Origin of the sequence: Janthinobacterium sp. SUN100 (genome assembly GCF_030397705.1) — a bacterium.
In the GTDB taxonomy this organism is placed as follows: domain Bacteria; phylum Pseudomonadota; class Gammaproteobacteria; order Burkholderiales; family Burkholderiaceae_D; genus Janthinobacterium; species Janthinobacterium kumbetense.
Genome location: NZ_JAPUBU010000005.1, coordinates 1 through 57,671, shown reverse-complemented (window position 1 = coordinate 57,671; position 57,671 = coordinate 1). Strand labels below are relative to the sequence as shown.

The window sequence follows — 57,671 nt, the reverse complement described above, 5'->3', positions numbered from 1 at the left end:
AGCATGTCCGTCTGCAGCGCGATATCGAGCTCGCCCTGCTGCAGCTGCTCGTGCAGGCGGCGCGTCGATTCCGACGTCAGTTGAATCTCGATGCCCGGATAGCGCTCCTGCACCCGCTGCAGGAACGGGATCAGCCAGGTATGCACGATGGTTTCGATGACGCCGATGCGCACTTCGCCCGTAATCAGCGCGGGCGAGGAATTGGCCGCATACATGTCGCGACACAGTTCCAGCATGCGTTCGGCGTACACGAGCAGGTTGCGTCCGGCGAAGGTCAGGCGGATTTCACGCGCGTCGCGGTCGAACAGACGCGTGCCGAAATCCTGCTCCAGCGAGGCGATGCGGTTCGAGATGGCCGCCTGCGTGATGTGCAGCTTGTCGGCCGCCGTGCGGAAGCTGCCCAGCCGCGCAGCCCAGACAAACGCTTCGAGAAAACGGGTATTCAATGGGGCTCTTCTTCACAGTTTGAATGTCCACCCCATTGTAAGCCAAAGTCAGCGACCTTATTTTTGCGCCAGGAAGTCCAGCAGGGTCAGGGCCACGATCTTACTGGCCTTGCGCAAATCGTCGAGCGCCAGGCGCTCGTCGGCCTTCTTCGCATTCGATTCGGGCACCGTGCGCGGACCGGCGCCATACAGCACGGCGGGGATGCCCCGCTCGCCATACAGACGCGCATCCGCATACAGGGGCGTGCCAACGGCGGGAATCGTTTCGCCGAGGATGACTTGCGCATTCTTTTGCAGGCTGCTCACCAGCTGCTCGGAGCCGGGCAAGGGGCGCAGCGCGTGCGACAGCAGCAGGCGGCGGATCTCGAGGCGGATGCCGGGATCGCCCCGCACGGCGTCCTCGATCAGCGCGCGCACCTGCGCTTCCACCGCCACCGGGTCTTCTTCGGGAATCATGCGGCGGTCCATCTTCATGACGACCTTGCCCGGCACCACATTGGTATTCGTGCCGCCGTCGATGCGCCCCACCAGCATGGTGGGCGAATCGATGCCCGCCACTTTGGATCTGACCTTTTTCAGCTCCGGCAACTGGCCGTAGATGGCGTTGAGTATCTTGTTGGCCGCCTGCAGCGCGTCGTGTCCTGTCTCCGGCATGGAGCCGTGGCCCGACTTGCCGTGCACGGTGATTTCCAGCTGCAGGCAGGCGTTGTGGGCGGTGACGATGCCGTAGCTGAAACCGGCGGCGATGACGAAATCGGGCTTCGTCAGCTGCTGCTCCAGCAGCCAGCCCGGTCCCAGCAAGCCGCCGAATTCCTCGTCGTACGTGAAGTGCAGCTCAAGCTGGCCCTTCAAGGGAATTCCCAGCGCTTCGAGCGCGCGCGCGGCAAACACATAGGTGGCGAAATCGCCTTTCGAGACGGCCGTCGCGCGACCGTAGATATAGCCATCGTCGATCTGGCCGCCATACGGCGGATACGTCCAGTTGTCGCCGGGCGGCACCACGTCGCCATGCGCATTCAGGGCCACGGTCGGACCGCCCGCGGCATACGGCCGGCGCACGATCAGGTTGGTGATGCTTTGCATGCCGTACGCTTCCACCTGCTCCGCTGGCACGGCGTGCTTTTCCGCCTGCCAGCCATACGCCTGCAGCAGCTGTGCCACCAGTTCCGCATGGGGCGCGTTATTGCCGGGCGGCGTATCCGTCGGCTGCTGCACCACCTTTTGCAAAAAGGCGACTTCCTCGTCAAAATGGCTGTCGATCCAGGCCATAATCTGTTCTACGTGTGTTGTCATTTTGCTCCTTGCATGGTCTGTTGCAGCCAGGCGCCCAGCTCACTGCGCTCGGCGTCCGTCATATTGGTCAGGTTCCCGATCGGCATGGCCTTCAGTTCGATGGCCTGCTTGTAGATCTGCGCCGCGTGTTGTCGGATTTCCGTTTCATTATCCAGCATCATGCCGGCCGGCGCCGTGGCGAAGCCCGGTTGCGTGGGCTGGGCCGAATGGCAGGTGGCGCAGCGCTGGGCGATGATGGCATGCACGGCCTTGAATTGCGCTGCGGGGTTCGCCGCCGGCGCGGCCGCCACCGCCACGGGCGCCTTGGGCGCGATGGCCACGGCCACGGCCACCAGCAAGGCCACGCCCAGGGCCGGATAGCGCCACTCGACCCGGCCCTTGTGGCGCAGGTTGAAGAAGTGGCGGATAAAGACGCCGGCCGCCATGATCAGCGCCAGCACCAGCCAGGCGTGATCGTTGCGGTAGGTCATCGCGTAGTGGTTGCTGATCATGATGAACAGCACGGGCAACGTAAAATAATTGTTATGCACGCTGCGCTGCTTGGCTTTCAGGCCGTGTTTGGGATCGGGCAGTTTTCCGGCGGCCATGGCTTCGACCATCTTGCGCTGGCCGGGAATGATCAGCATCAGCACATTGGCTACCATGATGGTGCCGATCATGGCGCCCACGTGGATGTAGGCGGCGCGCCCGCTGAGCAAGTGCGTGAGCACATACGCGGCGCCGACGATCATTGCAAACACCGTCACGCCGAACCACAGCTCGTATTGCGCCAGCTTTGATCGGCACAGCAGGTCGTACGCGGTCCAGCCGATGACGAGGGTAGCGATGCCGATGCCGATCGCCTGGCCGCTGCTGATGTCGGCCACGGATTTGTCGATCATCATGGCCTGTGCATTGAAGTAGTAGGCAATCGTCAGCAGGGCAAAGCCGGACAGCCAGGTCGAATACGCTTCCCACTTGAACCAGTGCAGTTCCTTCGGCAGTTCGGCGGGAGCCACCAGGTATTTTTGCGGGTTGTAAAAGCCGCCGCCATGTACGGCCCACAGCTCGCCCGACACGCCCTTCTTCGCCAGCTCGGAGCCGGGCGCGGGCGGGCGGATCGAGTTGTCGAGCCAGACGAAATAAAAGGAAGCGCCGATCCAGGCAATGCCCGTGATGACGTGCAGCCAGCGGACGATCAGGTTCAGCCACTCAAGGCCGTACGGAATCAGGTAGGCAAATACTTCCATAAATTTCCTCTAGTCAGACCGAACCAATATTCGTGCCAATCTACACAAGATAAACGGATTTACCGCCCATCACATGAAAAATATCGTATATTTGACATATTCAAATCGATATACAACAGAGCCGCCGCCACATGTCCAGCCTGCCGCAACACCTCGACCTGCACTTGATCCGCATCCTCTACCTGCTGCTGGTGGAAAAGAATGTCTCACGCGTGGCGCTGAAACTCAATCAGCCGCAACCTTCGATTTCCGCCTCCCTGCGCAAGCTGCGCGAACTGACGGGCGACCCGCTGCTCGTGCGCGGCGCGCGCGGCATGGTGCCAACCCAGCATGGCGAAAGTCTGCTCAATCCGGCCAAGCGCATCCTCGACCAGACGGAGAGCCTGTTCGTCAAGAAGACGCCATTCGTGGCGCAGGAAGAAGCGCGCACTTTCCACATCGCCGCGCCCGACTACCTGGACAGCCAGTTCCTGCCCAACGTGGTGGCCCTGCTGCGCCGCGGCTCGCCGAAAAGCCGCGTCGTGCTGCACAGCCTGGGGCCCGGCATCGACCATATCCGCCAACTGTCCGATGGGGGCCTGGACCTGGTCATCGCCAACTGGGACGAGCCGCCCGCGCATCTGCACATCTCGAAGCTGTTCGAAGACCCCATCATCTGCGCCATGCATGCGGAAAACGCCTATGCGCGGCGCACGGCCAGCGACGCCATGACCCTCGACGATTATCTGAGCCTGCCCCACGTGGCGCCGTCGCAGATGATGCCCGGCTACCACGGCGTGATCGATTCCTTCCTCGAACGGCAAAACCTGCAGCGCAACGTGGTAGTGGAATCGGCGTATTTCGGCCTGATCCCCTACATGCTGACGCAGACGGACCTGGTGCTGACCACGGGCCGGCAATTCATGCGCTTCTATGAAAAGACGCTGCCGCTGAAAACTTATACCGTACCTCTGAAATTCCCGCCCATGCGTTTTTACCAGCTGTGGCACCAGCGCGTGCACCAGGCGCCCGAACACAAATGGCTGCGCGACCAGGTCAGCGCGGCCGCCAAGGCGCTGGTGCAGCGATAGCCGCTATCAGCAAGCGCATATAATGGAGACAGGAACAGGGCGCTATCATCACCGCTTGCATGATCGGAAAACCATGACCACCCTTTCAGACCTGAACGCCGGCAGCACGGCAGACTTTATCGCACGGCTGCACGGCATCTATGAACATTCGCCCTGGATCGCCCAGCGCGCGGCACCCGCCCGGCCATTTGCCAGCCTGACGGCACTCAAGACGGAGCTGCAGCACGTGCTGGCGCAAGCTTCGCCCGAAGAGCAGCTGGGGCTGATACGCGCCCACCCGGAGCTGGCCGGCAAGGCCGCCATCGCAGGGCAATTGACGGCGGAATCGACGCGCGAGCAGGCCAAGTCCGGCCTGAACCTGTGCAGCGCCGACGAATTCGCCACCCTGCAGCAACTGAACGACGACTACAACGCCAAGTTCGGTTTTCCCTTTATCCTGGCCGTCAAGGGCCCGACGGGCGAAGGCTTGACGCGCCAGGACATCATCGCCACGTTTGCGCGGCGCCTGAAGAACCGGCGCGCCGATGAACTGGCCGAATCGCTGCGGCAGATCAAGCGCATCGCCGAGCTGCGCCTGAACGACCTGTTCGACGTGCGCCTGGACTTCGGTCCGGCCATCATGCAGCAGGCGGAAACCCTGGCCGGCTGGAGCGACAGCGATTACAACCTGACCTGCGCTTACCTGACGCCGGCGCACCAGAAAACGGCAGCACAGCTGGCCGACTGGATGCGGGACGCGAGCATGCAGGTGCACATCGACGCCGTCGGCAACGTGGTCGGGCGCTATCTGTCCGATGCACCCGGCGCAAAAACCCTGATGACGGGATCGCATTACGACACGGTGCGCAACGGCGGCAAGTACGATGGCCGCCTGGGCATCGTGCTGCCGATCGCCGTCGTGCGCCACCTGCATGAGCGGGGAGAAAGGCTGCCGTTTCACTTCGAGATTGTCGGCTTCGCCGAGGAAGAAGGCGTGCGCTTCAAGAGCACTTTTTTGGGCAGTACGGCCGTCACGGGCAAGTTCGACGTATCGCTGCTGGAACAACTGGATACGGATGGCGTGAGCATGCGCGACGCGCTGGCCGCCGCCGGCCACGAAGTGAGCGCCATCGGCGCTATCGCACGCGATCCCACCGACTTGCTCGGCTATGTGGAAGTGCATATCGAGCAGGGTCCCGTGCTGCTGGAACGCGACCTGCCGCTGGGGATCGTCACGGCGATTGCCGGCAGCTCGCGCTACCTGGTCAATCTTGGCGGCGTGGCCAGCCACGCAGGCACCACGCCCATGACCATGCGCAAGGATGCCGCCAGCGCGGCGGCCGAAATCATCCTGCTGGTGGAGCGGCGCTGCAACCAGGGCGAGGCGCTGGTGGGCACCGTGGGGCAGCTGCACGTGCCGAACGGCTCTGTCAACGTGATCGCCGGCGCCTGCACCCTGTCGCTCGACATCCGCGCGGCCGTTGATGCCGTGCGCCAGGCAGCCGTCGACGATATTCTCGATGGCATCGCCGCCATTTGTGCGCGGCGCCAGATCGACTACCAGCTGGAACTGCTGCTGTCGGCGCGTGCCGCGCCGTGCGCGCCGTGGCTGATGGCGCAGCTGGCGCAAGCCGTGGAATCGGTCGGCGTCGAACCATACGCGCTGCTGTCGGGCGCCGGCCACGACGCCATGGCCATGGCTGCCATCACCGACGTGGCCATGCTATTTACCCGTTGCGGCAATGGCGGCATCAGCCACAACCCGCTGGAAACCATGACGGCCGACGACGCCGACATCGCGGCACGCGCCCTGCTGGCGTTTTTGCGCAACTTCCAGCCCAAGCCGTAAGACTACACAGCCACGGCCCGCTCCAGCATCGCGTGCAGCAGCACGTTGCAGCCCGCTTCCAGGTGCTCGGGCTTGGCGTCCTCGATTTCATTGTGGCTGATGCCATCCTTGCACGGCACGAAGATCATGCCGGCCGGCGCCAGCCTGGCCGCGTAGATGGCATCGTGGCCGGCGCCGGACACCACGTCCATCACCGAGTAGCCCAGCTTTGCCGTGGCGTTGCGCACGGCGCCCACGCAGTCGGGATGGAACGGGCATGGCGGGTAATAGGAAACCCGCTCAAGAGAGATATCCAGTCCAGTACCAGTGCGCGTGGCGTCGATAAAGGCCGTGATTTCGCCATGCATGGTGTTGAGAAGTTCATCATTCACGTTACGCAGGTCGATGCTGAATTTGACTTCGCCGGGAATCACGTTACGGCTGTTGGGGAAGACCTGCACCATGCCCACCGTGCCGCGGCCATACGGCGGGTAGCGGTTGGCGATGGCGACGACTTCCTGCATGATGGTGGTGGATACCTGCAGCGCATCCTTGCGCAAGCCCATGGGCGTGGGGCCCGCATGCGCCTCCATGCCCGTCACCACGCAGTCGTACCACGACAGTCCCATCACGGCCGGCACCACGCCGATCACCTTGTCCGCGTCTTCCAGCACGGGACCCTGCTCTATGTGCGTCTCGAAGTAGGCGCCGATGGGATGATCGCCCGGCACCTGGACGCCACGATAGCCGATGCGCGCCAGTTCCTCGCCCACCGTTTTGCCATCCGTGTCTTTCGCCGCATACGCGGTTTCGAGCGAAAAGGCGCCGCAGAACACGCCCGAGCCCATCATCACGGGCACGAAGCGCGAGCCTTCCTCGTTGGTCCAGAAGGCCACTTCGATGGGAGCCTGCGTCTTGATCTTCAGATCGTTCAGGGTGCGTACCACTTCCAGACCGGCCAGTACGCCGTAATTGCCATCGAACTTGCCGCCCGTGGGCTGCGTGTCGATGTGGCTGCCCGTCATCACGGGCGGCAAGCTATTGTCGGTGCCGTCACGGCGCATGAAGACATTGCCTATCTGGTCGATGGTGATGCTCATACCGGCTTCCTTGCCCCAGCCTACCACCAGGTCGCGCCCCTGCTTGTCCAGGTCCGTCAGGGCCAGGCGCTTGACGCCGCCCTTCGCTGTCGCGCCGATTTGCGCCAGTTCCATCAGGGCCGCCCACAGCCGTTCGCCATTGATACGCAATGCATCCATCGTCAACTCCTTATGCGGTGGTGGCGGAAAACGCGGGCCGCTCAACATAGCGCCCGGCCCCTTCCACCGCCATCAGTTCACCCTTGTGGAAGACCACCTTGCCGGCGGCAATCGTGGTGCTGGGGATGCCGCGCACGGTACGTCCTTCGAAGACATTGAAGCCTCCCTTGGCGAACTGCGTGGCGGCGGAAATGGTGCGCGTGCCCTGCGGATCCCACAGCACGATGTCGGCATCGCTGCCAGTGGCGATGATGCCCTTGCGCGGATACATATTGAAGATCTGCGCCGCATTGGTCGACGACACCTTGACGAATTCGGACGGCGTCAGCATGCCGGAATTGACGCCGGCATCCCATACGACGGCCATGCGCTCCTCGACGCCGCCGCAGCCGTTCGGGATGCGCGTGAAGTCGTTCTTGCCGGCCGCCTTCTGCTCGGCGCAGAAGGTGCAGTGGTCGGTGGCAGTCGTATGCAGGTTACCGCTTTGCAAGCCGTGCCACAGGGCCGCCTGATGTTGCTTGCCGCGGAACGGCGGGCTCATGACGTGGCCCGCGACGAAATCGAAATCGTCGCTCTGGTAGACGCTGTCGTCGATCACCAGGTGCCCGGCCAACGCTTCGCCATACACACGCTGACCGTTGGCGCGCGCCCGCGTGATGGCGTCCAGCGACTCGGCGCACGACACGTGCACGATGTACACGGGGGTATTGAGGACGTTGGCAATCGCGATGGCGCGGTTGGCCGCCTCCGCTTCCACGGCCGGAGGGCGCGACAGCGGATGCGCCTGCGGCCCGGTAATTCCCTTCTTGAGCAAGGCTTGCTGCAACTGGAAAACCAGTTCGCCGTTTTCCGCATGCACGGTGGGCAGCGCACCCAGTTCCAGCGAACGTGTAAAACTTTTCACCAGCGTTTCATCGTCGGCCATGATGGCGTTTTTATAGGCCATGAAGTGCTTGAAGCTGTTCACGCCATGTTCGCGCACGAGGGTGCCCATCTCCGCATGTACCTGCTCGCTCCACCAGGTGATCGCCACGTGGAAGGTGTAGTCGCCGGCCGCCTTGGCCGACCACTCGCGCCACTGGTGATACGCCTCGATCAGCGACTGCTTCGGTGCGGGGATGACGAAATCCATGATGGTGGTGGTGCCGCCCGCCAGGCCCGCCGCCGTGCCCGAGAAAAAATCGTCGGACGTCACGGTGCCCATAAAGGGCAGATTCATGTGCGTGTGGGTGTCTATTCCGCCCGGCATCACATACAGGCCGCCCGCATCGATCACCGTGGCGCCGACCGGCACCGGCAGGTTCTCGCCGACGGCGGCAATCGTGTCGCCCTCGATCAGCACATCGGCGCGGAAGGCGCGGTCGGCGTTGACGACAGTACCGCCACGTATCAGTGTAGTCATCTTGTCTCCTTGAGTGATTACGACTGCGGCGCCTGCTGCACTCTCTCCGCCGCCTTGCCCTTCATCATGGCGCCGTAAACGACGGCGGCGATGGCCACGCCCACGAACCAGGCGTAGGTGTAGATGGTTTTAAAACCTTCGGCCACGCCGGGAAACGCCGTGGGGAAGGCCGCGTTCAAAAAGCCCGGGATGTTCGGCAGCACGGCAATGACAAAGGCGATCAGCGCCGCCATGTTCCAGCCATTGCCATACGAGTAGACACCGTCGTCGCGGTACAGCTGTTTGACGTCCAGCTGCGTCTTGCGTACAAAGTAGTAGTCGACGATGAGGATGCCGGCGATGGGGCCCAGCAGGGCCGAATAGCCGATCAGCCAGGTGAAGATATAGCCCTGCGTCGATTCGAGCACCTTCCACGGCATCATGACGATGGCGATGAAGGCCGTGATGTAGCCGCCCATCTTGTACGAAATCTGTTTCGGCGCCAGCGAAGAAAAATCGTAGGCGGGGCCAACCAGATTGGCCGCCAGGTTGACGCTGACCGTGTCGATCAGCAGGATGATCAGGGCGATCAGCACGGCGGCGCCCGTCATGCGGCTGGCCAGGTCGACGGGATCCCAGATGGCCTTGCCGTACATGACGACGGAGCCTGCCGTGACGATCACGGCCAGCATGGCGAGCAATCCCATCGGCACGGGCAGGCCGATCGACTGGCCGATCACCTGGTCGCGCTGCGTCTTGGCGAAGCGCGTGAAGTCGGGAATGTTCAAGGCCAGGGTGGCCCAGAAGCCCACCATGGCCGTCAACGATGGCCAGAAGACGCTCCAGAACTGGCCCGCCTTCTTGCCGCCGGGGATGAATTGCGATGGCTGATCCAGCAGGCTGGCTACGCCGCCGGCCTTGCTGTGCACCCAGTACAGCAGCACGAAGCAGATGAGGATTTTCAAGGGCGCCGTGTAGGTTTCCAGCTTGCGGATCGACTCCATGCCATGCAGGATGTAATAGAACTGGATGGCCCAGAAAGCCAGGAAGCACAGCAACTGGCTGCCATTGATGCCCAGGCCCGCAATCTTCTCGCCGCCCAGCTCATGGCCCGCCAGCACGCCCATCAGGGTGTAGATCATCTGCCCGCCGAACCAGGTCTGGATGCCATACCAGCCGCAGGCGACGACGGCGCGCATCAGGGCCGGAAGACGCGCGCCCATGGTGCCGAACGAGGCGCGCGCCAGCACGGCATACGGGATGCCGTACTTGGTACCCGCATGGCCGATCAGCAGCATGGGCAAGAGCACGATGGCGTTGGCGAGAAAAACCGTGAGCACGGCCTGGTAACCGGACATGCCACTGTCGATCAAGCTGGCCGACAGGGTGTAGGCGGGAATGCACATCACCATGCCGACCCACAGCGCGGCGAAGTGATACCAGCGCCAGGTGCGCTGTGTCGCCGTGGTGGGCGCCAGGTCTTCATTCCAGAGTTGCGTGTTGCCTGAATAGTCGTGGTTCACAGGTATGCTCCATCGGTTGGGAGAGGATCGGTTTTATAGAAACGGCTCGACTTTTAAGTCAACCTAGCTTACCGCAAAGCCCGGCCGCTGTTTACAAATAAAACGCACGCAAAAAACGTGCCCTACGCCGTTTCCGCCAACGCCCGTGGATTCCTGGGGTCTTGCGTCCAGTTCATGTATGGCTTGCCCGTGACCTGCGGCACCATCGTGATGCAGCCCTGCACCGGGCAGGTGATTTCGCACAGGTTGCAGCCCACGCATTCCTCCTTGATCACCTCATACGTGCGCGTGCCGGCAGCGTCGATCAGCTGCGCAATCGACTGGTGCGAGGTGTCTTCGCAAGCCACGTAGCACTTGCCGCATTTGATGCAGTCGTCCTGATTGATCTGCGCGATGACCTGGTAATTCATGTCCAGGTATTTCCAGTCCGTCGTATTGGCCACAGCCTTGCCGGAAAAGTCGCTGATGCGCTCATATCCCTTCTCGTCCATCCAGCGCGACAAGCCATCCTTCATCTCTTCGACGATGCGGAAACCATGCAGCATGGCTGCCGTGCACACCTGCACGCAGCCTGCGCCCAGGGCAAGGAATTCGGCCGCGTCGCGCCAGTTGCCGATGCCGCCGATGCCGGAAATGGGCAAGCCCCGCGTCTGCGGATCGCGGGCGATTTCCGCCACCATGTTCAGCGCGATGGGTTTCACGGCCGCTCCGCAATAGCCGCCGTGCGTGCTGGCGCCGCCCACGATGGGCAAGGCCACCATGCGGTCCAGGTCCAGCGAGGTAATCGAGTTGATGGTGTTGATCAGCGCGACGGCGTCCGCACCGCCCGCCTTGGCCGCGCGCGCCGGCATGCGCACGTCCGTGATGTTGGGCGTGAGCTTGACGATGACGGGGAGTTTGCTGTGCTTCTTGCACCAGGCGGTGACCATCTGCACGTACTCGGGCACCTGACCCACGGCCGCGCCCATGCCCCGCTCCGGCATGCCGTGCGGGCAGCCGAAATTGAGCTCGATGCCGTCCGCGCCTGTCGCCTCCACCTTGGGCAGGATGTCGGCCCAGTAGTGCTCTTCGCACGGCAGCATCAGGGAGACGATCATGGCGCGGTCGGGCCAATCCTTTTTCACCTGCGTGATTTCGCGCAGGTTGATCTCCAGCGAGCGGTCGGTAATGAGTTCGATGTTATTGAAGCCGACCACTTCGCGGTTCTTGCCGTACAAAGCGGAATAGCGCGACGAGACGTTGACGGCGGCAGGGTCTTCACCGAGCGTTTTCCACACGACGCCACCCCATCCCGCTTCGAAGGCGCGCACCACGTTGTAGGCCTTGTCGGTCGGCGGCGCGGACGCCAGCCAGAACGGGTTCGGCGCCTTGATGCCGCAAAATTCGATGCTGAGATCAGCCATTATGCAGCCTCCACTTTATTGAATAAATCGGAATGGATGGCCAGTGCGGCCAGCTTGCCATGCTGGACGGCCTGCACCGTCAAGTCCTGTCCCGGCGCCACGCAGTCGCCGCCCGCGTAGATCCCCGGCAGCACCGTGCGAAAGCGCGCATCGACGGCGATCTTGTCGCCGTCTCGCTGCAACAGCGCCGCCATCGGGTCATGCAGCACGTCGGGGTCGAGGCTCTGGCCGATGGCCTTGAAAATGGCGTCAGCCGCCACGTCGAAGGTTTCGCCGGTGCCCGCCAGGCGCGTGCCCTGCATGCGGGTCTTCTCGAAGCGCATGCCGGCCACCTTGCCAGCCGCATCGAGCAACACCTGCTGCGGCTGGGCCCACGTCAGCATGCGCACCTGGTTGGCCTTGGCGATTTCCTGTTCATGATGCGTGGCCGTCATGGCGTCGAAGCCGCGGCGGTAGACGAGAGTGACTTCCTCGGCGCCCAGCCTTTGAATCTGCACGGCCATGTCGATGGCCGTATTGCCGGCGCCAATCACGATCGCCCGTTTCGGCACGGGCAGCGCAGCCAGGTCGTCGGCCTGGCGCAGCGCGGCGATGTAATCGACGGCGGCCAGCAAGCCCGGTGCGTCCTCGCCCGTCAAGCCCAGCTTGCGGCTGGCGCCCAGGCCCAGGCCGAGGAACACGGCGTCATACTGCACATGCAGGTCGCGCAGCTGCAGGTTCTCGCCCAGCACCTGGCGACATCGGATTTCAATGCCGCCGATGTCCAGCAGGAAGTCGATTTCATTTTGCGCGAAATCGTCCGTCAGCTTGTACTTGGCGATGCCGTATTCATTCAAGCCGCCCGCCTTGCCTTCCTTTTCAAAGATCACCACTTCGTGTCCCAGCATGGCCAGGCGGTGCGCGCACGACAGGCCGCCAGGGCCCGCACCGACGATGGCAATTGTCTTGCCCGTGCTTGCCGCCCGTTTGAACGGGTGCTCCGCGAACTGCATATGATCGACGGCGTAGCGCTGCAAGAGGCCGATCTTGACGGGCTGGCCTTCCGCGTCGTGGTTGCGCACGCAAACGTCTTCGCAGAGGATTTCCGTCGGGCAGACGCGGGCGCAGCTGCCGCCCAGGATGTTCTGTTTCAGGATGCCGGCGGCGGCGCCGTTGATGTTCTTGTCGTGGATATTGCGGATGAAGCTGGCCACGTCGATTTCCGACGGACAGATGCGGCTGCACGGCGCGTCGTAGCAGTACAGGCAGCGGGCGCTTTCGATGGCGGCCTGGCGCGCGCTCAAAGGAGGCGCCAGGTCCGTGAAATGGCCCGCCAGTTCCTCGTTGGGCAGGGCGGGATGCGGCAAATAGTTCAGGGACTCGATCATCGCGTTTTCCTTCTTTGATCCTGCGGTGGATTTTCAGTGTGAAACCGTCACTTCATCTGGGGAAAAGCAAATTCCACACCAGCGCTTGCCGTATTCGGCCAGCGCTGCATCACGGCCTTGTGGCGCGTGTAGAAACGCACGCCTTCGGGACCATAGGCGTGGTGGTCGCCGAACATGCTGCGCTTCCAGCCGCCAAAGCTGTTGAAGGCCATCGGCACCGGCAAGGGGATGTTGACCCCCACCATGCCGACCTGGATCTGTCGCACGAATTCGCGCGCCACGCCGCCGTCGCGCGTATAGATGGCCACGCCGTTGCCATACTCGTTGGCATTGATCAGCTCCACCGCATGCACCACGTCTGGGCAGCGGAGCACGCACAGCACGGGGCCAAAAATCTCTTCCTTGTAGATGCTCATGTCGCGCGTCACGTGGTCAAATAAAGTGCCGCCCACAAAGAAGCCGCTCTCGCGGCCCGGCACCACATGGTTGCGGCCATCGACGACCAGGGTCGCGCCCTGCTCCACGCCCGAGGCGATGAGTTTTTCGATACGCTGCTTGGCGGCCAGCGACACGACCGGCCCCATTTCCGCCCCCTCTGCCATGCCGTCGCGCACTTTCAGTGCGGCCGTGCGCGTTGCCAGTGCATCGATCAATTTGTCGCCCGCGTCGCCCACGGCCACGACGACGGAAATGGCCATGCAACGCTCGCCCGCCGAACCGTAGGCGGCGCCGATCAAGGCGTCGACCGTCATGTCCATGTCCGCATCGGGCATCACCACCATGTGGTTTTTCGCGCCGCCCAGCGCTTGCACGCGCTTGCCGCTGGCACTGCCGCGCGCATAGATGTATTCGGCGATCGGCGTGGAACCGACAAAGCTGATCGCCTGCACGACAGGATGATCGAGCAAGGCGTCGACCGTCACCTTGTCGCCCTGTACCACGTTGAAGACGCCGTCGGGCAAGCCCGCCTCCTTCAGCAGTTTGGCGTGCAGCAGGGATGCCGACGGATCGCGCTCCGACGGTTTCAGGACGAAGGTATTGCCGCAGGCGATGGCGACGGGGAACATCCACATCGGCACCATCACGGGAAAATTGAATGGCGTGATGCCGGCCACCACGCCCAGCGCCTGGCGCATGGACCAGGCGTCGATGCCGCGCGAAATCTGGTCCGTGAATTCGCCCTTTAACAATTGCGGGATGCCGACGGCAAACTCCACCATCTCGATGCCGCGCGCCACCTCACCCTGCGCATCCGCGAAAGTCTTGCCGTGCTCGCGCGTGAGCATGGCGGCAAAGTCGTCCGTGTGCTGCTGGCACAGCTGCAGGTAGCGGAACAGCACGCGCGCACGCGTCAAGGGCGGCATTGCGGACCAGGAAGGAAAGGCGGCGGCGGCCGCCTGCACGGCCGCATCCACGTCTTCCACGGTGCCCAGCGCCACCCGGGCCACGGGTACGCCCAGGGCCGGGTTGTACACGGCGCCATAGCGGCCACTATTCGTGTCGACTTTGGCGCCGTTGATGTAGTGGGTGATGGTGTCGAGATCGTTCATGGTGTTCCTTAGTCGAGATTTTTGAGTACCTTGGCCAGCTTGCCAAACAGCTCGTCGACATGCTGTTTTTCCAGCACCAGCGGCGGCGACAGGGCGATGATGTCGCCCGTCGTGCGTATCAGCACGCCGTCGGCGAAGGCTTGTTTGAAGGCGCTGAAGGCGCGCGCACCGGGTTTACCGGCGATGGGATCGAGTTCGATGCCAGCGATAAGGCCAATGCTGCGCAGGTCAATCACGTGCGGCAAGCCTTTCAAGGAATGCACGGCATCGCTCCAATACGCCTGCATCGCTTTCGCGTGGCCGAGAATGTCCTGTTCCTCGAACACTTGCAGGGTCGCCAGCGAGGCGGCGCAGGCCAGCGGGTGACCGGAATACGTGTAACCGTGGAACAGTTCGATGCCGGCCGGCGCATCCATGAAGGCGTCGTGGATATACTTTTTGCTGAAGACGGCCCCCATCGGCACCATGCCGTTGGTCAGGCCCTTGGCCGTCGTCATCAGGTCAGGCTCGACATCGAAATAATCAGCCGCGAACGGCGTCGTCATGCGGCCAAAACCCGTGATGACTTCATCGAAAATCAAGAGGATGCCGTGCTTGGTGCACAGCTCACGCAAGCGTTTCAGATAGCCTTTCGGCGGAATCAGCACGCCCGTGGAGCCGGCCACCGGTTCGACGATGACGGCGGCAATCGTCGAGGCGTCGTGCAGAGCGACGATGCGTTCCAGTTCATCGGCCAGGTGGGTGCCGTATTCGGGCTCGCCCACCGTATAGGCGTTCTTGTCCAGGTTATGCGTGTGCGGCAAATGGTCCACGCCGGGCAACAGCGGGCCAAAGGTCTTGCGGTTGCCGCCGATGCCGCCCACGGAAATGCCGCCGAAGCCCACGCCGTGGTAACCGCGTTCGCGGCCGATCAAGCGCGTACGTGCGCCCTCGCCGCGCGCCCGGTGGTAGGCCAGCGCGATCTTCAAGGCAGTGTCGACGGCTTCGGAACCGGAGTTGGTGTAGAAGACATGGCCAAATTTATGCCCCGTGTAGTCCATCAGTTTTTCCGCCAGGTCGAAGGCGGCCGGATGGCCCATCTGGAAGGTGGGCGCGAAGTCGAGCTGGCCCACCATGTCGCGGATGGCGCAGACGATTTTTGGCTGCGCATGGCCGCAGGGCACGCACCACAGGCCGGCCGTGCCATCGAGGATGCTATTGCCATCGACATCCTTGTAATACATGCCTTCGGCCGACACGAGCAAGCGCGGGTTGGCCTTGAAATCACGGTTGTTCGTAAACGGCATCCAGAATGCCGACATCGATTCCGGCCTTGTTTCGTTCATGACCTTCTCCTTGGGATGGGCTGGCGCGGGGCCAGGATCGTTTTTGACGAAGCGTAAAATAATTTACCAGTTGGCAAAAAGCTGATGTAATAATAGACAGGCCATCCCCAACGGCACAGATACACAAACGGCAAAGTATCCCAACCGTACAGGTCGGAAAACCACTACAGTTTTGTGCAAGGCAGCATAAGGAGCCACCGTGAAGCACAGCGACAGCGCAGACGATGCCCCCGAACAGAGCAGCGGCTGGCCCGTGCTGGACATCGACCGCCAGAAGAAGGGCGGCCTCGTCGAGCAGATCGTCATCGCCATCAGCGTCATGGTGGGCAGCCGCACCCTGCGCATCGGCACGCGCATGCCGTCCGTGCGCCAGTTCGCCCGCTGCAATGGCGTGTCGACGTTTACCGTCGTCGAATCGTATGACCGCCTGGTCAACCTGGGCTTGCTGTCGTCGCGCCGCGGCTCCGGCTATTTCGTCGCACGCCACGATATCGCCGCCTCGCCGCAGACGGCCGTACACGCGAGTCCCACCGCCATCGACGCCCTCACGCCGGACCTGTATTCGGGCGTGTCCGACGCCCTGCCCGTGGGCGCGGGCTGGCTGCCGCCCGAGATGTATGGCGAAGCGACCGTGCTCGACGCCGTGCGCCAGGCCATGCGCATTCCCGCCAGCCGGCTGCGCGGCTATGGCCATCCGCTGGGCTTTCCCTCGCTGCGCCAGCACCTGGCGACAAGCCTGTCGGAAGAGCTGTTCCAGGTGGAGCCGGACCAGGTCTTGCTGACGCATGGCGCCACGCACGCTTTTGACCTGGTCCTGCGCAGCCTGACCAAGCCGGGCGACACGGTGCTGGTGGAAGACCCAGGCTACAGCAATCTGCAGTCGCTGATCCGCCACCATGGCTGCATCCCCGTGGGCATTGCGCGCGGCGAGGCGGGCCTGGACCTCGATGCGCTGGCCAGCGAGGCTGCGCGCACGCAGCCCAAGCTGATGTTCGTCAACACGGTGCTGCAAAATCCGCTCGGCACCTCGCTCAGCCAGACGCAGGCGCACCGCTTGCTGGCACTGGCCGAACAATTCGATTTCTGGCTGGTGGAAGACGATATCTACCGCGAACTGGCGGCGCGCGGCGACGCGTCGCTGGCGGCCATGGATGGCTTGCGCCGCGTGATCCGCGTGGGCAGTTTTTCCAAGACCCTGTCGCCCGTGCTGCGCGTGGGATCGATTTGCGCCTCGCCATCGCTGGTGGCCGAACTGGTACGCGTGAAAATGCTGGCGGGCCTGACGACGTCGGAAATCAACGAGCGCGCCGTCTACCACGCCATCTCCGCGCGGCCCTACAAGCGCATGGTGGAACGGCTGGTGGCGCAGCTCGATGCGGCCCGCGAGCGCAGCATCGATTGCCTGGCGCAGGCGGGCATGGCGCCCGTGGCGCGTCCGCGCGGCGGCATGTTCGTCAGCGCCGGCTGGCCCGATGTGCAAACGCCGGAGTGGAATGGCAAGATCATCGCCGACATGGCCTTGAAGGCCGGTATCCTGCTGTCGCCGAACGAATTTTTCATGCTGCGCGCGCCCGAGACGGTGTGGTTCCGCTTCAACGTGGCCTACACCGACACCCCCGTGCTGCAAGCCTTCCTGCAATCGATCCGCCCACGCTAAAGAATCCGCCATGGCCAGCGACAAATCCCCTGCCCTTTCCGTGAAAAATGCCGGCGGCCGGCGCCTGCAAAACCGCGACCGTCTGGAAGCGGACATCCTGGAGCAAGCCGTGCGCGTGTTCGCGGAAAGCGGCTATGAGGGCGCGTCGATCGCCACCATCGCCGAGCGAGCCGGCCTGTCGAAGCAAAACCTGATGTATTACTTTCCATCCAAGCAGCTGCTGTACCAGCGCGTGCTCGACGACGTGCTCGACGACTGGCTGGCGCGCATGGAATCGCTGGCCAATGAACACGACGAGCCGCGCGACGTGCTGCGCGCGTACATCGGCGCCAAACTGCGTTTTTCGCGCGAACAGCCGTGGGCTTCGCGCGTATATGCGCTGGAAGTGATCAATGGCGCACCCCTGTACGGCGCGCAGATACGCGACCGGGTCGTGCCCCTGCTGCGCAAGGATATCGCCGTCTTCGAAGCCTGGGTCGCCGCCGGCAGGATCGCGCCCGTCAACGCCACGCACCTGATGTTCGCCATCTGGGCCATGACGCAATCGTATGCGGATTTTTCAGCACAGATGGCACTGGTGCTGGAGCGCAAGCAGCTCACGCGCAAGGATTACGAGGATGCCGAAATCCTGCTCACGCACATGGTGCAGGCGGCCATCGCCCTGCCCGGAGCAGTGCCCGGCACGTGATGAAATTTCCAATGAACAATCTGACAGTGATAGCATGGCGCGCTGAAGCGTTTGCAATGGCGACGCAATATCAACAGGATAAGGAACAGGCATGAAACAATGGTCATCGGCGCGCACCGCGTCATTGCTGGGCAAAGCTGCCTGCGCGACGCTGCTGGCAGTGGCGGGCGCGGCACAGGCGCAGACAGTCGGCATGATAGATAACCAGCCGCTGAGCGAAACCTGGCTCAACGCGGGCTTTTATTCGTATCATTTCCAGCGCGACAAGAACCTGAACGACAGCAATCCGGGCCTGGGCGCCGAATACCGTTTTTCCACCGTCGCCTCGGTCACGGCCGGCCGCTTCTACAATAGCGACCGCGCCTATTCGAACTATCTGGGCGTGTACTACCAGCCCATCAAGGTGGGCCCGCTGCGCGTCGGCGCCGTCGTTGGCGGCTTCAGCGGCTATCCGAAGATGCGCGATGGCGGCTGGTTCCCGGCCCTGGTGCCTACCATCAGCTATGAATACCAGCGCGTGGGCGTGAATATCGCCATCGTGCCATCCTACAAGGACCGCCTGTATGGCGCCCTCAGTTTCCAGCTGAAACTCAAGGTGTTTGAATAACCGTTTGTCCCGACCTGTCGCCGTTCGGCCCGCCATTCCTGCCATTCGTCGCATACGCGACGCCTGGCAGCTGGGTTTTGCCTATAGTGGATTCATCGCCAGCTTGCATACGCAGCGGCACCCACACGACAGGAGAACGGCATGAAAGACCTCAATTCGGCACCGGGCAGCACTTCCTTCAGCGCTTTCTGGAACGAGCTGTGCGCTTACACGCGCCAAGGCATGGCCGCCCTGCGCGCCATGTCCTGGCCCATGCTGCTGGCATGCTGCCTGGGCCTGGCGTTCGTGATCACCATCTTGCCGCTGGCAATCATGCTGTTTGCCCTCGTCATGCTGCTGAGATGGGCAAGCAACAGCGATGACATGGACGCGGACACGAAGGCAGCGAACTCTTCGCAGTCGCCGCAATAAAAATTTGCGCAGTAGCAAGAGTGCAATGATTATTCTATGGCACTATGGATGGGCGCAGCACTGACGGGCATCAAACCCCTCCCGATGGATGGTATTGAGACGGAACGCTACGCAAGATTAACAATCGAAGCTACTCCCCCACAGCCATAGGAGTTTTCTGATGACCTCGACTGCAAAAGCCACAACCGGCACGACCATTCCCTGCCTGCGCTACCGCGATGCGCCCGCCGCCATCGAATGGCTGTGCAAGGCGCTCGGCTTTGAAAAACAATTGATTGTGCCTGACGGAAACGGCGGCGTCGCCCATGCGCAATTGAGCTTTGGCAATGGCATGGTCATGGTGGCGCCGGCCATCGACAGCGACTATGGCCGCCTGATGAAACTGCCCGGCGACGTCGGTGGCGCGAACACGCAAAACTGTTACCTGGTCGTCAGCGATGCCGATGCTGTCTACCGCAGCGCGCGCGAAGCGGGCGCCGAAATCGTGCTCGACATCAAGGATGAAGATTACGGCGGACGGGGCTTTACCTGCCGCGACCCGGAAGGCCATATCTGGAGCCTGGGCACCTACGATCCATGGTAAGACGGAGAACAATGATTATCAGTACCCTCGCCGCCGCCAGCCTTGCGCTGATCGGCGGTTTCCTGTCCGCTCCCGTCCTCGTCGACGAGCACCTCAACCGCGTCCATCCTCCGTCCGGCAAGGCGCCATCGGCAGCCACTGTGGCCCTGCACCAGAGCCTGTGGATCGCCGACCTGCACGCGGACAGCCTGCTGTGGCAACGCAACCTGAACCGCGACAGCCAGCGCGGGCATGTCGACTTCCCCCGCCTGCAGCGGGCCAACGTGGCGCTGCAAGCCTTTTCCGTCGTCACCAAGACGCCGCGCAAGATGAATATCGAGCGCAATGGCAGCGATACGGACAACATCACGGCCCTGGTGGTGGCGCAAGGCTTGCCGCCTGCCACCTGGAACAGCCTGCTGGCGCGCGCCACCTACCAGGCCGACGAGCTGCGCCAGCAAGCGGCCAAGAGCCAGGGCAAGGTCAGGGTCATCGGCAGCCGCGCCCAGCTGCGCAGCTTCATCGCCGCGCGCGAGCAAGATCCCGCCCTGCTGGCCGGCTGGCTGACACTGGAAGGCGCGCATGCGCTCGAAGGCAAGCTGGACAACCTCGATACCCTGTACCGGGCCGGCTACCGCATGGCCGCGCCCACGCATTTCTTCGACACGGAACTGTCCGGCTCCCAGCACGGCTTGAAGAAAGGCGGCTTGACGCCGCTGGGCAAGCAATGGCTGCGCGCCATGGAGCAACGCAAGATGATCGTCGACCTGGCGCACGCCTCGCCAGCCACCATCGACGACGTATTGACGATGGCGAAACGCCCCGTAATGGTGTCGCACACGGGCGTGCGCGGCACTTGCGCCAACGGGCGCAACCTGAGCGACGCACAACTGAAACGCATCGCCGCCCAGGGTGGCCTGGTGGGCATCGGTTTCTGGAATACGGCCGTCTGCGGCAAGGACGTGGCGTCCATCGCGCGCGCCATCAAGTACACGGTAAAACTGATCGGTGCGGAGCACGTGGCCTATGGCTCGGACTTCGACGGCGCCGTCACCACGGCCATCGATGCGACGGGCTTGCCGCGCCTGACGCAAGCCCTGCTCGACGCAGGCTTGTCGGAAGCGCAGATCCGCCGCGTGGCGGGAGAAAACGTGCGCGACTTTTTACTGAAAAACCTGCCGGACGATGACGCCTAGGCTAGCCTAACGCCTGGACCAGGGCCTGGTCGGCCACCTGGCGTGGCCGGATGCGTATCAGCTTGCGGTACAGCGGCGGCATCGACTCGCACAGCGCCAGCAGCGCGTCTTCCGCCATGACGGGTCGCACGTACTGGAATTGCGCCGGATTATTCTCCGGCAGTGCCCCCTCCATGGTGGAGCCGTAGGCGCCCAGGGTCATGAAACTGGCGGCGCTGTCGTCCGGGCCGATGGCCAGCACGAAGGTGCCGTGCTTGGGGTGGCCCAGATAGCTTTTGAATTCTTCCTGCAGCGCCGGCGCCGCATTCGCCATCAGCTCAAAGCGCAGCTGCGCGTACTGCCGCGTGCATTCCATGAACGGCGTGCGGATGGCCGATTGCGCCACGTTTCCCGGCATGCACAGCAGCAGGTTGCCGAAGGAATCGAGCAAGGCGGCCGCGTCGCCCTGGCCACCATCGCGCACATCCTGCTCCATGGCCGCCTGCAGGAATGGCGCCAGGCCCGCATCGGGCGCGTGCGGGTCGCAACGGTAAGTGAGGGCATCGGGATAGCGGCGGCGCAGGGCGCGCACCACGGCATGCTCGGATGGCAAGGTGGCGGGATCGCGCAAGTACACGTCGTCGCCGGCGTTCAGCAGCTGCATCACCTGCGCCGATGTCGACTCGAACACGAGCGAGCACAGAGCCTGCGTCGCCTCGTGGATGCTCTTGCCGATGAAAAAAGACTTGGGCGTGGCGCCGGAAGGCAGGCGCGCATACTCGGTGGCGCCGCGCACGGCCGGATAGCAAAAGCTGCGACCGGCCTGCGCCTGCAGGGGCGCCGGCAAAGCTGTAAACGTGGCGCTACCATCGTAATTGATGCCGGCCTTGACATCGGGCGCGGCCACCACCACGTTGAAACCGGCCGCCAGAATCGCTCCCGTGCACATGCAGCAGGGGTCGAGCGAGGTGACGATGGTCAGTTCGCCCGGCGGCGGCAAGGGCGTGCCCTTGGCCCGTTCGGCGAAATACCAGTCCACCAGCTGGCGTTCGCCATGCGCCGTGGGATCGAACACCAGGCCCTGGCGCACGACGTTGTTGTGCATCGATTGCAGCACGTTGCCGGCACCATCGAGCAGCACGCCGCCCACGCCGAAGGTGCCTTGCGTCTTGGCGGCCATGGCTTCGGCCGCGGCAATCGCCACGGCGGCCTGGATGTCGATCGTCTTGTTCAAGCGGATCCTGTTACTTCATGTCCAGGTCGGAATTGCCGAAGCCATGCGGCAGCAGCCAGCCCGCCGTCACTTCCATGACATCGTTTTTCAGGTTCGTCAGAATTACGGGCAGGTCGGCGCCGCCCATCTCGAACATCACCTGACGGCAGGCGCCGCATGGCGAAATCGGTTCCGCCGTGTCGCCCGTGACGGCCAGCTTGGCGAAATCGCCCGGTTTGCAGCCATGCGCGATGGCGCTGAAAAACGCCGTGCGCTCGGCGCAGTTGCACAGGCCATAAGCGGCGTTTTCCACGTTACAGCCACGGAAGACGCGGCCATCCTTGCACAGCAGCGCCGCGCCCACCTTGAAACGCGAGTAGGGCGCGTAGGCCAGTTCACGGCCGGCATTGGCTTCGGCGATCAGTTCTTGGTTGTTCATTTTTTCTGCAATACCCTTGAATTCATAAGACTGGGGTCAGACCACCGCCGACACAAAGCTTAGCGCTATCGCAAGCGGGGGTCTCACTCCGGTTTTCAACTACGGACGTATGGTACGGTAAATCACCGGATTGGCCGCCAGCGCCACCGCGCTGATGGCATACGCATCCTGGATTTCCTTGACGGCTTGCTGCGCCGCCGCTGCCGTGCGCGCGTGCACCATGGCCAGCGGCTGGCCGACAGCAACCTGCTCGCCCAGGCCCACCAGATCCGTCAGGCCGACGGCGAAATCGATGCTGTCCGTCGGACGGCGTCGGCCGCCGCCCAGGGCCACCACGGCCAGGCCGATGGCGCGGCAATCGCGCACGTTGGCGTAACCGGACGACAGCGCAGGCGCCGGCACGACGAACGGCGCCTGTTCCAGGTGCTTGTCCGGATGTTCGACCAGGTCGGCCGGGCCGCCCAGTGCGGACACCATGCGCGCAAAGCGCTCGGCCGCTTCGCCCGAATCGAGGGCCGCCATCAATTTCACGCGCGCCTCTTCTTCGGTGGCGGCCAGGCCGCCCAGCACCAGCATCTCGGCGCACAGCGCCAGGGTGACTTCATGCAGGCGCGCGGGACGCGAACGGCCCGTCAGGTAATCCATGGCGCCGCGCACTTCCAGCGCATTGCCGGCGTACGGCGCCAGCGACTCGTTCATGTCCGTCAAAATCGCCGACGTCTGCATGCCCGCGCCATTGCCGACGGCGACGATGCTTTCGGCCAGTTCCACCGATTTGTCGTAGGTCGGCATGAAGGCGCCCGTGCCCACTTTGACATCCATCACCAGCGCGTCCAGCCCGGCCGACAGTTTCTTCGACAGGATGGAGCCGGTAATCATGGCCACCGATTCCACCGTGGCGGTGACGTCGCGGATGCTGTAGAAACGCTTGTCGGCCGGCGCCAGCTGCGCCGTCTGGCCGATGATGGCCACGCCCACTTCCTTGACCACCTTGCGGAACAATTCATTGTCCGGCACCGTGCAATAGCCTGGAATGGCGTCGAACTTGTCCAAGGTGCCGCCCGTGTGTCCCAGGCCGCGGCCCGAGATCATCGGCACGTAGCCTCCGCACGCGGCGACCATGGGGCCCAGCAGCAGGGAGACGACATCGCCCACGCCGCCCGTCGAATGCTTGTCGACGATGGGGCCCGGCAAGTTCAGCGAACGCCAGTCCAGCACCTGGCCGGAATCGCGCATGGCCAGGGTGAACGCCACGCGCTCGTCCATGTTCATGTCATTGAAATAGACGGCCATGCCCAGCGCCGCGATCTGGCCTTCGCTGACGCTGCCGTCAGTGATGCCGCGCACGAAAAACTGGATTTCCTCGGCGCTCAGCACGCCCTTGTCGCGTTTCTTGCGAATGATTTCCTGGGTTAACAACATGGAATAACTCCAATCATGAGATCTGGGGTCAGTCCCTGCGGATCTGACCCCAGCTTTGTAACGCTAGCTACTTATCAGACGCCGTAAGGAATCCACACGTTTTTCACTTGCGACGCATGCGCCAGCACGGCACGGCCGCCGCTTTGCGCGGCGCTGTACCAGTCGCGGCCCTTGGCGCCGCCTACCCAGGTGCGCTTCAGGGTGCCGGCCGACAGGCGCTCGACTTCGGCGCAGCCGTCAAGCGAACCGTCATGGCGCCAGACGGCGTCGATGTCGGCGTGCGTGGCCAGGGTGCGCGCCAGTTCATCGGCGTTGCCGCTGATAATGTTGACGACGCCGCCCGGCAAGTCGGACGTGTCGAACACCTGGTACAGGTCCAGCGCGGAGAGCGGATGCGCTTCCGACGGTACCACCACCACGCGGTTGCCCAGCGCGATGGCCGGCGCCACCAGCGAAATGAAGCCCAGCAAAGGCGCTTCGTTCGGGCAGACGATACCGATCACGCCGACCGCTTCATTGAGCGCCACGGTGATGCCCTTGGTTGGCGGCTGGTGCGCCAGGCCGTCGTACTTGTCGGCCCAGGCGGCGTAGTAGAACAGGCGTTCGATCGATGCCTGCACTTCCTTTTCAGGATTTTTACTGCCCGTCATGGCAGCGATGCGGGCGGCAAATTCGTCGGCGCGCGCTGCCAGGTTTTCGGCGATGTAGTACAGCACTTGCGCGCGGTTGTGCGCCGTGGCGCTGGTCCAGCCGGACGCTTTATGGGCCGCTTCGACGGCATTGCGGATGTCCTTGCGGCTGCCCACGCCCACTTCGGCCAGCAGAGCGCCATTCGCGCCGAATACGGGCACGCTGTAGGCGCTGTCAGGGCGTGCCTGCTTGCCGCCGATGTACATCTTGGCCGTGCGGTCGATGGCGAACGGATCGGCTGCCGCCGGCTTTGCCGCCGCCTTGGCCTTGGCTTCTACCACCAGCAAGGCCGGACGCGCATCTTCGGCCAGGGCCGTCATGTATTCCAGCATGCCTTCGCGGCCGCCTTCACGGCCGAAGCCCGATTCGCGGTAGCCGCCGAAGCCGCACGCCGCGTCGAACTGGTTGGCGCTGTTGATCCACACCACGCCAGCCTTGATGGCAGGCGCGATGTCCAGCGCCAGGCTGATCGACTCGGTCCACACGCTGGCGGCCAGGCCGTACACCGTGTTGTTCGCCAGTTGCACCGCTTCAGGCGGCGTGCGGAAGCTCATCGCCACCAGCACGGGGCCGAAGATTTCAGCTTGCGCCACGGCGGCGGAAGTGGACGCGCCCGTGATCAGGGTCGGCGGGAACCACGAACCGTCCGCCGGCAATTCGCACGCCGGTTGCCATACGTCGCAGCCTTCGGCACGGGCCGAATCGACCAGCGCAGCGATGCGCTGGCGCTGCACGGGGTCGACCAGCGCGCCCACGTCCATCGATTTGTCCAGCGGCGAACCGAGGCGCAGGTTTTCCATGCGGGCGCGTACCTTGTTCAGGAAGCGCTCCTGGATCGATTCCTGCACCAGCAGGCGCGAACCGGCGCAGCAGACTTGTCCCTGGTTGAACCAGATCGAATCGACCAGGCCTTCCACGGCGCCGTCCAGGTCCGCGTCTTCGAAGACGATGAACGGCGACTTGCCGCCCAATTCGAGAGACAGCTTCTTGCCGCTGCCGGCCGTCGCCTCGCGAATCAGGCGGCCCACTTCCGTGGAACCCGTAAACGCGATCTTGTCGACGCCAGGGTGGTTGACGATGGCCGAGCCCACGCGGCCGTCGCCCGTGACGATGTTGACCACGCCAGCCGGCACACCCGCCTGCACGCACAATTCGGCGAACAGCATGGCCGTCAGCGAGGTGAATTCGGCCGGCTTGAAGACCACCGTGTTACCCGCGGCCAGGGCCGGGGCGATTTTCCACGACAGCATCAGCAGGGGGAAATTCCACGGCACGATCTGGCCCACCACGCCCACGGCGCGGTAGTCGGCGAATTCTTCCGACTGCAGCTGCGCCCAGCCGGCGTGATGGTAGAAATGGCGCGCGGCCAGCGGCAAGTCGATATCGCGCGTTTCGCGGATGGTCTTGCCGTTGTCCAGGGTTTCCAGCACGGCGAACAGGCGCGAGTGCTTTTGCAGCAGGCGGGCCAGCGCGTACATGACTTTCGCGCGGCCATGGCCGCCCATGCCTTGCCATACGGGCAGCGCGCGGCGCGCCGCTTCCACGGCGCGTTCCACGTCGGCATCCGTGGCTTGCGTCAGCTCGGCCAGTTGCGTGCCGTCGGCAGGATTGGTCGAGGCGAACAGCTCGGCCGGCTCGCTCCAGGCATTGTCGACGAACAGACCGAATGTGCGCTGGTGGCCGTCGAGCCACGCCTGCGCTTCTTTTTGACTTTCGGGAGCAGGGCCGTAGTCCATAGTATTGAGAATCTCGTTAATTGTTGGCATGACGATTGTTCTTTAAGGTTGTGCGTGACGATGATTGGCCGAGTAGCTGCCGGTGACGTAGTGCTCGAGCTGGCGCTCGATGTCGGTCAGCAGGCTGGAAGCGCCGATGCGGAACAGGTGCGGCTGCAGCCATTCGTTGCCCAGCTCTTCCTTCATCAGGGTCAGGTATTGCAGCGCGCTCTTGGCCGAGCTGACGCCGCCGGCCGGCTTGAAGCCCACCTGGAAACCCGTCTGCTCGTGGTATTCGCGGATCGTGCGCACCATCGTCAGGGCCACGGGGATGGTGGCGTTCACGCCCTCCTTGCCGGTGGAAGTCTTGATGAAATCGGCGCCTGCCATCATGCAGACCCACGACGCCTTGGCCACGTTTTCCATGGTCAGCAAGTCGCCCGTGGCGAGAATCGCCTTCACGTGCGCTTCGCCGCAAGCCTTGCGGTAAGCCAGCATTTCGTCGTACAGCACTTGCCAGTTGCCGTTCAGGACATGCTGGCGCGTGATGACGATATCGATTTCCGAGGCGCCCGCGGCGACCGACAGTTCGATCTCGCGCAGCTTCGTTTCCATGCTCGTCAAGCCGGCAGGGAAACCCGTCGACACGGCGGCGATGGGCAAGCGGCCCTGGATGACTTTCACGGCCGGCTGGATCATCTCGTGGTACACGCACACGGCGCCGGTGCTCAGTTCCGTCAAGCCCAACGCGTCCATCAGGTCGGCGCGCAGCGGGCGCATGGCCTTCATGCACAGGCGTTCCACGCGGCCCGGCGTATCGTCGCCGCCCAGGGTGGTCAGGTCGATCATCTGGATGGCTTTCACCAGCCAGGCGGCCTGGTATTCCTTTTTCACCGTGCGGCGGTTCGCCAGGCTGGCCGCGCGGCGGTCCGTCGCGGCGCGGTTGACGCGGATCTGGTTGATCCAGCCCAGGTCGAGGCCAACGGCCTCGTTACGCTTGAATTCGGGGTGCATGAGTGTCATAACAAGCTGGTTCCATTAGCAAGTGGTGGTACGCCAAGGTGCTTGGCGAGGGTTTGGCCAATATCGGAGAACGTCTCGGAAATACCCAGTGCGCGCGGAGCGACGCCGGGGCCGAAGAAGATCATCGGAATGTGTTCGCGGGTGTGGTCGGAGCCGTGCCAGGTAGGGTCGCAACCATGGTCGGCGGTGATCACGACCAGGTCGCCTTCCTTGAGCTTGGCCATGAATTCCGGCAAGCGCGCATCCATTTCGCGCAGCGCGTCGGCATAGCCTTCGACGTTGCGGCGGTGGCCGAAAGCCTGGTCGAAATCGACGAAGTTCACAAAAGTGAGCGACTTGTCCCGCACTTCATCGGCCGTCTTCAACAGCGCTTCGAACAGCGCCATGTTGTCGACGCCTTTGACGACGCGCGAGATGCCCTGGGTGGCGAAAATGTCGCTGATCTTGCCCAGGCCGACGACTTCGCCGCCCGCATCCTTGACGTGGTCGAGCAGCGTCTTGCTTGGCGGCGCGACGGCGTAGTCGTGGCGGTTGGAAGTGCGCGTGTAGTTGCCATTGCTGCCGGTGAACGGGCGGGCGATGACGCGGCCGATGTTGTACGGCTCGACCAGCTTGAAGGCCATTTCGCACACTTCATACAGGCGCTCGAGGCCGAACGATTCTTCGTGCGCGGCGATCTGCATCACCGAGTCGCCCGAGGTATAGATAATCAGCTTGCCGGTGGCGACGTGCTCGTCGCCATGCTTGTTGATGATGTCCGTGCCAGAGGCATGGCAGTCGCCGAGGAAGCCCGGCACGCCGGACATGGCTTTCAGCTTGTCGGTCAGGTCGGCCGGAAACGATGGCGTCGTGCGGGGGAAGTAGCCCCAGTCGAATTCGACGGGCACACCGGCGATTTCCCAGTGGCCGCTCTGCGTGTCCTTGCCGGTGGAGCGCTCGCGCGCCGCGCCGTAGGCGCCGGTGAAACCGTCGCGCTGCTCGAAGCCCGTGGCCCATTCGCCGCTGGCCAGGTGCGCCGCGGCGCCCAGGCCCAGGCGTTCCATGTTCGGGAGTTTCAAGGTCTTGCCGCTTTTGGCGACAGTGCTGGCAATATGGCCAAAGGTATTGGCACCTGCGTCGCCATACTTGGCAGCGTCTGGCGTCGCGCCAAGGCCGAAGGAATCAAGCAGGAGGATAAATGCGCGTGACATGATAAGGCTCGCTTTGTGGATGATGCGGACAGTGTAGGCCGGATTTTCCCGGCCTGCCGCGCGGCAGCGCCGGTGGCCGGCGCGCCGCTACTGCATAAAAAAGTGCTTAGGCTTGCGGTTTTTCAGCGACTTTGGAGAGGAAAGCCAGGATCAGCTTGACCAGGTCTTTGGCGCCGATGGCCGCGTATTTCAGGGTCTGTTCGTGCGACAGGGCGAATGGCGACATGCCTTCGGCCAGATTGGTGATGACGGACACGCCCACCACTTTCAAGTCGCAATGACGGGCCGACACCACTTCCGGCACCACCGACATGCCGACCGTGTCGGCGCCCAGGCGGGCCATCATGCGGATTTCCGCTGCCGTCTCGAAGTTCGGGCCAGGGTAGGCGACGAACACGCCTTCGTGCAGGGTGATGCCGTTCGTGGCGGCCGTGTCCTTGACCAGGTTGCGCAGATCCGCATCGTAGGCGTTGGCCATGCTGAAGAAGCGCGGGCCGAAGCGGTCGTCGTTCGGGCCGACCATCGGCGTGCCTGGCAACAGGTTGATATGGTCGCTGATGGCGACCAGGCTGCCAGCGTCCACTTCAGGACGCAGGGAACCGGCGGCGTTGGTGACGAACAGCATTTCGCAGCCCAGCAGTTTCAGGGTGCGGATGGCGCTCGTCATGACGCCCATGCCATAGCCTTCGTAGAAGTGGCCACGGCCCTTCATGCAGACGACGGCGACGCCCGACAGGGTGCCGACCACCAGTTCGCCGGCATGGCCGTGCACGGTGCTGATCGGGAAGCCTGGCAATTCGTCAAAGCTGATGCTGACGGCGTCCGTCATCTGCTCGGCCAACACACCCAGGCCGGAGCCGAGGATCATCGCCACGCGCGGCTTGAAATTTGCAGGAGCGCGGGCACGGATGATTTCGGCGGCGTGGAAAGGGCTGTTGTTCGACATGGTTATCCTCTGATTGACTAATGATGATGGGTTGCTGCCTGCGCGGCCGAGCCCAATGAAGGACTGCGGCCCAGGTATCGGCTAAGTATGGTGTTACAGGTATATCGAAATGCGTATTGCCACTATTTGCCGCCACTATGCATCAAACGGAATATGTATGGCAAATACCATTTTTCTTGCCCATTTATACAATTCAAATATAAATGGCCGACATTATAGTCCAGGCAAGCCCTGACCTGCCATGCCCCGAAAATGCATGCATACAAGCTCCATACGACCGCTTTTCGCGCACGCCTGACACGGGCTTGACATGGGCTTGACACATGGAAGACAAATGTTTACAGTCACGGACAAATGTTTAAACCTTCAGCGAAAACCTTGTGACCGACACCAATAAAAAAGACCAGCTGTACACGCTGATCCGCAACAACCCCTTCATCTCGCAGCAAGACCTGGCGAGCGAACTGGGCTTGTCGCGCTCGGCCGTCGCCGGCCACATCGCCGGTTTGATCCGCGAACGACGCCTGCTGGGACGCGCCTATGTGCTGCCCGACAGCCGTCCCGTGCTGTGCATAGGCGCCGCTAACCTCGACCGCAAGATGCGCACGCTGGCGACCTTGCAGATGGGCACCTCGAATCCCGTGCGCTCGGAAGAAGTGTTTGGCGGCGTCGGCCGCAACATCGCGGAAAACCTGGCCCGCCTGTCCATTCCCGTCGCCCTGCTGACGGCGCTGGGCGACGATGCGGCCGGCCACGCGCTGCAGACGCACGCGGAAGACGCGGGCATCGACATGCGCGGCAGCTTGCATTTGAGCAACACCAGCAGCGGCACCTATACGGCCGTGCTCGACGAACATGGCGAAATGCTGCTGGCGATGGCCAATATGCAACTCTACGAACAGCTGACACCCGCCTTTTTGCACAGCCGCCAGCCGCAGCGCGCGGCCGCCGCCCTCACCGTCTGCGACCTGAACCTGGGCCACGACAGCGTGCAGGCGCTGCTGGCCGACGCGCGCCAGGACGCCGCCCATGCGACGCCGCTGGTCATCGTCGCCGTCTCGCAGCCGAAGATGGCGCACCTGCCGCAAGACCTGACGGGCTTGCATTTGCTGATACTCAACCGTGGCGAACTGGAAACGCGCGTGGCGCGGGCCTTGCCCACGGCGTTCGAAGTGCGCGCCGCCTGCCGCGAAGTGCAGCGCCAGGGCGCGCGCCAGGTGATCGTCACCTGCGGCGGCGAAGGCGTGTACTTCACGGATGGCGACAGCCTGGACGCGCCTGTCGTGCATCTGGCCGCGCGCGAAGTGGACGCCGTCGACGTGACGGGCGCCGGCGACGCGTTTTCCGCCGCCGTCTGCTGGTCGCTGTACCACGACAGCGGCGACTTGAAACTGGCGTGCCGGCGCGGCCTGAAACTGGCCGCCATGACCCTGGAATCGGCCGCCACCGTCTCCCCCCATATTTCCGCCGGTGCGCTCGACAACATTGACGACGCTGACCTGGCGCCGCCCCCCCCTACCCTCTTTCAACAGGACTGACATGACCCAATTACAGAATTTCCTCTTGTTCTCGCAAGAAGTGCTCGACGCGCGCGCCGCCGGCAAGGCCATCGTGGCGCTGGAATCGACCATCATTTCGCACGGCATGCCGTATCCGCAAAACGTGGAAATGGCGCGCGAAGTGGAGCAAATCATCCGTGACGGCGGCGCCGTGCCGGCCACCATCGCCATCATCGGCGGCAAGATCTGCGTGGGCTTGTCGCCCGAGCAACTGGAATTGCTGGGCACCTCGCCCGACGCCATGAAAGTCAGCCGCCGCGACCTGCCGTTCGTCCTGTCGCAGGGTAAACTGGGCGCCACCACCGTGGCGGCCACCATGATCTGCGCGGAACTGGCGGGTATTTCCGTGTTCGTCACGGGCGGCATCGGCGGCGTGCACCGCGGCGCCGAAACGAGCTTCGACATTTCCGCCGACTTGCAGGAACTGGCGCAAACGTCCGTCGCCGTCGTCTGCGCGGGCGTGAAATCCATCCTCGACATCGGCCTGACCCTGGAATACCTGGAAACCCATGGCGTGCCCGTCATCAGCGTGGGCCAGGAAGGCTTCCCCGCCTTCTTCACGCGCGAAAGCGGTTTCAAGGCCGATTTCCGCCTCGATACGGCCGCCGAACAGGCTGCCTTCATCGGCACCAAGTGGCAACTGGGCTTGAAAGGCGGCGTGATCGTCAGCAACCCCGTGCCGGCCGCGCAAGCCATGCCCAAGGAAGAAATCGACGCCATCACCACGCAAGCGCTGCAGGAAGCGGATGCGGGCGGCGTGAAGGGCAAGCAAGTCACGCCATTCCTCTTGTCGCGCATCAAGCAGCTGACGGATGGCCGCAGCCTGGCGACGAATATTGCGCTGGTCAAGCACAATGCCCAGGTCGGCACGGCGCTGGCCATTGCCATGCAGGCAGTCGTGGCACGATAATAGGACTGCTGTAAAGAAAGCGCGCATGCCGGCATCCAGGCCTGCGCGCCGTTCCATCGCCTAGCACCACGCAACGCCAAGGAAAGCATGTCCATCGATCTGAAACAGTTAAAGTATTTTCTTGCCGTTGCCGAGGAGAAAAGCTTCAGCCGCGCCGCCGAGCGCCTGCATATCTCGCAGCCGCCCCTGAGCCAGCAGATCATGAAACTGGAAAGCGAACTGGGCGTACGCCTGTTTGCGCGCACCACGCGCACGTTCGAACTGACCGTGGCGGGCAAGGCGCTGATGAACGAGGCGGCCGACCTGCTGGCCAAGATGCGCATGACCATCGACACCATCCGCCAGATCGACCGCGGCGAAGTGGGCCGCTTGCGCGTGGGCATCGTCGGCTCGGCCATGTGGGGCCCCATTCCCAGCCTGCTGGAAGAATTCCAGACCAAATTTCCCCGCGTCAGCTGGACCATCCATGAATTTGGTCCCACGGTGCAATACGAAGCCTTGCGCGCCAAGCAAATCGACGTGGGCTTCTGGCGCGAACCCAAGCTCAACGACGACGACTTGCGTCACGACAATTTACGCCAGGAACTGTGTTTCCGCGAAAACGTCTGCGTGGCCGTCAATGAACACCACCCGCTGGCGAAAAACACGTCCATCGAACTGATCGACATCGCCCACGAACCGATGCTCACCCTGAACCTCGACAAATCCGCGTTTCCCCGCTATCTGGTGCAATGCTGCATCAATGCCGGCTTCGAACCCGTGATCTTCCAGGAAGCGAGCGAACCGCAAACCCTGCTGGCCATGGTGGGCGCGGGCCTGGGCGTGACCCTGGTGCCGGAAACGACGAGCCGCATCGGCTGGCCCGGCGTGGTGTTTCTGCCGATCAAGACCAATCCGCCGTCGGCCAACCTGTATATCAGCTACACCACGCTGGACGACGCGCCCGTCGTGCGGGCCTTCCTGAATATCCTGAATCCCCCCGCCGCTTGAAGCCGCAATTTATATGGCTTTCATATAAATAACTAAACAAAAACGTATTTGTCATACATATCTGGCATGATGCATAGTGATTCGGACGCCCATCGCGGCGCCGGTTCCGTGCTTGCCCTGCCCGTCAACTGACGGCGCATCCCAGCCCGCTCCGGCAGCCCCCTTCGATGTTGTACCTATAAAAGACACGGGGTCGACTGTTGCATGAGCATCACATTGTCGACATAAAAGCAGTCAAGGTCAGCAATGATCTTGTGCAATACAGTGCAATGTTGATAAGGAATTATCACCTCGTGCATCAAAAACAGGCTAAATCGGCCCCAAATTATATGTTTCACCTATAAAAAATATACAATATCGATCTTCCAGGAGCCAATTCATGAAACTTACACAATTTAGTTTGACGATCGCAGCCGTATTTCTGACTGCTCAAGCGTCCGCGGCTACCCCAAAACTGGGTGTCGTGTATGACGCGGGCGGCAAGTTCGACAAGTCGTTCAACCAATCCGCTTTCGAAGGCGCCTCGCGCTTCAAAAAAGACACGGGCATTTCCTTCATCGAAGTGCAAGCCTCCAGCGATACGCAAGCCGAGCAAGTCATGCGTGGCCTGGCCCGCAAGAAACTCGACATGATCGCCGCCATCGGCTTTGCGCAAACGCAAGCCGTGCAAAAGGTCGCCAAGGAATTCCCGAACGTAAAATTCGTGCTGATCGACGGCCAGGCCGCCGGCAGCAACGTCAATTCCGTCGTCTTCAAGGAAGAAGAAGGCTCCTACCTGGTGGGCGTGGCTGCGGCCATGGCCAGCAAGAGCAAGAAGGTCGGCTTCATCGGCGGCATCGATATTCCCCTGATCCGCAACTTCGCCTGCGGCTACGCGCAAGGCGTCAAGGCAGTGAATGCGAAAGCGGAAATCACGCAAAACATGGTCGGCACCACGTCCGGTGCCTGGAATGACCCGGCCAAGGGCGGCGAACTGGCCCGCTCGCAATTCGAGCGCGGCGTCGATGTCGTCTTCGCCGTCGCTGGCGGCAGCGGCATGGGTACCCTGCAAATGGCCAAGGAAAAAGGCAAGCTGGCCATCGGCGTCGATTCGAACCAGAACCATCTGTATCCAGGCAGCATCCTGACCTCGATGGTCAAGCGCGTCGACAACACCGTCTATGACAGCTTCATGGAAGTCAAGAACGGCACTTGGAAGGGCGGCGTCAGCTATAAAGGCTTGAAAGAAGGCGGCGTGGACTGGGCGCTCGACGCGAACAACCGCAAGCTGATTACGCCGGAAATCGAAAAGCGCGTGTTGGGTGCGCGTAAGGACATCATCGATGGCAAGATCAAAGTGATCGATTACCGCGTCGGCAGCAGCTGCCCGGTTTAATTTTTCTCCGTATCTTTTAGCGCGCCGCCGGGGCCAGTCTCCGCGCGGCGCGTTTCCATGAAACTATCCAGTTATGAACCTATGCAGCCAGCAGTAGAATTTCGCAGCATTTCCAAGCAGTTTGGACATGTGAAGGCGAACGCCGACGTCAACTTCTCCATCGCCAAGGGCAGTATCCACGGCCTGGTGGGGGAGAACGGCGCCGGCAAATCGACCTTGATGAGCATCCTGTACGGGTATTACCGTGCCGACGGCGGGGAAATCCTGCTCGACGGAAAAGTACAACCGATCCGCAACAGCCAGGAAGCGATCAACCTCGGCATCGGCATGGTGCACCAGCACTTCATGCTGGTCGAGAACTTCACCGTTCTCGACAATATCATGCTGGGCACGGAAGGCGGTTTTCGCCTGGCCAGCCACCGCACGGAAGCGGAAGCGAAGTTGCGCGAGATTTGCGCCCGCTACCGCCTCGACGTCGACCCGCTGGCAAAGATCGAAGACCTCTCCGTCGGTGCGCAGCAGCGCGTGGAAATCCTCAAGCAGATTTACCGCAGCGCCAATATCCTGATCCTCGACGAGCCGACAGCCGTGCTGACAGCCCAGGAAACGGCTTCGCTGTTTGAAATCTTGCGCCTGTTCAAGGAACAAGGCAAGACCATCATCCTGATCACGCACAAGCTGCAAGAGATCCTGGAAATCACCGACAACGTCACCGTCATGCGCGGCGGCACGGTGGTGGGCGCCGTGGCGACCGCCGGCACCTCGAAAGAGGAACTGGCCAACATGATGGTCGGCCGCCCCATCCAGAGCCACTTGCCTCGCGCACCGTACAATCCGGGCGCCACGGTGCTGGAAGTTGACGGTTTGCAACTGGCCGATGACCAGCAAGTCAAATTGCTGGCCGACATAGGTTTCAACTTGCGCGCCGGCGAAATCGTCGCCATCGCGGGGGTGTCGGGCAATGGGCAGAGCGAGCTGCTGGAAATCCTGTCGGGCATGCGTTTGCCGACGTCGGGCAAGCTGCGCTTCCTGGACAAGGACTTGCCGTTTGCCAAGCGCCACGATGCCGACGGCTTGCCGCTGGCCTTCCGCGAACTGGGCATCGCCCACATTCCGGAAGACCGCTTGCGCGATGGCGTGGTGAAAAATTTTTCCGTCATGCAAAACACCATCCTCGGTTACCAGGACCGCCTGAAAAACCGCTGGGGCTTGTTCAACTTCAAGGCCATCGGCGCCCGCTGCGCGCAATTGCTGAAGACTTTCGACGTGCGCCCGGCCAATCCGGACCTGCGCATCGGCTTGTTGTCGGGCGGTAACCAGCAAAAGGTGGTGATCGCGCGCGAAGTACTGGCCAAGCCAAAACTGATGCTGGTGGGCCAGCCCACGCGCGGCGTCGACATCGGCACCATCGAAAGCATCCATACGCAATTGCTGGCCCTGCGCGACGCGGGCGTGGCGATCCTGCTGGTGTCCGTCGAACTGGAAGAAGTGCGGGCGCTGGCCGACCGCATTCTCGTCATGTGCGGCGGACGCATCACCGGCGAACTGAAAATTGAAGAATTCGATACCACCCGCATCGGTCTGTTGATGGGGGGAATGCATAAATCATGAATAACGACTTGCCACGCTGGGCGACAGCCTTTGTCATGCCCATGTTAAACCTGCTGTCGGCCTTGCTGGTCGCAGCCCTGGTGATTTATATGCTGGGCGAAGACCCGGCCGAATCGCTGTCGATCCTCGTCCACAGCGCCATCCTCAATCCGGAAGGCTTGAGCTATACCCTGTTCTACGCCAGCACCTTCATCTTCACGGGCCTGTCCGTTTCCGTGGCGATGCAGGCCGGCCTGTTCAATATCGGTTCCGAAGGCCAGATGTATATCGGCGGCCTGGGCCTCACTGTCGCCATGCTGGCCTTCGACCAGACCCTGCCCGCCTGGCTGCTGATTCCGGCCGCCATGATCGGCGCGGCCCTGTTCGGCGCGCTGTGGGGTTTCCTGCCCGGCTACCTGCAAGCGAAGCGCGGCAGCCATATCGTCGTCACCACCATCATGTTCAACTTCATCGCCGCCAGCCTGATGAACTTCGTGATCGTGAAATACCTGATCCCGCCAGGCGAACAGAACACGGCCAGCCGCGTGTTTGCGGAAAGCGGCGAAATGCCGCGCCTGTCCACCTGGTTCCCGTCGCTGGGCGACACCCCGCTGAACATCAGCTTTATCCTGGCGATTGCCGCGCTGGTAATTTACGGCGTGATGGTCTGGCGCTCGTCGTGGGGCTTCAAGCTGCGCGCCACGGGCCTCAACAAGCACGCGGCCCACTATGCGGGCGTGTCGATCAGCAAGATGATCATCATCGTCATGCTGATCTCCGGCGCGCTGGCAGGCTTGGGTTCCGTCAATTCCATCATGGGTTCGACGCATTATCTGTCGCTCAATTTCGTCGGCGGCGCCGGCTTCATCGGCATCGCCATCGCCCTGATGGGCCGCCAGCATCCGGTCGGCATCTTCCTGTCGGCCGTGCTGTTCGGCGCGCTGATACAGGGTGGTTTCGACTTGTCGCTGGAAAAACCGAATATCCCGACGGAAACTTTCATTTTCATCCAGGGCTTGATCATCCTGTTCTGCGGCGCCATGGAAAACTTCTACGCACCGGCCATTTCCGCCCTGCTCAAGCGCACCAAAGGCTAACACCATGACACTCGACGACTTTCAATTCGCCAGCATCCTGGTATCGACCGTGCGCAATGCGCCCGTCCTGATCTTTGCCGCCATGGCCGGCCTGTTTGCCGAACGCAGCGGCATGATCGACATCGGCCTGGAAGGCAAGATCCTGGCCAGCGCCTTCGCTTCCGCCGCCGTGGCCTACACGACGCAAAACCCGTATTACGGCATGGCTGCCGGCATGCTCGTCTGCGTCGCGCTGGCCCTGCTACAAGCGTATGTCAGCATCACGCAAAAGGGCAACCAGCTGGTGGCCGGCATGGCGATCAACATCGCCATGAGCGGACTGACGTTTGTTCTGGCGCAATTCTTCTTCCAGCAAGGCGGCCGCACGCCCGACCTCGGTTCGGCGCGGCTGTTCGACGTGGTCTTGCCGGGTACGCAATACGTGGAACACATCCCCTTCATCGGCTGGGTGTACGCCCACCTGATCGGCGGCCATTCCATCCTCGTCTACGTGGCATTCCTGCTGATTCCGCTCGTGCACTGGCTGCTGTACCACACGCGCTTCGGCCTGCGCCTGCGCGCCTGCGGCGAAAACCCGCACGCGGCCGACTCGGCCGGCGTCAGCGTGGAAGCGACGCGCTACCTGGCCATGCTGGTGGCCGGCATCCTGTGCTCGTTCTCGGGCGCATATCTTGCCATCGTGCAAAGCGGCTTCTTCCTGCGCGACATGTCGGCCGGCGCCGGCTACCTGGCCCTGACGGCCATGGTGTTCGGCAACTGGCGTCCTGTCTACACCTTCCTCGGCTGCTTGATGTTCGGCTTCTTCGCCGCCATCCAGATTCAGATTGAAGGCGTGGACTTGCCCGTCGTGGGCCGCATCCCCGGCTCGCTGATCCAGATGGTGCCGTACGTGGTCACCGTGATCGTGCTGGCAGGCTTGATGGCGAAATCCATCGCGCCGAAGGCCATCGGTATCCCCTTTGTGAAGTCCCGTTAAGAGGCTATCACATCATAAAAAAGCGAAGCCCGCGGGCTTCGCTTTTTTACGCCTGCTCAATCTCTTCCAGCGAGAAAAACACGGCCAGGCCCAAGTTGCGCGCCACCGCCACCATCTGGTCGGCACCCAGCGACGCGCCACCGATGCGCAGCACGGCATCACAATGGTTCAATAAACGCGTCGCATGCGCGTGGAACAGTTCTTCGTACACAAGGTCGCCCACCCGGGTGGAACCGGCCAGCGCCAGCATGGGCAAAGCCAGCCATTCACCGAGCACGGGCATGTGTCCCTTGGCATACAGGGGCAGGCAGACGGCTTGCATGGCGTCCACATTGCGCTGCATCAAGACGGGGTCGTCGCCCGTGCCGGAACGATACGGGCCAGCTACTAAAATCTGCAGTCCTCTTTTGCGCGGCATCAAGTGCAACTGCGCATGCTGCAGCAGCATGATGGTCTTGCCGTCGCAGATGCGGCCATCGGCCACCATCTGCAGCGCTTGCGCCAGGGGCAGTTCCAGCACTTCGATATCCTCGCCCTCGTGCGCCAGGCCGCCGCCATCGCCGATGCGGCTGGCCGGATCGTATTCGGCCACAAAAAAATGCAGGCGCTCCGTCACGGAACCGGGGCTCATGAAAGCCTCGAACACTTTATGCACGGCGCCCACCGCATAGCCCGTTTCTTCTTCCACTTCGGCGCGGATGCGCTGTTCCGCGCTGGCCTCTTCCAGCAAGCCGGCCGCCGATTCGATGAGGAAACCGTCGTGGCCTTCGCGGTAGGTGGGAAAGCGGAACTGGCGGATCAAAATCACCGTGCGTTTGACTTTGTTGTAGAGCAAGATGGTGGCCCCATCGCCCCGGTCATAGGTTTCCCGCGTCTGCGTCTGCCACTGTCCATCGCGGCGCAGATAGTCGAACGTGGTTTTCTGCAATAAATACCAGTCGTGCGACAGGGTCTGCACGCCGTGGATGCGGACCCGTTCCTGCTTGCTATTTTCTTCACGCATAGTGTCTCCTTGTGCTTGTATATGCTTGCCTTTGCCGACTTTATCATGCAAACTCGTGCAATATCAAGAAAATACAAGAAAATACAAGAAAAATCATGCTGACACATCAACGCAAACAATACCTGCTGGACTTGCTCCAACGCGAAGGCCAGATCGTCGCCAAGGCCGTCAGCGATAGCCTGGGCTTGTCGGAAGACACGATACGCCGCGACCTGCGCGAACTGGCGAAAGAGGGTTTATTGGAGCGCGTGCACGGCGGCGCCCTGCCCTTGCTGCCCCGTTCGCCCGCGCTGGCGCCGTTCGCCGGGCGCGAACAGCTTTCGCTGGAAGCCAAGCCCGCCATCGGTCGCGCGGCGGGTGCCATGATACAAACGGGACAAGTGGTATTTCTCGATGGCGGCACGACTGCCGTGCAACTGGCGCGCCAGCTGCCGCGGGAATTGCGCGCCACCATCGTCACGCACAGTCCCTCGATTGCCGTCGAGCTGGTGAATCACCCCGGCGTCGAGGTGCTGATGCTGGGCGGGCGCCTGTACAAGCACTCGATCGTGGGTGTCGGTGCGGCCACCGTGGAAGCCATCGGCCGCATCCGCGCCGACGTGTATTTCATGGGCGTGTCCAGCCTGCATCCACAAGCGGGCATCACTACGGGGGATCATGAAGAAGCGTGCGTGAAACGCGCGCTGAGCAAAGCGTCCAGCCGCACTGTCGTGCTGGCTTCGCCGGAAAAGTTCAATACGGCCTCGCCGTTTCAAATCGTCCCCTTGAGCCAGGTCAACGACATCATCGTGCACCGCGACGTGGAAGACGCCCTGATCGCGCCCTACCGCGAGATGGGGATCAGCATCACCCTGGCATGAAAAAAGCGGCCCGCAGGCCGCTTTCGCATGACACTTTACTGCGGCCAGATCGCCTGCAGCACGGCGGCCAGGCGATAGCCGCCCTCGATCAACTGCTGCTTCGCCAGCGCCGAACTGGGCACGGGATAATGGTCCGGCACGTTCAAGTTCCACACGTTGTAGACATCGCCCTTGCGGCTGGTCTGCTGCGTGGCCGGGCCGGCCACCACATCCGTGAAGGCAATCTTTGACGCCGCCAGCGAGGCATCGGCCCATTGATACGGCCAGGTGGCGGGGTCGCCGCTATTGGCGCTGACCACAGGCGCGCTGGCGATCACGGTGCGCGCGAACTGCTTCGGCGTGCGCGTGCTCAGGCGGCGCATGGCGTAATCGACGACGGTCGTGTCCCAATATGAATGCAGGGGCTTGGTGGGCGACTTCGGATACGCGCTGGCGGGCTTGGCCGCGCCATCCTCGGCCGGCAGCGGCGCGGGGATCACGGCATCCGACAGCGCCGTCATCTTCGCATCGTCGAGCAGCAAGTCATTGCCGCCGCGCGCATTGAAAATGGTGACATCGTCAATCTGCGCCTGCGTGGCGGGCACGAAAAACTGGCCATCCTTGCCGACAAACGCATTGCCCACATGCAATGGCTGGTGGATATCACCGACCAGATGCGTGATCAAAATCAAAGCTTCGCGCTGGCTGAAGCCGTGCGGATTGCTGGCCGCATCGGCCTTGCCTTGCAACACCAGGATCGCCTGCTTGAGCGTCTGCACGATATCGTCATCGGCCGTGCCCACGCCATGGTCGTGGTAGTGCGCGTTCTGGAACGGCACATTCGTGTAATGGTATTCGCCATGCTTGGGGTTCGCCGCGACATAGGTCAACATTTCCGGCGATTGTGGGCCGCAATACGTGCCCTTCACGCAATCGGGCCAGTTGGCGATCTTTTCCAGGCTTTCGCCGGGCAACAGCAATTTCTCCAGCCGCGCCTGCGCCGCGCTACCCTTGAGCAACTGATCGGCGATGGCGCCCACGGCACGGTGGCCGTCGTTGCCCCACGCCAGCGCATTGCCGGAGGAGAAAGCCGCACCCAGCGCCAGCACCGTCAGCAGTTTTTTCATGTTCACTCCTTGCCTTGCGGCGTCGCCTTGGCCGGCTTCGGATATTGCTTGTTGATATCGATAGGCTGGGCATACGCCGAGCTCCACGTCTGCTCATGCAGCGCGGCAATACGCTGCGCCATGGCATCGTTGCGCAACACCACTTCCAGGTTGCGCGACAGGTCGAAATAGCCGCCCGCCCAGTTGCTCGTGCCGACCCAGGCCAGCTTGCCGTCGATGCTCATGGTCTTGCTGTGGATCACGCGCGCGAACGGGATGAAACCCGTCGACGCCGTGGGTATCGTCACGATGCGGATTTCCACGTTCGGCACCAGGGCCAGGCTTTTCAGGTAAGCGATGGCAGGCGCCTCCGTGTTCCAGGCGGATACCATCAGCTTGATTTTCACGCCGCGCTGGGCGGCCGCGCGCACGGCGTTATCGATCACGGCGTAGTACGGCCGCGTGCGGTTCGGGCCGTAGGACAGGGGCGCGTAGTCGAGCAGCTGGATGCGCACTTCGCTTTTCGCTTCCGCCAGCAAGGCGGGCAAGCCCGTTTCCGAGTCCCCAACGCCGGCCGGGTTGTAGGCATTAGGGCTGGCCAGCAGGAAGGCGTTTTGCGCGTAATTGGCAGGCACGATCTTGCTGTTGAGCACCGTGGCGCGGCTGCCTTGCGACGTCAATGCCTGGGCTTGCCAATCCTGTTCAAAAATCGCTTGCACCTGGCTCACCATGCCTGGCTCCGTGATCTTCAAGCCCGTCTCATGGATGTGCTCGAACGAGCGCCAGTCGAAATTCTGACTGCCGATGTATGCCACCTGGCCATCGACGGCCAGGTATTTCGCGTGCACGATGCCATTGCCCGTGATTTTATTGAAATCGATGAGGCGCAAGTCCAGGTTCGGAATCGTCTTGATCTGGGCGATGGTCGCCGCTTCCGACAGGCCCACGCCCTTCTGGTCCAGCAGGAAGCGGATTTTCACGCCGCGCTGGCCTGCGGCCGTCAGGCTCGCCAGCACTTTTTCAAAGGCCGTGCCCGGCTTGCTGACGGCATAGAACTGGGCGATGACGATTTCTTTCTTGGCCGAATCAAACAGCTCGCTCCACACGGTGACGGGCTCGCGCAGGTCGGGATTGGTCAAGCTCGTTTCCACGGGCGAGGTGTGCACCAGCTCAAAGCCGGGAATCGTGAAATCGGCATGGGCCGTGCCCGCGAACAGACTGGAGAGAACGATAGAAACAAATAAGCGACGCATGGTTATTCCTTGTAATGTTATTTGACGCGCACGATGCGGCCGGCCGCCGTGGCGCTGCCAGCCGGCTTGCCGGCGCGCGCGCGGTCGATCAGGTAATTGCTGAAGGCGTCGATGTCGCGCACGCCCGTGTCCAGGCGGCGCGTGCCGGCCGCCAGCACGGTGAAGCGGTCGCCGCCACCGGCCAGGAAACTGTTGGCGGCGACTCGGTATTGTTGATTGTCTTCAAGAGGAATGCCATTCAGCATGATGCTGCCCGGCACCACGCGCTGGCCTTGCGGCTGCGTGCTGTCCCAGCGGTAGCTAAAACCTTGGGACACTTGCAGCAGATTGCCCTCGCCGGCCTCTTCGCCCGGCCATTGCTGCTCGAGCAAGGTACGGATTTGCGCGCCGGAAAGACTCACGACGATCAGGGTATTGCCAAACGGCACCACGGCCTGGTTCTGGCCCACGTTCGTCATCAAGTCGGCGCCTGCTTCCAGGTCCTTGCGGATGCCGCCATTGTTCATCAGGCCAATTTGCGCGCCGGCTGCGCGCGCGCCAAATAAGGTGCTGTCGGCCACCAGGTCACCCAGCGGGGATGCGCCGCCGCCCTTGGTGCTGCGGCCCACGGTGGGCACGGCGATGGCGGCCACGGGACGCGACAATTCGGCCGCGCTGCGCTGCTTCACCGATTCCAGGTAAGCTGCCACGGCCGGGTCCGGCTCATACATGCCTGGCAGCATGACCACGTTTTGCGCGCTGGCATCGATCAGCGCATTCTTGACAGGATCGACCTTGAGCTTGATGCGCGTCAACATGTGTCCGCCCATTTGTGCCTGCGTCACCAGGCGGCCATCGACGCGGCACAAATAGCCCTGGTGCGAATGGCCGCTGATGACCAGCTGAATCGCCGGATCGAGACGTTTCACCACATCCACCACTTCGCCCTTCAGCTGGCTGCAATCGGGCTGGTCGACGGCTTCCTTCGTCTCGCCGCCCTGGTGCAGCAGCACGACGAACACGCCAACGCCCTGCGCGCGCAGCTGCGGCAAGGTGGCGTTGATGGCATCCGCTTCATCACCGAATTGCAAACCGGAAATGCCGGCGGCCGTCACCACGGACGGCGTATCTTTCAGCACGGCGCCGATAAGGCCCACCTTGACGCCATGCGCCTCTTCGATGCGGTAGGCGGGCAGCAGCGACTTGCCCGTCTGCGTGTCGATGACATTGGCCGCCATATAGGTATAGCTGGCGCCCTTGAAGTCGGGTGTGAACTTGCATGCCTTGTCGGCGCGCGACGAGTCGCAACCGCCGCGCTGCTGACGCAACAGTTCCGCCTTGCCCTGGTCAAATTCATGGTTGCCGACGGAACTGGCCTTCATGCCCAGCATGTTCATGGCAACGATGCTCGGCTCGTCCGCCCACAGGGCCGACATGGCGGGGCTCGCGCCGACCAGGTCGCCATTGCCGACAAAAATCAGCTGCGCGTCTTCGCGCCGCCACGCCGTCAATGCGCCGGACAAGGTATCGATGCCACCGGCCTGCACCGTCTTGCGCTCAGCATCAGCGACGCTCGTGTAGCTAAATTTGCTGCGGTCGAGATTGCCGTGAAAATCGTTCAGGGCGACCAGGTTGATATCAACGGGCGCCGCGGAAGGCGTGGGAGGCGTGGCGCAGGCGGCCAGCAGCAAGGTCAGGGCCGCCGCTGCGGCGAGTGGTGTCAGATGATGTTTCATGGTCCCCACGTAGTCATAGTTATCAAAAAATCTACCTCATCCGGGGGACGCCGCGCGCCGCAAGCCCATCCGAGCATTACAAGAAAGCAGAACATAAACGAAAAAACGGCCGGTGTCGCCACCAGCCGTTTGCAACTTCAATCAAGCGTCGAGATTAGAACTCGTACTTGACCGTAGCCTGGATTGCCCATTGGGACTCACCCTTTTGTTGACGCACGGTGTAGTCCTCTACCTTGTCACGCACTTGGTAGATATAACGGCCTTGAGCATCGAGACCCGCAAAATCAACAAAGTTACGCGTTTGACCACCAGCCGAGCGGAAAGCCATTTCATTGATACGGCCCCACTTGCGGTTGATCATGTTGCCCACGTTGAAGAAGTCCATCGTCAACACGCCTTTGTTGCCTTTGAAGAAGCCTGGGACTTCCTGGCTGACACGCATGTCGAAGCTGTTGGTCCAAGGCGAGAAGCTGTCGTTACGCTTCACCACGCCGCCTTTCGCGCTGCGCAGGTCACCGTTTGCGTTAACAAATGCCCAGAAACGGTCTTCGTTGGCGTGATTGGTTGCCGTATCACCACGGAACACCACTTCGCCCGAACCCGGTTTCGATGGGATGTACATCAAATCGTTGCCGCTGACGCCGTCACCGTTCAAGTCATTGCTGTAGGTCCAGCTGAATGGCTTGCCCTTGCGGCCTTCATAGAACAGACCGAAGCTGGTCTTGTAATTGTCGAAGAAACGCTTCTGGAAGTTCAACACTGCATTGAAGCGGTCTTTTACCAGGTAGCCGGAATTGGCGGCAACGTTTTCGTTCGGATTGAAAATCGAACGGGCGTTGAAGTTCGACGTCGATACCGACGAGGTCAAAGGCGACACTTCCGTTGCATCCGTGTACGTGTAGGCAACCGACCAGCCGAAGCCCTTGGTCATAGGCTGGCTAACCGACAGGGTTACCAGATTGCCTGCGCCCTTGTCAGTTTTCTGGGCAACCATGACGTTGTTGAAAGCAGGATTCTTGAGTGCCTTGGCAACGATGGAACCGGAGCAGCCCGTGTTCGTCGCCGACAAGCCACCAGTGGAAGTCCAGCAATTCGTATTGTAAGCACCGGCACCGTAGTACAGCTCACGGCCATCGGTCCCCTTACGCGTCGCCGCGCCCAGGTTCAGATGCTCATAGTAAATGGCATCCTTGTTTTGCGTACGCAGGTATTCCGCGCCGAAAACCAGACCCATCCATGGCAACTCGTGTTCGAATGCCAGGTTGCCCTTCCAGATCGATGGCTGACGCAAGCTAGGCGACAGGAAGTCCACGTTAGCCGCAGGCGCGGCATCAGCGAAGTTCGTCGGCTGCGCATTCGGATCAGGATTGAACAAGCCACCGACGGTTGGGCAAGCCTTGAAGCCGCTGGTGCCGCAACCGACGATACGGGTCGCCACGCCAGGATTGGCGAACGGATTCGACATCCAGACCGTGGCTGCCGCGCCCTGGAACAGGCCGAAGCCGCCGCGCAACTGGGTAGGACGGGCGCTCTCAAACTTGTAGTTGAAGCCCACGCGTGGCTGCCACAGCGTCTGGCCATCGATGGTTTGCGTATTGTTCAAGCCAAAACCGCCGCTTTGTGCCTTGCCAGTCTGAGCGTTGCCAGCAACCAAAGGTGCAGCTGCCGCGGCGTTGTACAGCGGACGATCGCTGATGCCGGCCTTGTCCACGCGCACGCCATATTGCACGGTCAACTGTTTGTTGACGGTCCATACGTCTTGAGCGAAGAAGCCATAGTTTTTCAGGCTGAAATCAGCAATGGCGTTTTCCAGGGAGCCGCCTGCCAACGGTACCTGAACCTGATAAGAGCTCGGGCGTCCAATGCGGAAGTTTTCCAGGATGGCTTGTTGCTGAAGCGTCGGTGAATTGTTGCAGTTGAAACTAGTGCTGCCATCCGGGTTCGGTTTGACAAACGAGTAGCCAACGTTATTGATACAACCGAAGGTGTAGTTACCGTTCACGTTTTGCAGGAACGCATTGTAGACATCGTTCTTGCTAAAGTCGGTACCAAACTTGACTTCATGGTCACCCAAGGCCCAGTTGGCGCCCAGGTAGGCATCTTTGGTCTTGGTGCGCAAGACGTTGAACTGGTACGACTGGTCGGTACCAAAGTTCAGGTAGCGGTCTTTGGTCGAGATACCTGCAGGCGATCCCGCTGGCACGTCACCCGTAAACTTGAGGGACATGGTTGGCAGGGTGGAATTGTTCTTCGGCAGACTTTCATAGTCGCGCGACGACACCTTGAATTCCGTCGAGAAATTCGGCGTCCAGTCGGCAAACCACTGGCCGACGATGGTCTCGATCGACTTGTTTTGCGAACGCCATGCCGAGTTCAGGGCGATGCCGCTATCCGATACACCAGTAAACATCGGCTCGGACTGATCGGTTTTGGAGTAGCGAACCATCGCGCGATGGTTGTCGTTGATGTTCCAGTCCAGTTTCAGCAAGACATCATCAACCGTCAACTTCGTGCCTGCGGGAACTGCCGTGGTACCGACTGGCAAGTTGTACTTATCCTTGGCAATCGTCTGTAAAGCCGAAATAGCGGATTCGGTAATACCGACGTTCGTCATCGAGCTGCCAATTGGACCAAAGTTTGGCGCAGTGCGCGTGCTTTCCAGCTTTTCCTTGTTGGCGAAGAAGAACAGTTTATCCTTGATCAGGGGGCCGCCGACGGAAGCACCCTTGGTCGTTTCGCGGAACGGCGCTGGCGCGTAATAGCTGTCTTTGACGTTGTCGTAACGGTCACCGGCCATCCGGTCATTACGGAACACGTAGTAGACGCTGCCCTTGACATCATTGGTACCGGACTTGGTCACGGCATTGATATTGGCGCCCGTATAGCCTTTTTGCGTCACGTCGTAGTTGGCGACGTTCACTTGCACGGACTGGATCGCCTCGATCGAAATCGGTTGCTTGGCAGTCGGGCTGCCGTTCGATTCCAGGCCGAAGGTGTCGTTCACCGCCACGCCATCGATGGTCATCGAGTTGTAGCGCGAGTTTTGACCGGCAACGGACAATTCGCCGCGCTCTTTGTCGGTTTGCGAAACACGCGGGTCGGAACGGGCGTAATCTTGCAGATTGCGCTGGATCGACGCCTGCATGGCCAGCTCATTGGCGCCAATGTTGGTGCCGGCACCCATGTTGCTGCGGTTAAAGATCTGTGCGCGTGCGCCTGTACCCGTCACGTTCACGACTTGCATCTGGGCGCCCAAGGTGGCGTCCACATTGGCCGTTTCGGCCAGTTCCAGGAACACGCCTTCGCGTTTTTCAACTTCACCATTCTTCGTGATGGTGATGGTGTAGGGACCGCCAGCGCGCAAGCCGCGGGCGACGTAACGGCCTTCCGCATCGGTCGTCACATTGCTGACGGAACCCGATTCGGTGTGCACGATGGTAACAGTGGCGCCAGCTGCCGGCTTGCCGTCGGTGGCCGAGATACGGCCGCCAATGGAAGACGTAGTGTTCTGTGCGAACGATGGTGCCGCCGCCAGTGCAATAGACAGGCTGAACGCGATTTGCGTTAGCCGAAGTCGCTTGTGATTGATCATCTTTAACCCCAGAAAAGACTATTATTTTTGAAAATCCTGGATTGCCCCACCATCCGGCTGCGCCGCACAGCAAAACAAACACAACATTTCCTCTTTACGATGCTGCAACTGTTACGCCGGCGGGACTGGCTGCGGTCCTGACAAGACCATCACAAAACGCCGCTCCACACATCACAACCATTCCTATTCAGACAATAACGGCGGAAAAAACTGCGACCGATCCGTACGACCCAGGGCGCTAGCTCCTGTGTCATTCACCCGACAGGCTTACCCGGCGAACATGGCAAGCCGCGAGTGTAATTGTTAAATATTTCAAGACTGTGACACGGCGGTAAAATGCAGAGGAATGTCGTCATTTAGCTGCGCGACTGTTTGTTTCACTCTGCATCTCACCTTTATTTACTGCAAATACCCATCTTCATACGCTATCAGCCATATGAATTGTGACTTTTTAATATCACATTCATCCCACTATGCATCATCAAAAAATGGATGACAAATACGTTTTTTTTTACATATTTATATATTTTAAGTATAAATAGCGTGGGGTAACTAGCTGGATTGATATCGTGCTGACAGCGTCCGGGCTTATGGCGCGTGATTATAAATGAGCAATATGTACTTGAAATTGATTCATCCAAGAAATTGGACAAAGTCGTGCATCTGCCGTTAATTGTGTCGCATGGCCGCCACAAAATTAACAAAAATACATTACCGGGATTTGAGGGGGAGAAATGAAAACGGCCGGAATATCCGGCCGTCCTGAGAGTATCAGTTGTGAACGTCGCGCAACTTACGGTTTGCTGTTCTTGCCTGCCTTGTCGGCCGCGGCAATTTGCGCTTCAAAGCGGGTGAAACGGGCATCGAGTGCTTTCAGCAAACGTTGCTTGTCCGCTTCCGCCAGGAACGAGTACCGCAAGCTGTTATACGACAGCTTTTTGATCTCCGCATAATCGGTCTTGTACTGGCTGGCAAACAGCACGTATTCATTCGACAGGGTATTGCGCGAGACGCCCGCGTCATCGGTGGAGATGACGAAGGGCACGCCATATTTACGGTACAGGGTGATCGGATGGGCCTGACCCTTGATGCCGAGAATGTAATCGTTACTGGTCAGGTTCACTTCCACGGGGATGCCCCGTTCACGCATCTTTTGCATGGTCGCCAGCGCATTGTGCTCGTAGGCGATATCCATGCCGTGACCGATACGGTCGGCGCCCGCCACATCGACGGCTTCGGCGATATGGAAAGCCATGCCTTCCGGCGGCACCATGCCCAGCGCCAGCTCGCCGGCGTGCAAGGCGATCTTAACGTTCGGATACTTTGCCTTGAGGAACTTGAACATTTCCATGTGCAGGCTGTAATCGCGCATCGACACGTTCACGCTTTCCTGGCCCACGATGTTCACGCCCACCAGCAAGGGATTCAGGCTCGCTGCCTTGAACGCGGCCACCATCGAGGAAAAAACTTGCGATGGCGACAGGAAACGCAACACATACGCCTGGTAACGCATGGTGAAGTGCGCATCGTCGATGCCGGCGCTGCTGGCGTTGACGTTGTCGTTGTAGGCGGTGATGCTTTTCTGGAAGCCGGCATCCTGCTCCAGGCTGCCTGTCCAGTTGGCCAGCAACGCTTGCAGCGCGGCCGGCTGCAAGCCCGGCGCCAGCACTTGCTGGTCGAACTGCGCGTTTTGCACGAATGGCGACAGCTCAAAGATCGTCTCAATATAGCTGAGGTTTTCCGCGATGGCGCGCTGCTTCAGGGTTTTCAGGCCATCGGCCGTGTTCGTGGATGCCACGGGGCCGAAATAGCCAAAGGTATCGAAGAAGGTACGGTCCGGCGGCGTCTGGATGGCGCCGTGATTATAGAAATCCTTGGTCGACCAGCGCTGCAGCAATTCCGCATACAAGCCCGCATCGGCAAACACTTCCGTGGACGACAGGCATCCACGCTGCGCGGCCGGCTTGGCGCGCTCGGCCGCCACGACGTCCTTGTTGCTTTCGATGCGATACGTTGTCTTGTTGACGCAATAGTTTTCCTTGTCGACCCAGTCGAGGAATTGCTCGGCGTAAATGGCGCCCGAGTAATGGTGATGCAAGTCACCTCCCTTGGGCATCATGGAAAAGAACAGGCTCAACTCGGCCGTCTTCGGCTGCGCACCGGCAACCAGCGCGGCAAAATGGCGCGCGGTGGCTGCTTCATTGGAAGACGGGGCGGCCTGCGCCGTTCCGGTCAAGGCCAGCGCGGCGCCAAGCGCCAGGCCAGTGAGTTTCTTGTACATTCGCGTTCTCGCTCAGGATAATTCGTATGGAACAACGGGTAGGTCAGCCCTGCCCCCGCACATGCACGCATCGGCCGCCTGAATAGGTGGCGGCCACGGCACGGTCGTCGCCCAGCAGCGCAAAGGCAAACAGCAATTCCTCCAGGCTTTGACAACCGGCCGTGCGGCGTTCGAGCAGCGGCGTCGATTGCTTGTCGAGCACAATAAAATCCGCTTCCGTGCCTGCCGCAAAATTGCCCAGGGTGCCCTCCAGTTGCATGGCCCGCGCAGCGCCCAGTGTCGCCAGATAAAACATGCGCAAGGCGGGCAGATAGCTGCCTTTCAAGCGTGCTACTTTATAGGCTTCGTTCATTGTTTGCAACATCGAGAACGAGGTGCCGCCGCCCACGTCGGTGGCCAGCGACAGCAGCACCCGCGCCGCATCGGCCCGCTCGAAATCGAACAGGCCGCTGCCCAAGAACAGGTTTGATGTAGAACAAATGGCGGCCGCCGACGACGTCTCCGCCATGCGCGCGCGGTCGCGCTCGTCGAGCCAGATACAGTGCCCGAACATGGCGCGCGGACGCAGCATGCCGTACTGGTCATACACATCGAGATAGCTGCGCGCCTGCGGATGCAATTCGCGCACCCAGCGGCATTCATCCGCGTTTTCCGACACGTGCGTCTGCAAATACGTATCCGGATAGGCGCGCGCCAGCTCGCCCGCCAGGTGCATCTGTTCGTTGGTGGACGTCGGCACGAAACGGGGCGTGATCGCATACAGCGAACGGCCGTGCTTGTGCCAGCGCTGGATCAGCTCTTCGCTTTCGCGCGCACCCGACTCGGCCGTGTCGCGCAGGAACTCGGGGCAATTGCGGTCCATCATGACCTTGCCCGCCACCATGCGCAAGCCGCGCGCCTCGCTGGCGCCAAAGAAGGCATCGACCGATTGCGGATGCACGCTGCCATACACCATGGCCGTCGTGGTGCCGCAGCGCAGCAGTTCATCGAGGAAAAACTCGGCCACATCGCGCGCATGTTGAGGATTCTCAAACGCGCGCTCGGTGGGGAAAGTATAGGTTTCCAGCCACGGCAGCAAACCGGGAGCGGGCGAGGCGATCATTTCCGTCTGCGGGAAGTGCAGATGGGTATCGATGAAACCCGGCACGATCAGCTTGCCGCGGTAATCGACGATCTCGGTGCCGGGCGGCAAAGTCGCTTGCAGCTGCGCATAATCGCCGGCGGCCACGACCTTGCCATCGGCCACGATCAGCAAGCCATCCGCATGCCAGGCGTGCGCCTCCTCGCTAAAGGCGGGATCGGCGTGGAAGTGCAGCAAGCTGGCACGGTAAGCTTGCAATGTAGCAGGAACAATCGGCATGACTTCTTTCTATAACGGGTGAATGGCGGCGCGTTTCTCGCGTCGCGGTGGCGCGCTGGCCGAGGCCAGCCGCAGCGGTGCGGCCAGGGCGGCCGCGGCCGCGTCCTCCCACACCATGAGTAGTTGACAGGCAACGGACGCGGCGATCACGGCCGGCGCCTTGTTGCGGATGCCGGGCATGCCGATCGGACACACCATGGCGGCAATACGCGCGTCCGGCACGCCGCGCGCCTGCAGGCGGTGCTCGAACTGCTTGCGTTTCGTATGCGAACCGATCAAGCCGAACCAGCCCGCATCCTCGCGCTCCATGATGGCTTGCGTCAAGCGCTGATCGAGCGCATGGCTATGCGTCATGACGAGAAAACTGCCGCCCGGCGGCGCCATGGCGACAAATTCCTCGGGCGTATCGGTGGCGGCGATGCGCACATTATCCGGTAGTTGCGCAGGAAACATGTCTTCGCGTTCATCGACCCAGGTGATATTGCAGGGCAAGTGGGCCAGCGCGCGCACGATGGCGGCACCCACATGGCCGGCGCCAAACAAGGTCAAATGGGCGCGCGGCGCCAGGCAGGGATCGACCAGCCAGCGCCGGCCCTTGCCATCCTGCGCGACATGGGTACTGCGTTCGCGCGAAAACGTGTCGGGCGCCTGTGCGCCTGTACCGGCGATCAGGCGACCGGCAGCATCGAACAGCGCCGACACGGCTTCACCGTCGAGCACCGTCAAACGCCAGCTGTCTTGCTGGCGGCGTTCGCGCAAGGTGGCCAGCAATTCGTTCAGGCTGGCATCGACATATTCGAATGCCAGGTGGACGACGCCGCCGCAGCATTGTCCCAGGCTGGGGCCCAGTGCAAAACGCTCGAGCCGCGCATGGGTCTCGCCCGTGGCCAGCATGGTCTTGGCGATTTCCACGGCGCGCAATTCCAGGTGGCCGCCACCGATGGTGTCCAGCTGGCCATCGAGGGTCACGCGCATCTTCGCCCCCGCCTCGCGCGGTCCGGAACCTTCCACCAGGGCAACCGTCACCAGCACGGATGCCTGCGTGTCGTTCTCCATCGCTGTCAGCCAGTCGCTCATGCTGTACTCCTAGGCGCCGGCATGCGCCGCTTGCACGGCCATGACCGCCTTGAGGATTTCCTCGCTGGTGGCGGGGGCATTCAGCGGTGGCTGCACGGCGTGATGGCCCACGCTGGAAATGGCGTCGCGGATGGCGAAGAACACGGAAAACGGCAGCAGCAGCGGCGGCTCGCCCACGGCCTTGGAACGGTGAATGCTGTCTTCCACATTGCGATTCTGAAACAGTTTCACGCGAAAATCTTCCGGGCAATCGGAAATACCCGGAATTTTGTACGTCGATGGCGCGTGCGTCATCAGCTTGCCCGCCGCATTCCACCACAGCTGCTCCGTCGTCAGCCAACCCATGCCCTGGATAAATGCCCCCTCCACTTGACCCAGATCAATCGCGGGATTCAATGACTGGCCCGCATCGTACAAGGCGTCCGCACGCAGCAATTTCCATTCGCCTGTCAGGGTATCGACCACCACTTCGGCCACAGCCGCACCATACGCGTAATACGAAAACGGATGACCCGTCATCGTCTTCGCATCCCACGACAGGCCGGGCGTGGCATAGAAACCGTCCGACCACAGTTGTACGCGGGCCAGATACGCCTTCTGCACCAGTTCGGCAAACGCGACGACATGGCCATGCACGTGGATATGGTTGTCAAAGAAGCGCACAGCAGCAACGTCGCCGCCATACAGTTTGACCGCGTAATCGGCCAGGCGTTCACGGATCTGGCGCGCTGCATCCTGCGCCGCCTTGCCGTTCAAGTCGGCGCCGGTGGACGCCGCCGTGGCCGACGTGTTCGCCACCTTGCTGGTATCGGTGGCCGTGGCCCGCACGCGGTCCAGGTCCAGGCCCAGCTCGTGCGCCACCACCTGCATGACCTTGGTATTGATGCCCTGTCCCATTTCCGTGCCGCCATGGTTGACCAGCACGGAGCCATCCACGTACACGTGCACGAGGGCGCCCGCCTGGTTCAGATGCGTGACGTTGAAGGCGATGCCGAATTTCAAGGGCGTGAAGGCCAGGCCCTTCTTCAAGACCGGGCTGGCCTCGTTGTAGGCATCGATGGCGCGGCGGCGCGCCCGGTAATCGCTGCTCTCTTCCAGTTCGGCAACAAGTTCATGGATCACGTTGTCGACGATCTTCTGGCCATATGGCGTGACGTTGCGTCCCTCGGCATCGTTGCGGCCATAGAAATTGAGCAGGCGGATATCGAGCGCATCGCGTTGCAAGTGGCGGGCGATTTCATCGATGACATACTCGATGGCAATGGCGCCCTGCGGCCCGCCAAAGCCCCGGAATGCCGTGTTCGACTGGGTATTCGTCTTGCCGCAGGCGGCGCGGATATCCACGTCGGACAGGTAATATGTATTGTCGAAGTGACAGACGGCGCGCGTGGCGACAGGGCCGGACAAGTCGGCCGAATAGCCCGCGCGCGTGGTCATGTCGACCTTGGCGGCAAGGATGCGGCCTTCGTCGTCGTAGCCCACTTCGTACTCATAGTAAAAACAGTGGCGCTTGCCCGTCACCAGCATGTCGTCGTCGCGGTCGGCGCGCAATTTCACGGGACGCTTCAGTTTGGCCGCCGCAATCGATGACGCCGCCGCCCACAGGGCCGATTGCGATTCCTTGCCGCCGAAGCCGCCCCCCATGCGCCGGCACTCGACGGTGATATTGTGCGAATGCACGCCCAGCGCATGCGCCACCACGTGCTGCATCTCGCTCGGATGCTGGGTCGAACACAGCACCAGCATGCCCTGCGCTTCCTTCGGGATGGCGTAGGAAATCTGTCCTTCCAGATAAAACTGTTCTTGGCCGCCCACATACAGCTGGCCCTTGACCACGTGCGGCGCGCCTTCGAACGCGGCCTGGTAGTTGCCGCGCGTCAGCTGCATCGGCGGCAGCACGTACGATTGCGCGGCCTTGGCCGCTTGCGGCGTCATGATCGCGGGCAATTCCTCATATGACACTTGCGCCAGGCGGGCGGCGCGGCGCGCATGGTCATGCGTATCGGCCACAACGATGAAGATGGGCTGGCCCACGTATTGCACCAGATCAAAAGCCAGGATGGGATCGTCGTGGATAATGGGACCGCAATCATTCGTGCCGGGAATGTCCTGCGCCGTATAGACGGCAACGACACCGCCAGCGGCGCGCACGGCCGACAAATCCATGGCCGTAATGCGCGCATGGGGCTTTTGCGACAGCCCCAGCGCCGCATGCAAGGTACCCTGCAGTTCGGCGATGTCGTCCGTGTAAGTGGCTTGTCCCAGCACATGCAATTGTGCCGATTCATGCGGGCTGGGCTTGCCCACGGCGGCCCAGGCAGCCGCTTGCAGTTCGGGCGTGGCAGGATGGTTCATACTGGTCCTTTCAGGCGCGGCAAGCGTAGGCGTTGACGGCCGTGCGCAGCAGCGGCGCAGCGGGACGTGTTTCCAGCCAGAAGCGGCGTAGCAGGTTTTGCGCCGTCGTCATGCGATAGGTAGTCGACGCGCGCATGTCAGACAGCGGCGCGTAATCGTCGGCCAGCAAGCGCATGGCGATGACCAGGTTCTCTTCCGTCCACGCCTGTCCACGCAAAAATGCTTCCGTTTGCGCGGCACGCTGCGGCGTGGCCGCCATGCCGCCAAAGGCGATGCGCGCATCGACGATATGTTCGCCATCGAGCCGGAACGCGAACGCGGCGCACACGGCCGAAATATCCTGGTCGAAACGTTTCGCCAGTTTATAGGTGCGGAATTGCACGTCGGCACGTGGCAAGGGAACGCGCACGGCTTCGACGAATTCGCCTGGCTGCATATCTTTCTTTTGGTACCCCAGATAGAAGTTTTCCAGCGGCATGATGCGCTGTCCGGCAGGGCCACGCAGCACGATCTCGCTGCCCAGTGCAATCAGCCACGGCATCGAGTCGCCGATGGGAGAACCATTGGCCACATTGCCGCCCAAAGTACCGGCGTTACGAATCGGCAAGGAGGCAAAGCGTTGCCACAGTTCCGACAATTCCTCCGGGTAATGCTGGCACAGCGCCCCGTAAGCATCGTTCAGGCTGGCGCCGGCGCCGATGTGCAGCTTGCCGTCAACGAGGGCAATCGTCTTCAGCGCCGCCACGTTGCCCAGATAAATGATGTCGCCCAGGTCGCGCAATTGCTTGGTCACCCACAAGCCCACGTCTGTGGAACCGGCCAGCAGGCACGCTTGCGGCTTTTCCGCGCGCAACGCCACCAGTTCATCGATGCTGCGCGGCGCGTGGAAGTGCCGGCCGCCATGTTCATACGTATGCAGGCTGCCACGCTGCAGCGCCTGCAATTGCCCCCTCAAGGCATCGCGATCGAACGTGACGTGCGGCAATTCCACCATGCGTCTGGCGGCATCGATGATGGGCCGGTAACCGGTGCAGCGGCACAGATTGCCCGACAGGGTGTCGTCGATTTCGCAGCGCGTGGGCGTCTCGCCGTTTTTCTGCAGATACATGCCCCACAAGGACATGACAAAACCTGGCGTGCAAAAACCGCACTGGGAACCGTGGCATTCGACCATCGCCTGCTGCACCGGGTGCAGGGCGCCGTCCGGCTGCTGCAAGTCTTCCACGGAAAACAGGGCCTTGCCATCGAGGGTGGGCGTGAGCTGGATGCAGGCGTTGACGGCCTTCATCTCGACCTGGCCATCGACCAGGCTGCCGATGACGACGGTGCAGGCGCCGCAATCGCCTTCGGCGCAGCCTTCCTTGGTGCCCGTGCAATGCAAATCCTCGCGCAGGTGCTGCAACACAGTCTGCGTAGGGGCGGCGTTGCGTACTTCCTGTACGGCACCACGGTAATAAAAGCGGATCGGTTCTGACATGCTGGCCTCGGTATAGTCCCAGTATAGGAGATTAACACCGGCATATGGGACAACTATATGCAAAGACTGATTTTACTTATCATCCAATATCAATACCCATCAAGCAGCATAGGGATGCGTCGCATGCCAGTGCTCGGCGATATCGATGCGGCGCGTGATCCACACCTGCTCATGGCCCTGCACATAATCGAGAAAGCGCGCCAGCGCCGCGGCCCGTCCCGGACGTCCCACCAGGCGGCAATGCAAGCCCACCGACAACATCTTCGGCTGATTCAAGCCGTTCGGATCGCCTTCCGCATACAACACATCGAAGGCATCCTTCAGATAATCGAAAAATTGCGTGCCCGAATTAAAGCCTTGCATGGCGGCAAAGCGCATGTCGTTCGTGTCCAGGGTGTAAGGCACGATCAGTTGCGGCTGCACGGCCGGCATGCCGGCGGCATCCGTGTACGCCACTTTTTCCCAGAATGGCAGATCGTCGCCATAGTAATCGGCGTCGTAGCGGAAACCGCCATGCTCCACCACCAGTTTGCGCGTATTGGGCGAATCGCGCCCCGTGTACCAGCCTTGCGGGGCCGAACCCGTCAATTCGCGGATGATCTGCACGGCTTCGCGCATGTGTTCGCGTTCCGTTGCTTCATCCATGTTTTGGTAGGAAATCCAGCGCAAGCCATGGCAGGCGATTTCATGCCCCAGTTCCTGGAAAGCCGCCACCGCCTCCGGATTGCGTTTCAAGGCCATCGATACGCCGAATACGGTCAGCGGCAGGCGCCGCTCCTCGAACATGCGCAGCAAGCGCCATAATCCGGCACGCGAGCCGTATTCGTAGATCGACTCCATGCTCAGGTGGCGCGCGGGAAAGGCGGCCGCACCGATCATTTCCGATAAAAAGGTTTCCGAGGCAGGATCGCCATGCAGCACGCTGTTTTCCGCCCCTTCCTCGTAATTGAGGACGAATTGCAGGGCGATGCGGGCCTTGCCCGGCCATTGCGGATACGGGGGCGTGCGGCCATAGCCGATCAAGTCGCGTGGATAATCTTCGTAATTGTTCATGCGGAGGCGCGCCTATAGGAGGACAATGTTGGCTATATGCCCAATCATATAGCCAGGCGCAGTCACCGGTATATGATTTGCACGATAAGCACATTCACTCACCCTATATACAGGATAGCAAATGGGAAAACTCAGCACGCATGTACTCGATATCGCCCACGGCAGGCCGGGAGCCGGCGTCAAGGTGGCCCTGTTTTCAGTCGCGCCGGAAGGAAAAGTGCTATTGAAGATGGATATGACCAATAGCGATGGCCGCTGCAGCACGCCTTTGCTGGAAGGCGAGAGCATGAAAGCGGGTCAATATGAACTGGTATTTAACGCAGGCGACTATTTCGCCGCCCAGGGAGTGGAACTGCCTTCGCCCCGCTTCATCGATCTGGTCACCCTGGCCTTCGGCATTGCGCATACGGACGAGAACTACCACGTGCCGCTGGTAGTGTCGCCGTGGTCGTATTCGACCTATCGCGGAAGTTAAGCGACGTTACATGACAAAGGCAGTGCTTAGCGCTGCTTTTTTTACGCCTGTCTGCTGACAAAACAAAACCGCCAGACGTAAAAAAACCCCAACCGGATCACCGGAAGGGGTTTTTTCGAATAACAAGCCTGACGATAACCTACTTTCACACTGGTTGCAGCACTATCATCGGCGCAAAGTTGTTTCACGGTCCTGTT

The 57,671-nt window shown here is 61.8% G+C and carries 44 protein-coding genes and 1 pseudogene (1 of these 45 running past the window's edge); 17 read left to right on the top strand and 28 right to left on the bottom strand.

Features of this window, described 5'->3' with window-relative positions; translation table 11 throughout:
• The 3 genes in view from O0881_RS23240 to O0881_RS23230 are tightly spaced (at most 57 nt apart) and all read right to left on the bottom strand, a layout consistent with a single transcriptional unit that may run on beyond the window.
• Window positions 1-446 carry the 5' end (the start) of a LysR family transcriptional regulator gene (locus O0881_RS23240; RefSeq protein ID WP_289899810.1) on the bottom strand. 481 nt of this gene lie to the left of the window's left edge, so the window shows 446 of its 927 coding nt (coding positions 1-446); it begins with the start codon at window positions 444-446; its stop codon lies off the left edge, out of view.
• Between the two features lie 57 nt (window positions 447-503).
• Entirely contained in the window at window positions 504-1,739 is a 1,236-nt protein-coding gene (locus O0881_RS23235) for a M20/M25/M40 family metallo-hydrolase (protein WP_289913277.1), read from the bottom strand.
• The gene (locus O0881_RS23230; RefSeq protein WP_289913276.1) at window positions 1,736-2,968 is read right to left on the bottom strand and encodes a urate hydroxylase PuuD; all 1,233 of its coding nucleotides are present in this window, start codon (window positions 2,966-2,968) and stop codon (window positions 1,736-1,738) included. Before O0881_RS23230 ends, O0881_RS23235 begins: the two co-directional genes overlap by 4 nt.
• Window positions 2,969-3,099: 131 nt before the next feature.
• Here O0881_RS23230 and O0881_RS23225 point away from each other — a divergent pair, with 131 nt between their 5' ends.
• The gene (locus O0881_RS23225) at window positions 3,100-4,038 is read left to right on the top strand and encodes a LysR family transcriptional regulator (protein WP_034754583.1); all 939 of its coding nucleotides are present in this window, start codon (window positions 3,100-3,102) and stop codon (window positions 4,036-4,038) included.
• 73 nt (window positions 4,039-4,111) lie between these two features.
• The gene (locus tag O0881_RS23220) at window positions 4,112-5,866 is read left to right on the top strand and encodes an allantoate amidohydrolase (protein ID WP_289913275.1); all 1,755 of its coding nucleotides are present in this window, start codon (window positions 4,112-4,114) and stop codon (window positions 5,864-5,866) included.
• A 2-nt stretch (window positions 5,867-5,868) separates the two neighbouring features.
• On the opposite strand, the gene O0881_RS23215 is transcribed toward O0881_RS23220, so the two are convergent.
• From O0881_RS23215 to O0881_RS23185, 7 genes are all read right to left on the bottom strand, one after another.
• Window positions 5,869-7,104 carry a Zn-dependent hydrolase gene (locus O0881_RS23215; protein WP_289913274.1) on the bottom strand — a complete coding sequence of 412 codons (1,236 nt, stop codon included), beginning with the start codon at window positions 7,102-7,104 and terminating at the stop codon, window positions 5,869-5,871.
• Between the two features lie 10 nt (window positions 7,105-7,114).
• Window positions 7,115-8,506, bottom strand: a complete 1,392-nt coding sequence (gene hydA / locus O0881_RS23210; RefSeq protein WP_289913273.1) for a dihydropyrimidinase — start codon at window positions 8,504-8,506, stop codon at window positions 7,115-7,117.
• Window positions 8,507-8,523: 17 nt separating this feature from the next.
• A complete protein-coding gene (locus O0881_RS23205) occupies window positions 8,524-10,008 on the bottom strand; it encodes an NCS1 family nucleobase:cation symporter-1 (protein WP_289913272.1) in 1,485 nt (494 codons plus the stop codon).
• 122 nt (window positions 10,009-10,130) lie between these two features.
• The gene (gene preA / locus O0881_RS23200; protein WP_289913271.1) at window positions 10,131-11,411 is read right to left on the bottom strand and encodes an NAD-dependent dihydropyrimidine dehydrogenase subunit PreA; all 1,281 of its coding nucleotides are present in this window, start codon (window positions 11,409-11,411) and stop codon (window positions 10,131-10,133) included.
• Complete coding sequence (locus O0881_RS23195; protein WP_289913270.1) at window positions 11,411-12,778, bottom strand: NAD(P)-dependent oxidoreductase; 1,368 nt, start codon at window positions 12,776-12,778, stop codon at window positions 11,411-11,413. Before O0881_RS23195 ends, preA begins: the two co-directional genes overlap by 1 nt.
• 47 nt (window positions 12,779-12,825) lie before the next feature.
• Window positions 12,826-14,328, bottom strand: a complete 1,503-nt coding sequence (locus O0881_RS23190; protein WP_289913269.1) for a CoA-acylating methylmalonate-semialdehyde dehydrogenase — start codon at window positions 14,326-14,328, stop codon at window positions 12,826-12,828.
• An 8-nt stretch (window positions 14,329-14,336) separates the two neighbouring features.
• The gene (locus O0881_RS23185) at window positions 14,337-15,653 is read right to left on the bottom strand and encodes an aspartate aminotransferase family protein (protein ID WP_289913268.1); all 1,317 of its coding nucleotides are present in this window, start codon (window positions 15,651-15,653) and stop codon (window positions 14,337-14,339) included.
• 199 nt (window positions 15,654-15,852) lie between these two features.
• Here O0881_RS23185 and O0881_RS23180 point away from each other — a divergent pair, with 199 nt between their 5' ends.
• The 6 genes from O0881_RS23180 (at window position 15,853) to O0881_RS23155 (ending at window position 20,774) form a co-directional block, all read left to right on the top strand.
• The gene (locus O0881_RS23180; RefSeq protein WP_289913267.1) at window positions 15,853-17,310 is read left to right on the top strand and encodes a PLP-dependent aminotransferase family protein; all 1,458 of its coding nucleotides are present in this window, start codon (window positions 15,853-15,855) and stop codon (window positions 17,308-17,310) included.
• Between the two features lie 10 nt (window positions 17,311-17,320).
• Window positions 17,321-17,998, top strand: a complete 678-nt coding sequence (locus O0881_RS23175; protein WP_289913266.1) for a TetR/AcrR family transcriptional regulator — start codon at window positions 17,321-17,323, stop codon at window positions 17,996-17,998.
• A 91-nt stretch (window positions 17,999-18,089) separates the two neighbouring features.
• Window positions 18,090-18,605, top strand: a complete 516-nt coding sequence (locus tag O0881_RS23170) for a hypothetical protein (protein ID WP_099665363.1) — start codon at window positions 18,090-18,092, stop codon at window positions 18,603-18,605.
• Between the two features lie 141 nt (window positions 18,606-18,746).
• On the top strand, window positions 18,747-19,016 hold the full coding sequence (locus O0881_RS23165; RefSeq protein WP_289906405.1) for a hypothetical protein: 270 nt from the start codon (window positions 18,747-18,749) through the stop codon (window positions 19,014-19,016).
• 160 nt (window positions 19,017-19,176) lie between these two features.
• Window positions 19,177-19,599, top strand: coding sequence for a VOC family protein (locus tag O0881_RS23160; RefSeq protein WP_099665365.1), 423 nt, complete (start codon window positions 19,177-19,179; stop codon window positions 19,597-19,599).
• Between the two features lie 11 nt (window positions 19,600-19,610).
• Entirely contained in the window at window positions 19,611-20,774 is a 1,164-nt protein-coding gene (locus O0881_RS23155; RefSeq protein ID WP_289913265.1) for a dipeptidase, read from the top strand.
• Between the two features lies 1 nt (window position 20,775).
• Here O0881_RS23155 and O0881_RS23150 read toward each other — a convergent pair whose 3' ends face one another.
• From O0881_RS23150 to xapA, 7 genes are all read right to left on the bottom strand, one after another.
• Entirely contained in the window at window positions 20,776-21,987 is a 1,212-nt protein-coding gene (locus O0881_RS23150) for a nucleoside deaminase (protein ID WP_289913264.1), read from the bottom strand.
• 10 nt (window positions 21,988-21,997) lie between these two features.
• Window positions 21,998-22,417, bottom strand: a complete 420-nt coding sequence (locus O0881_RS23145; protein WP_354004615.1) for a cytidine deaminase — start codon at window positions 22,415-22,417, stop codon at window positions 21,998-22,000.
• An 87-nt stretch (window positions 22,418-22,504) separates the two neighbouring features.
• The gene (gene deoA, locus O0881_RS23140; protein WP_289913263.1) at window positions 22,505-23,827 is read right to left on the bottom strand and encodes a thymidine phosphorylase; all 1,323 of its coding nucleotides are present in this window, start codon (window positions 23,825-23,827) and stop codon (window positions 22,505-22,507) included.
• Between the two features lie 74 nt (window positions 23,828-23,901).
• Window positions 23,902-26,253 (bottom strand): aldehyde dehydrogenase family protein, encoded by a 2,352-nt coding sequence (locus O0881_RS23135; RefSeq protein WP_289913545.1) that lies wholly within the window; start codon window positions 26,251-26,253, stop codon window positions 23,902-23,904.
• Window positions 26,254-26,295: 42 nt separating this feature from the next.
• Window positions 26,296-27,255 carry a deoxyribose-phosphate aldolase gene (gene deoC, locus O0881_RS23130; protein ID WP_046685481.1) on the bottom strand — a complete coding sequence of 320 codons (960 nt, stop codon included), beginning with the start codon at window positions 27,253-27,255 and terminating at the stop codon, window positions 26,296-26,298.
• Window positions 27,252-28,445, bottom strand: a complete 1,194-nt coding sequence (locus tag O0881_RS23125; protein ID WP_289913262.1) for a phosphopentomutase — start codon at window positions 28,443-28,445, stop codon at window positions 27,252-27,254. The genes deoC and O0881_RS23125 overlap by 4 nt, the downstream gene beginning before the upstream one ends.
• Window positions 28,446-28,551: 106 nt before the next feature.
• Window positions 28,552-29,391: a xanthosine phosphorylase gene (gene xapA, locus O0881_RS23120; RefSeq protein WP_099665372.1), complete on the bottom strand. Its 840-nt coding sequence runs from the start codon at window positions 29,389-29,391 to the stop codon at window positions 28,552-28,554.
• Between the two features lie 380 nt (window positions 29,392-29,771).
• Here xapA and O0881_RS23115 point away from each other — a divergent pair, with 380 nt between their 5' ends.
• From O0881_RS23115 to O0881_RS23085, 7 genes are all read left to right on the top strand, one after another.
• Window positions 29,772-30,929 (top strand): carbohydrate kinase, encoded by a 1,158-nt coding sequence (locus tag O0881_RS23115; protein ID WP_289913261.1) that lies wholly within the window; start codon window positions 29,772-29,774, stop codon window positions 30,927-30,929.
• Window position 30,930: 1 nt separating this feature from the next.
• Window positions 30,931-31,860 (top strand): pseudouridine-5'-phosphate glycosidase, encoded by a 930-nt coding sequence (locus tag O0881_RS23110; protein ID WP_099665374.1) that lies wholly within the window; start codon window positions 30,931-30,933, stop codon window positions 31,858-31,860.
• A gap of 87 nt (window positions 31,861-31,947) precedes the next feature.
• A complete protein-coding gene (locus O0881_RS23105) occupies window positions 31,948-32,850 on the top strand; it encodes a LysR family transcriptional regulator (protein ID WP_077400023.1) in 903 nt (300 codons plus the stop codon).
• 379 nt (window positions 32,851-33,229) lie between these two features.
• Window positions 33,230-34,225, top strand: a complete 996-nt coding sequence (locus O0881_RS23100) for a BMP family ABC transporter substrate-binding protein (protein WP_086145103.1) — start codon at window positions 33,230-33,232, stop codon at window positions 34,223-34,225.
• A gap of 81 nt (window positions 34,226-34,306) precedes the next feature.
• Window positions 34,307-35,836 (top strand): ABC transporter ATP-binding protein, encoded by a 1,530-nt coding sequence (locus tag O0881_RS23095; protein ID WP_289913260.1) that lies wholly within the window; start codon window positions 34,307-34,309, stop codon window positions 35,834-35,836.
• On the top strand, window positions 35,833-36,912 hold the full coding sequence (locus tag O0881_RS23090; RefSeq protein ID WP_035824975.1) for an ABC transporter permease: 1,080 nt from the start codon (window positions 35,833-35,835) through the stop codon (window positions 36,910-36,912). Before O0881_RS23095 ends, O0881_RS23090 begins: the two co-directional genes overlap by 4 nt.
• 4 nt (window positions 36,913-36,916) lie before the next feature.
• On the top strand, window positions 36,917-37,888 hold the full coding sequence (locus tag O0881_RS23085) for an ABC transporter permease (RefSeq protein ID WP_034754516.1): 972 nt from the start codon (window positions 36,917-36,919) through the stop codon (window positions 37,886-37,888).
• Window positions 37,889-38,306: 418 nt separating this feature from the next.
• On the opposite strand, the pseudogene O0881_RS23080 reads toward O0881_RS23085, so the two are convergent.
• Window positions 38,307-38,891 (bottom strand): annotated as a pseudogene (locus tag O0881_RS23080) (NUDIX domain-containing protein); the annotation flags it as partial.
• Between the two features lie 95 nt (window positions 38,892-38,986).
• On the opposite strand from O0881_RS23080, the gene O0881_RS23075 reads away from it, so the two are divergent.
• Complete coding sequence (locus O0881_RS23075; RefSeq protein ID WP_289913259.1) at window positions 38,987-39,751, top strand: DeoR/GlpR family DNA-binding transcription regulator; 765 nt, start codon at window positions 38,987-38,989, stop codon at window positions 39,749-39,751.
• Between the two features lie 35 nt (window positions 39,752-39,786).
• On the opposite strand, the gene O0881_RS23070 is transcribed toward O0881_RS23075, so the two are convergent.
• From O0881_RS23070 to puuE, 10 genes are all read right to left on the bottom strand, one after another.
• Complete coding sequence (locus tag O0881_RS23070; protein WP_289913258.1) at window positions 39,787-40,857, bottom strand: S1/P1 nuclease; 1,071 nt, start codon at window positions 40,855-40,857, stop codon at window positions 39,787-39,789.
• A 2-nt stretch (window positions 40,858-40,859) separates the two neighbouring features.
• The gene (locus O0881_RS23065; RefSeq protein WP_289913257.1) at window positions 40,860-42,089 is read right to left on the bottom strand and encodes a phospholipase D-like domain-containing protein; all 1,230 of its coding nucleotides are present in this window, start codon (window positions 42,087-42,089) and stop codon (window positions 40,860-40,862) included.
• Between the two features lie 17 nt (window positions 42,090-42,106).
• Window positions 42,107-43,804, bottom strand: a complete 1,698-nt coding sequence (locus O0881_RS23060; protein ID WP_289913256.1) for a bifunctional metallophosphatase/5'-nucleotidase — start codon at window positions 43,802-43,804, stop codon at window positions 42,107-42,109.
• 154 nt (window positions 43,805-43,958) lie between these two features.
• Window positions 43,959-47,396 (bottom strand): TonB-dependent receptor, encoded by a 3,438-nt coding sequence (locus O0881_RS23055; RefSeq protein WP_289913255.1) that lies wholly within the window; start codon window positions 47,394-47,396, stop codon window positions 43,959-43,961.
• A 793-nt stretch (window positions 47,397-48,189) separates the two neighbouring features.
• Window positions 48,190-49,677: an adenosine deaminase gene (locus tag O0881_RS23050; RefSeq protein ID WP_289913254.1), complete on the bottom strand. Its 1,488-nt coding sequence runs from the start codon at window positions 49,675-49,677 to the stop codon at window positions 48,190-48,192.
• Between the two features lie 43 nt (window positions 49,678-49,720).
• Complete coding sequence (gene guaD / locus O0881_RS23045) at window positions 49,721-51,037, bottom strand: guanine deaminase (RefSeq protein ID WP_289913253.1); 1,317 nt, start codon at window positions 51,035-51,037, stop codon at window positions 49,721-49,723.
• A gap of 9 nt (window positions 51,038-51,046) precedes the next feature.
• Window positions 51,047-52,114 (bottom strand): xanthine dehydrogenase accessory protein XdhC, encoded by a 1,068-nt coding sequence (xdhC, locus tag O0881_RS23040; protein WP_289913252.1) that lies wholly within the window; start codon window positions 52,112-52,114, stop codon window positions 51,047-51,049.
• A gap of 9 nt (window positions 52,115-52,123) precedes the next feature.
• On the bottom strand, window positions 52,124-54,469 hold the full coding sequence (gene xdhB / locus O0881_RS23035; RefSeq protein WP_099665389.1) for a xanthine dehydrogenase molybdopterin binding subunit: 2,346 nt from the start codon (window positions 54,467-54,469) through the stop codon (window positions 52,124-52,126).
• Window positions 54,470-54,479: 10 nt separating this feature from the next.
• The gene (gene xdhA / locus O0881_RS23030; protein WP_289913251.1) at window positions 54,480-55,946 is read right to left on the bottom strand and encodes a xanthine dehydrogenase small subunit; all 1,467 of its coding nucleotides are present in this window, start codon (window positions 55,944-55,946) and stop codon (window positions 54,480-54,482) included.
• Window positions 55,947-56,045: 99 nt separating this feature from the next.
• A complete protein-coding gene (puuE, locus tag O0881_RS23025) occupies window positions 56,046-56,999 on the bottom strand; it encodes an allantoinase PuuE (RefSeq protein WP_289913250.1) in 954 nt (317 codons plus the stop codon).
• A 121-nt stretch (window positions 57,000-57,120) separates the two neighbouring features.
• On the opposite strand from puuE, the gene uraH reads away from it, so the two are divergent.
• A complete protein-coding gene (uraH, locus tag O0881_RS23020) occupies window positions 57,121-57,474 on the top strand; it encodes a hydroxyisourate hydrolase (protein ID WP_070303439.1) in 354 nt (117 codons plus the stop codon).
• Window positions 57,475-57,671: the final 197 nt, after the last annotated feature.

Coding starts and splice junctions, on each gene's coding strand:
- O0881_RS23235 (WP_289913277.1), bottom strand. CDS start 1,739: ATGACAACACACGTAGAACAGATTATGGCCTGGATCGACAGCCATTTT.
- O0881_RS23230 (WP_289913276.1), bottom strand. CDS start 2,968: ATGGAAGTATTTGCCTACCTGATTCCGTACGGCCTTGAGTGGCTGAAC.
- O0881_RS23225 (WP_034754583.1), top strand. CDS start 3,100: ATGTCCAGCCTGCCGCAACACCTCGACCTGCACTTGATCCGCATCCTC.
- O0881_RS23220 (WP_289913275.1), top strand. CDS start 4,112: ATGACCACCCTTTCAGACCTGAACGCCGGCAGCACGGCAGACTTTATC.
- O0881_RS23215 (WP_289913274.1), bottom strand. CDS start 7,104: ATGGATGCATTGCGTATCAATGGCGAACGGCTGTGGGCGGCCCTGATG.
- hydA (WP_289913273.1), bottom strand. CDS start 8,506: ATGACTACACTGATACGTGGCGGTACTGTCGTCAACGCCGACCGCGCC.
- preA (WP_289913271.1), bottom strand. CDS start 11,411: ATGGCTGATCTCAGCATCGAATTTTGCGGCATCAAGGCGCCGAACCCG.
- O0881_RS23195 (WP_289913270.1), bottom strand. CDS start 12,778: ATGATCGAGTCCCTGAACTATTTGCCGCATCCCGCCCTGCCCAACGAG.
- O0881_RS23190 (WP_289913269.1), bottom strand. CDS start 14,328: ATGAACGATCTCGACACCATCACCCACTACATCAACGGCGCCAAAGTC.
- O0881_RS23185 (WP_289913268.1), bottom strand. CDS start 15,653: ATGAACGAAACAAGGCCGGAATCGATGTCGGCATTCTGGATGCCGTTT.
- O0881_RS23175 (WP_289913266.1), top strand. CDS start 17,321: ATGGCCAGCGACAAATCCCCTGCCCTTTCCGTGAAAAATGCCGGCGGC.
- O0881_RS23170 (WP_099665363.1), top strand. CDS start 18,090: ATGAAACAATGGTCATCGGCGCGCACCGCGTCATTGCTGGGCAAAGCT.
- O0881_RS23165 (WP_289906405.1), top strand. CDS start 18,747: ATGAAAGACCTCAATTCGGCACCGGGCAGCACTTCCTTCAGCGCTTTC.
- O0881_RS23160 (WP_099665365.1), top strand. CDS start 19,177: ATGACCTCGACTGCAAAAGCCACAACCGGCACGACCATTCCCTGCCTG.
- O0881_RS23155 (WP_289913265.1), top strand. CDS start 19,611: ATGATTATCAGTACCCTCGCCGCCGCCAGCCTTGCGCTGATCGGCGGT.
- deoA (WP_289913263.1), bottom strand. CDS start 23,827: ATGTTGTTAACCCAGGAAATCATTCGCAAGAAACGCGACAAGGGCGTG.
- O0881_RS23135 (WP_289913545.1), bottom strand. CDS start 26,253: ATGGACTACGGCCCTGCTCCCGAAAGTCAAAAAGAAGCGCAGGCGTGG.
- deoC (WP_046685481.1), bottom strand. CDS start 27,255: ATGACACTCATGCACCCCGAATTCAAGCGTAACGAGGCCGTTGGCCTC.
- O0881_RS23125 (WP_289913262.1), bottom strand. CDS start 28,445: ATGTCACGCGCATTTATCCTCCTGCTTGATTCCTTCGGCCTTGGCGCG.
- xapA (WP_099665372.1), bottom strand. CDS start 29,391: ATGTCGAACAACAGCCCTTTCCACGCCGCCGAAATCATCCGTGCCCGC.
- O0881_RS23110 (WP_099665374.1), top strand. CDS start 30,931: ATGACCCAATTACAGAATTTCCTCTTGTTCTCGCAAGAAGTGCTCGAC.
- O0881_RS23105 (WP_077400023.1), top strand. CDS start 31,948: ATGTCCATCGATCTGAAACAGTTAAAGTATTTTCTTGCCGTTGCCGAG.
- O0881_RS23100 (WP_086145103.1), top strand. CDS start 33,230: ATGAAACTTACACAATTTAGTTTGACGATCGCAGCCGTATTTCTGACT.
- O0881_RS23095 (WP_289913260.1), top strand. CDS start 34,307: ATGCAGCCAGCAGTAGAATTTCGCAGCATTTCCAAGCAGTTTGGACAT.
- O0881_RS23090 (WP_035824975.1), top strand. CDS start 35,833: ATGAATAACGACTTGCCACGCTGGGCGACAGCCTTTGTCATGCCCATG.
- O0881_RS23085 (WP_034754516.1), top strand. CDS start 36,917: ATGACACTCGACGACTTTCAATTCGCCAGCATCCTGGTATCGACCGTG.
- O0881_RS23075 (WP_289913259.1), top strand. CDS start 38,987: ATGCTGACACATCAACGCAAACAATACCTGCTGGACTTGCTCCAACGC.
- O0881_RS23070 (WP_289913258.1), bottom strand. CDS start 40,857: ATGAAAAAACTGCTGACGGTGCTGGCGCTGGGTGCGGCTTTCTCCTCC.
- O0881_RS23065 (WP_289913257.1), bottom strand. CDS start 42,089: ATGCGTCGCTTATTTGTTTCTATCGTTCTCTCCAGTCTGTTCGCGGGC.
- O0881_RS23060 (WP_289913256.1), bottom strand. CDS start 43,804: ATGAAACATCATCTGACACCACTCGCCGCAGCGGCGGCCCTGACCTTG.
- O0881_RS23055 (WP_289913255.1), bottom strand. CDS start 47,396: ATGATCAATCACAAGCGACTTCGGCTAACGCAAATCGCGTTCAGCCTG.
- O0881_RS23050 (WP_289913254.1), bottom strand. CDS start 49,677: ATGTACAAGAAACTCACTGGCCTGGCGCTTGGCGCCGCGCTGGCCTTG.
- guaD (WP_289913253.1), bottom strand. CDS start 51,037: ATGCCGATTGTTCCTGCTACATTGCAAGCTTACCGTGCCAGCTTGCTG.
- xdhC (WP_289913252.1), bottom strand. CDS start 52,114: ATGAGCGACTGGCTGACAGCGATGGAGAACGACACGCAGGCATCCGTG.
- xdhB (WP_099665389.1), bottom strand. CDS start 54,469: ATGAACCATCCTGCCACGCCCGAACTGCAAGCGGCTGCCTGGGCCGCC.
- xdhA (WP_289913251.1), bottom strand. CDS start 55,946: ATGTCAGAACCGATCCGCTTTTATTACCGTGGTGCCGTACAGGAAGTA.
- puuE (WP_289913250.1), bottom strand. CDS start 56,999: ATGAACAATTACGAAGATTATCCACGCGACTTGATCGGCTATGGCCGC.
- uraH (WP_070303439.1), top strand. CDS start 57,121: ATGGGAAAACTCAGCACGCATGTACTCGATATCGCCCACGGCAGGCCG.